Below are 57671 nucleotides of genomic sequence, written 5' to 3'. Positions count from 1 at the left end.
TATATATGAGGCAAAGTCCTTTACTTGCTCTTTTACTCATCGCCTTTCGAGCATTCTACGGAATTAATTTTGGGTTCTTTTTAGGATTTATTATTTATTCAAGCCTAGGTATTATTTTTTGGTTTGTATCTCCTTGGTTTTTAAAGCTTCCTGCTAAATACCGCATTCTGTTTTCTACAGGAAGTACTCTATTAATAAATGCTGGTATTTTAGGTGCAGTGTTATTCCTCACCTCTTCAGGACATACGCTAGATTTGGCAGTTGCACATATTATTGTACCCTCACTTGGAGTTGCCATGATTTCTTATATAATTGAAATGGCTGAAAAAAATATTTTGATGCAACAACAGTTGGTTAAAGCAGAAAAATTAGATGCTATTGAACAAATGGGAGCTGCTATATCACATGAAATTAGGAACCCTTTAACAACTGCTATTGGATTTGTAGAACTTCTTGATAAAGATACTCTTGATCACAAAAAAAGGAATCAGTACCTATCCATTTTAAAAAACGAACTGGATGCAGCCGAAAGAATTATACAAGATTATTTAACATACTCCAAACCGAACACTTCAACCATAGAAGCATTAAATATACAGGAAGAACTCACTCACGTTATAAATTTATTGCAGCCTTTAGCTAACTATCACTCAGTAAAAATATCCATGAATTTAGCCCCGACAAAGTTAATTGAAGGTGATTATTCAAAATTTCACCAATGTTTTATTAATATAATAAAGTATTTTATAGAATGTATGCCAAATGGTGGTGGATTACTAATAGAAACAGTTGATATCGGTACAAATGTTATCATTTCCATACAAAATACAGGAAACAGGAAGAACATAGAACAACTACAAAGTACGAGCCATGCAATGACTTTCGCATTTAAAATAGTTCGGGCGATGAAAGGTACAATTGATGTAAAAAATAAAACTGGAAATGAGACTGTTATTCAATTTTCCTTTAAGTCAATTAAACCTCATTTAAAGTAAAATAATTTATCTCTTACTGAGATTTTTAGTGCAGTTTTTTAAGCTGGCAGTTAAGTCAATTTTGTTGATGAAAAGAGGTAATCCTTTGGAATTAACTATGCACTTTTTTTTCAACCTATCTTTGTTAGTAGTGTTACTGTTTTTAAGTTTGTTATGGGCTGAAAGATTAAATAATATTGGATCGATTCAAGTAGTAGCAACCTTGTATTTTGTCGTTAGTTTCTTCATCAGTTATGCATTTAGTTACCCTATACACGAAGGCTTCTTATTCGATTTAAAGAATATTCCAATCATCATTAGCGGACTCTATATGGGATTAGGCCCATTGTTAGGATTACTCACTATTTGTATAAGGGGATTTTATGGTTTCGACACAGGTTTTTGGGTGACAGCGACACTTTACGGGGTTATTTCTTTTACGTTATGGCGACTATCTCCAACATTTTTAAATCAATCTTCAAATCTTCGAATCCTATTTTCAGTGGCAATAACATTTCTTTTTAGTTTTATACAAACAATATTGGAATTTATTCATTTACCTTATCCTTCCTATGACTTGTATTTTGCGTTTCTTGTTATCCAGCCATTAGGGGTTGGAATGATTGCATTTTTTATCGAGGAAATCAATAAAACTATTCAGTTACGCCATCAACTATTAAATATAAAAAGGCTTGAGGCAGTTGAACAAATGGGTGCAGCTATTTCTCATGAAATCCGCAACCCACTAACTGCTGCCATCGGTTTTGTTCAACTATTGCAAATAGAAAACATCTCAGTAGAAAACCGTGTTCAATATCTTTCTATTATTAAAAAAGAGCTCAAATCCGCTGAAAAGGTGATTCAAGATTACTTAACTTTTTCCAAGCCAGAAACCCAATTAACTGAATCTCTTATTGTTCATGAAGAACTACAGCATGCGATTGAAATACTGCAACCTAATGCAAATCGGAATTCTGTTCAAATAGTTTCAATCTTTTCAAATGACATTATTATTAATGGTGATAGGCAAAAATTCCATCAATTTTTAGTAAATATTATAAAAAACGCGATAGAAGCAATGCCTGAAGGAGGAATATTAACTGTTGAAATGGAGTGCGCTCCAACAAATGTGAGTATTCTTATAAAAGATACTGGAGCAGGTATGACTTCTGAACAATTGAAACATTTAGGAGAGCCATACTACTCTACAAAAGGAAAAAAAGGTACAGGGCTTGGCATGATGGTTGTGTACAGCATTGTACGTGCCATGAACGGAACTATACATGTGGAAAGCGAAGTTGGAGTTGGAACTACATTTAAATTCACTTTTAATTCCTTACTTATACTGCCTGAACAAAAAGAATTGGTCGAATTTGAAAGAGAGTTTGTAATGAATTAATAAATTTTTATCAATTACACTTTTGTATTATTGTCCTAAGTTTGCTTATCGAGCCGGCTCATAGACTCACAAATTTTTGTTACTTAAAAGTTGCTAAGTAAATATAAACACAATCGCACTGAGGATTAATCTCTGTGCTCTTTTATGAGTAAAATGTATTTTTTGCGCCATATTAAAAAAGTACCTAATATGCGTAAGGAGGATTCACATGGGTAGAGATAATAAGCAGGGTAAAAGTAAAAACAAAGATACACTCCCTCAAACACCGAAAAATCAAAAAATCAAACCAAATGAAGTTCAAGAAGAATTTTCAAGAGAGTTTGCTGAACTTGGGGAAAATGGAACGAAGAAAAAACGTAAATAAATATCAAATCCCACTGGACTACATTTCAGTGGGATTTTTTCTCTCTATTAACCTTACATCATATTTAACTCTTCAATAACATACTTCCTAACTTGTTCGGATGTCTGCATATTTAATGCTCCCTCAACAAGCTTTTTCATTTCACTTTGTTTTAATTGATTAATTTGACTTCTAGCTTTTAACATGGATGAAACACTCATGGAAAACTCATCTAACCCAAGACCAATTAATAATGGAATTGCAATTGCATCGCCCGCCATTTCACCGCACATACCTACCCACTTTCCTTTTGCATGTGCTGCATCGATGACCATTTTAACTAATCGTAAAATTGCGGGATTATATGGTTGATATAAATATGAAACTCGTTCGTTCATTCTATCAGCAGCCATTGTATATTGTATTAAATCATTCGTCCCGATACTGAAAAAGTCAACTTCTTGTGCAAATTGATCTGCAAGTACTGCGGTTGAAGGAATTTCTACCATAATACCAATCTCTATATTATCTGCCACAGCTAATCCTTGCTCCTGCATAGATTGTTTTTCTTCTAGCAATAGATGTTTTGCTTCTCGGAATTCTTCTAAAGTTGCAACCATTGGAAACATTATTTTCAAATTTCCAAAACTACTCGCTTGTAACAAGGCACGTATTTGGGTACGAAATAGGTCTTGTTCAGCTAAACACAGCCTTATCGCTCGATTGCCTAGAAATGGGTTCATCTCTTCTGGAAGATTTAAATATGGAAGTTGTTTATCTCCACCAATATCTAAAGTTCGTACGACAACAGGTTTGTTCCCCATACTTTCTAACACTTGTTTATAAGCTCGAAATTGTTCTTCTTCAGAAGGAATGGACTCTCTTTCCATATAAAGGAATTCAGTTCGGTAAAGACCTACCCCTTCCCCTCCATTTTCAATGACACTTTCGACGTCACGTGGTGTTCCAATGTTTGCAGCTATTTCAACCCGTTTACCATCCAATGTGATAGTTTGTTCATTTATCAGAGACGTCAATTTTTTCTTTTGGTCTTCTAGCTGACTGCGTTTTTCCTCAAAAAATAAAATCACATCTTTAGATGGATTAATTAAAACCTCTCCATTGTCTCCATCAACAATAATAATATCCCCGTTCTTAATAATTGATGTTGCTATTGATGTTCCAACAACTGCAGGAATCTCTAGCGTACGGGCCATAATTGCAGAATGGGAAGTACGACCACCCATATCTGTTGTAAAACCTTTAGCAAATTGCTTGTTCAGTTGTGCAGTTTCCGAAGGAGCCAAGTCCTTCGAAATAATTATTACTTCTTCGTCTATCATTGCAATGTTAGGGATATTAACTCCTAGAAGCTTCGCTATTACTCGCTTTGTTACATCACTTATATCAGTTGCTCGTTCCCGCATATATTCATTATCTAGCTGTTGAAACATATCGATTAAAGTATCTGCTGTTTCTTGCAAAGCAGCTTCTGCATTTATTGCTTCTATTTTTATTTTATTTTCTACAGAACTTAGAAGTTCCGGGTCATTTAATACAAGGATATGTGAGTCAAAAATTGAGGCATTTTCTTCTCCCAAATCATTAGCAGCATGGTTTCGTATTTCTTTCAATTCTTGTTCAGATTCCCTTAATGCTAAGTGAAACCTTGTTATTTCATCTACGCTGTTGGTAACTGCCCTTTTAATGACAGTCAATTTTGGTTCAACTAGCAAAAATGCTTTACCTATCGCTATGCCAGTTGAGGCAGCAATTCCTATTATTTGATCCTTCATGATTCTATAATTCCTTCGTTTTTAAGAAATTCATCAATATTATTGAGCGCATTCTCTTCGTCTATTCCTTCAGTTATTATTGAAAGGGAACCACCTTTAGGAATACCAAGGGACATTACTCCTAAAATAGATTTTAAGTTTACTTTTTTCTCTCTATATTCGATAAAGATATCAGAAGAAAACTTCGTTGCCACTTTCACGAGACCAGTTGCAGGTCTTGCATGGATCCCAGATTCAGCTACTACTAAATACGTATTTTTTTTCAAAATAATCGTCTCCTTTATAATCTAACTCGAAGATAGTTTTTTATTTCTTAGCGATTTGTTTATATTGCTCGCACACTGTTTCAAATATATCTGTACCAGCTTTTAATCCTGTAAAGGTTTCTATTGCAAACTCTATTCCTTTTTGTTGAATCGTCTCTTGAATTTCTTTTGCTTCAAGGTCCTCTAGATAATCATAATGCAAGGCAGAAGCAATACCCTTTGCCAGATATACAGGTGTTTCTCTAAACATATCAACATATTGTGTTGCTGGGCGTACAAGACGATCATTACTTTTAAGCTTGCGCATTGGTGAACGTCCTACTCTTGTCGTATCATCCGAAATAAATGGATTTGCAAAGCGACCAATAATTTTTTGAACATATTTTTGATGTGCTTGTTCATCAAATGAATATTTTGTAGTAAGGTACTTGCTTGTTTCTCGTAATACATTTTCGGTCAGTCTTCTAATTTCTACATTCACAAGTGCCTCGTGCATACTTCTTATACCGGCTAAATAGCCAAAATATGCAACAACAGCATGCCCTGTATTTACAGTAAATAACTTCCGTTCTATAAATGGCTGTAAATCCTGTACAAATGTTATTCCTTTTACAGGAGGATTTTCACCTTTAATTTCTGATTCATCTACAACCCACTCATAAAAAGGTTCTACTGTAACCGCTAATTTATCTATGTTTGTTTGGTTTGGAACAATACGATCTACTGCTGCATTTGGGAAACTAAAATGTACATCAAATAGAGATTTTTCCTCTTCATTTAGCTGTTCATATACTTTTTCTTTTAAAAAAGAACTACCACCAATCATGTTTTCACAAGCGATAATGGTTAGAGGCTCTTTGGATAATGTAAGTCGTTTTTTTAGTCCGTTTGCTATTAAACCTGCTATAAGTGGAAGAATATTTGGTCCAACTGCTGCCGTTACAAGGTCAGCAACAGCAATTGTTTCTACAACAAGTTCAGGATCTCTTAGGCTGTTTATTGCATGTACATTTTTTACTTGCAACACTTCGTGATTTTTCTCTGCAAGTTCAACAGAATATTGTTTCTTTTCGTTCAGTAAGTCCACAATCTCTCTATTTACATCTACAAAACAAGTGTTATATCCAGATTCATACAATAAACATCCGATAAAACCTCTTCCAATATTCCCAGCCCCAAAATGAACAGCATTCATCCTAGTTCACTCCTTCAAAAAAAGAAAGCACTTCTTCTTGTGAAGTAGCATGAACAATTTTTTCGACATTTTCTATTTCAGATACAGCGATTGCTATATTTGATAGAATCCCCAAGTGGTCATCGCCTTTACCGGCAATACCAAAAACTAATTTAACAATATTCCCTTCACCGAAGTCCACCCCATCTGGAATTTGAATAATTACAATTCCCGATTCTTTTACTTCTTTTTTAGCATCATCCGTACCATGTGGAATAGCGACAAAGTTTCCCATATACGTTGAAGTTATTTTTTCTCGTTCTAACATTTTTTCTTTATATTCTGGATTAACGTATCCACGTTCTACTAGCATTTGTCCCGCTAACTGGATTGCCTCTTCCTTTGTTGTTAGTTGATGATTTAACATGATGTTTTTCGCTGATAAAATTGGCAATACCATAATCATAACGCCTCCATTATTTTAGTTTTCCATCGATAAAGTGCTCGAATTTTTCGGCTAAATAAGCTTGTATTCGCAATACATCTTCGGTTTCAAATAGTTTAATACTCTGTTCATTTTCAATAATAATTGTACTAATCAGGCTAAGTACTTCCAAACCTGGTTCATGAAAAGGTTGTGGTGATAGCAATAATAATAATGTGTGCACTTCCATCTCATTTCCATCCATCCCTTTTACGATGACAGGTTGTGCAAGTTTATGAATAGTAAAAGATGGAAAGCAAACTTTCTCTATACGCGTGTGATATAAAGCAAGCTTTGTTTCTGGAATCCCAATCCCACCAAGTGTTTCTCGTGCAAATAATGCTTCTACCACTATAGGAGCGTTTAGAATAATCTGTTGCTCTTCCAACAGATTACACGCGCTTAGAATACACTCTCTTGCTGAGATATGATTTTTTGTCGTAGTGATGTGAAAGTTTGTTAAAATATCCACAATTGTTCCCGTATAAAGATGGATCTTCTCCATTTTTTTCTTCAGGACTTCTAAAGTCGAATCACTTTCTCTCATAGCGGGAACTGTCTTTTTTAATAACATTTGCTTTCTTGCGTATAGTTGTACTTGAGTAATTTCATCTTTTGTCATAAATGGGCTAACCATCATATACTCCCTATGAAACCCTTGCAAATAAATAGTTGATATTACCAAATCTCTATCTGATAAGGAAAGTTCATTCACCTCAAAAATAGAAACATTTATAACTTCTGCAATCTCAGGTATCTCTCTTTGTAACCTAGATGCAAGTAATTTAGAGGTTCCGATACCACTAGAGCAAATAATATATGCTTTTAAATCTCCTTTTCCCGACAAGCCAAGTAGCGCAGATCCAAAATGCATGACTAAGTATCCAATTTCTTCATCAGGTATAATTAGAGTTGGAAAAACTATTTCTGTTGCAACTTTTACTTGTTCAAACAATTCTTCATAATCTTTTTGAATATTTTTTAATAGTGGATTAAATATACCCATGTTTTGACGAATCCGATAAATTGCTGGCTTTAAGTGAGTAACAAGCCCTTCTAAAAGGGATTCATTATTCATTAACTGATAACCTGTAGCTTTTTCCATCAGCTGAATCAATTTCTTTGCTTGCATATACGTTTCTAAGTTAGAGGCTTCATGTAAAATACCATCTTGTTGACGGAGCTTTGCACCTTGAAGATGCATCGTAATATAACCTACTTCTGCTTCAGGTATATCAACTTGAAAACTGTCCATTAGCTTATCAATAATTTTCTTGGCTATTGGATATTCCGGTTCGAGAGCTATTTGTTTTAAATACATTTTTTCAATTTGAATATTTTCGCCTTGCAGAATCCGTTCAATTGCTAAAGCAAGGTGTACGATAAGTCCAATATAAGAGTTATCTGTCATAGAAAACGATAGATTCGGATACAAGTCCTTCATTACGTCTTCTATCTTCAATAATTTTTTTCGGTCGACAAGATGCATTAATCGTTCAGAAATGGGATCATCATGTATTCCAGATTGTTGATGAATTTGTTCTTTAATAAGGGAAAATAGGCCCTCTTCCTTTAATGTCTTTGCAATTGCATAACTGATTGCTCTACGTTTTGCTTCTTCTGTTCCCGAAAGCTCTACACCATATCCTCTTTTTTTCAAAATAGAAAGTTGGAAAGGTATTAATTGTTCTTCCAGTTTCATCAAGTCTGCACTTACGGTTGAGATAGAAACCCCAAGATCTTTTGAAAGCGTAAAAAGTTTAACTGGTTCAGACGATTCATATAGCATAGATAGAATCATCGTCTTCCTTTCATCTAATGTATATTCCCTAAAAGTAAACTCTTCAAGCTGTTTTATTAATTCGCGTTTACCCTTTTCCTGTCCAATGATTTGAACTCCAACCCCTGATTTTTTTATTAATTCAAGTTGATAGGAGTGTAAGAGTTCTTCTATTTTGTTCAAATCACGATGAATTGTCCGAGAACTCACATTAATTTTCTTTGACAGCTCTTTAATCGTTACTTCTCCCTGTTCCACGATCAAAGCTTCAATAATCATTTTTTCACGTGCTGAAATATATATGTTAAACACCTCATTCATAACGTTCCAAAATCATTGGCAAAACTCAGCCTATGTTTCGTTAGAAATAGGCCGAGTTTCGTATGGTCACATTATTTTTTTAGTTGGTTAATTAGCTCATCATATTTCGGGCTATTTAAAAAGTTCTCTACTGAGATATGATATGCATTTGGCAACTTTTCTTTTGCACGGCTCGTTAGGTCTTTATGTGTAATAATAACTTCTGCATCCTTTGGAAGGTTACTAATAGAAGTATTCGAAACAGAAACATCTAGACCAGCTTGCTTCATTTTATTTTTTAATATGGATGCTCCCATGGCACTTGACCCCATACCTGCATCACATGCAAATATTATATGTTGCACATTTGAGAGTGAGTCTTCTTGTTGGGATTCTACCGCTTTTCCAACTTGTATAAACTCTGCTGCTCTACTTTCTTTTCCTTTAAGAGCTGAAGTTTTTTCTGTCGCCTTCGCTAGATCCTCTTCGCCAGTATCTTTTGAAGATTTTAAAATGATTGCAGAGATAATGAAAGATACTGCCGCTGCAACTAATACTCCGAGTATTACACCTACATAATTACCCTTTGGAGTTAATGCAAGAATGGCAAAGATACTACCTGGTGACGGTGCTGCAACTAGACCAGCCCCAAATAATTGCAATGTAAATATTCCAGATGCTCCCCCAGCAATTGCAGCTACTAGTAGAAGTGGTCTCATTAAAATATAAGGGAAATAAATCTCATGTATTCCACCTAGGAAGTGAATAATAATTGCTCCTGGTGAAGTTTGTTTTGCTATTCCCTTTCCAAAGAACATGTACGCAAGTAAAATTCCAAGTCCTGGTCCTGGGTTTGATTCTAGTAAAAATAGTATTGATTTTCCTGCACTAGCAGCTTGTTCAATCCCTAATGGACCTAAAATTCCATGGTTAATCGCATTATTCAAGAACAGCACTTTTGCTGGTTCTATGAAAATACTTGCAAATGGTAACAGATTTGCATCAAAAATAAATTGAACCCCTGATGCAAGCCAATCAGTTAATGCATTAACTGCAGGTCCTATTAACTTGTAGGCAACTAATGTTAGTCCTCCACCAAAAATTCCTGCTGAAAAGTTATTCACTAGCATTTCAAAGCCCGGCTTAATCTTACCCTCTATCAATCTATCAAACCATCTAATTACCCAACCACCTAGTGGTCCAACAATCATTGCACCAAGGAACATTGGTATATTTGCTCCAACGATAACCCCCATCGTTACGGTTGCACCAACTACTCCTCCACGTAAACCATGAACAAGACGTCCTCCGGTGAACCCTATTAAGATTGGTAATAAATATGTAATCATTGGTCCAACTAATTCCGCAAAATGTACATTTGGAAACCAACCTGTTGGAATAAATAATGCCGTAATAAGTCCCCATGCGATGAATGCACCGATATTTGGCATAATCATACCACTCATAAAACTACCAACCCGTTGTACTTTTACTTTAAAACCTGAACTTTCCCTCTGCTCATTTGTCACCTTACAATCCCCCTTGTTTTGAATGTAAAATAATCGCTTGTTAATGTAATAGTAAAGCGTTTACATTTTATATTCAATTAAATGAAAACGCTATCATGTCTTCTTCATTGTTGCCATATATACACTTGTTTAGGTGCATATGCTTATAAGTCATTTCATATGATGTATCTATTGAATAATAAACACTATCCTTCGAAAAAAAATCGCACGGGTAGAAATCTACCAGTACGATTTTTATTTATGAATATCTGAAATCCTTAATGACTACTATTCACGATTCCCAAAACTTTTTCTAATTTCATCCGTTTTACTTATTAACTTTTCACGAAGATTTCCAAACCATTCTGGATTCTCCTCGCTACTTCTTTTCTCAATTGCCCGTAATAGTCTGGCGAATTGATATAGTTTGGCGAATTTAATAAACATAGGGAATTGACTTACAAGTTCGTCATTCAAATCATTTGCAGATCGATATCCTACTAAAAAAGCTTGAACTCTCTTTTTGGATATTGGATGTTCGCTTTCCAAATCATCCATTAAAGCCGTCACCACGTCTTGAGCAAACCAATGGTACATAGAATCATCAAAATCGATGACCTCAAAAGTCGAATTCTTTTCATCATAAAATAGATTGTCCAATTGAAAATCATAATGGATTAAGCCATACGTATTTTTGGAAAATGGAAGTGCTTGAAAAAAGTTCGAGATGAAATGGAACTCATTAAAAGCATCTTTTTCTTGTGGATGATGATTAAGCACATTTTCAATAAATAATAATGCATCCTGCCAACTATTCCTCTTATTATTACTAGGTTCATAATTCATTGCCAAGTTATGAAGGATGGCCAATGATCGGCCCCATTGCACTATTTGAGAGTCAAGTAAGTCTTCCTCATCATCTAATTGAATTCCGTTAGCTTTACTAAAAACTACCCCAAAATAAGCACCTTCCAAAGTCTCAACAGTTTCAATAAAAGTATTATTTATAGAAGCGACAGGAGATACACAAGGATAACTATTGCTTTTCAAGTATTCCATAAAGTCAAGCTCTGCTTCAATTTGTTCTAAACTGTTTTCTTTTTGGGAACTAAATCGTAAGAAGTATCTTTCTCCTAGTCGTTCGAAAGCACAAACAAAATTCGAACTTGCTCGCCAAAATGTAAGCGTCCCTTCATCGTGTTCCCAGTTTTGTAGAAGACATTCAGCTACCTTTAAAGAAGAGAAGCCCGCCTTCATCGTACTCAATTCCATCATCTTATCTTTTCCTCCCGTTGCTTAGAGAGGAACAAACTTGTTAAGAAACAAGCCCTCTCATTTGCAAATTATTTTGTAATAGAAGTTCTATCAAAATAAAGTCACCCCTTCCTCATTTCGGCAAAAAAGCCTCACTAAATATTACATTACCATAATATACCTAATAATTTCTATTATATTTTTTATTTGGTCATGCCGTTCAACTCGAAGGAGTAAAATGAAATATATGAGTATGTTTTAATAGGGAGGAGCAACAAAATTTGGCGACGAAACCAGGTCAATTGAAAGCAGGGGATACTGTTGGAATTGTCACTTTAGGGAGCCCATTAGGTGCAAGCGTCATAAACGAAGGAATTACGACTCTTCGAAATATGGGATTTAATGTGATACTAGGAGATTATGTATATTCATCGAATGGATTTCTTGGAGCAACAGCTCAACAGAGGGCTTCCGATTTGATGAAAATGTTCATGAATAAGGACGTTAAATGGATCTTGCCTACTAGGGGAGGTGTTGGGGTAGCAGCCATATTGCCTTTTCTAGATTTTTCAATCATTGGGCGCAATCCGAAAATCGTATCAGGTTATAGTGATATTACCGTGTTACAAAATGTCTTGTACGAATACGCTTCTTTAATCTCTTTCCAGAGTCTCCTACTCCTTGACTTTAATTCAAAAACTCCGGCTTATAATTTTAACCAATTCTTCGCTGCCACATCACCATTAAGTGCTCCCTGGGCAATAAGAAATCCTCCTGAGATCCAATTAATAAGTAAAGTACCGGGAAACGTTACAGGTCCCATTGTTGGGGGTAATTTAACATCTTTTATAGGTACTTTAGGAACGTCTTATGAAATCGATACAGCGGGAAAAATTTTGGTATTAGAAGAGACTCATGAACCTACCAACACCATTTACAGATACTTACAACATCTCTTTTTAGCTAAGAAATTCGATGATTGTGTTGGCATCATCATGGGAGATTGTACAAAATGCGTGGATGCTTATGGAAAAACTTATGAGGATTTAATAAATGAGTTCTTAGTTCCTTTAGGCAAACCTTTAATGACTAATCTTGCAACTGCACATGGGACATATAAAGCTACTATCCCGTTAGGTGCAACACTAAATTTAAATACGTATAACAATACATTAACTGTAATGGAATCTGTAGTTAGTCCATGAAAACTGAGTTGGGGTAATAAGAAAACCGCAAGCTACCTTTAAGTGCATCTTTTCTGCACCATTTTCAGAGTGCTTTGGACGAAACATTAGCTACACTATAACCGTGAAAAGTTATGAATTGTGAAGTGACTGCGTCACTTTACAATTCATTTTTTCCGGTAATCTTGCGGAGGATGTTTGTCCGTCGCCCTCTTGAAAATAGTGAGGACTTGATTAAATTGGTTTAGATAATGAGAGAGAGTATGTTATCCTACTCTTTTAAAAACGGACGAAGATACAATTTCGTCCGCTCAGCACTTCTTTATCAATTGAAAGTACTACACCATGAAAAGTTAATTATTTACATAACAATAAATACACACCTCACTTGTGCCCGGAGCCAGTGAGGTGTTTTTATGTGCGCGATATCACTACATGAAAAGTAAATCAAGTTATACAATGAAGAAAGAACGTTAAGTTGGATATGTCCTAATCAGCAAAAAATATTCCCTATTAGATTTCTATAACCTGAGGGTCTCCGCCTTTTGTATTCATCACTCGAATTTGTGTTGGGGTTATTTTCAAAATGATAAGATCGGGGTCATCTGGTCCTGTAAACCAACCCTTTAATGCTTTATTCCATACTTTTTCTTTTAAACTCTCCTCATCTGATTCTTCCACTATGCCCTCAATTTCCAAAAAAGAGTCACCCAATCCTTTTCCATCGTAACCTAAAAGAATATGGGTGTTTGGATTTTGTTTAACATCTTCTACTTTATGCGTTTTTTTACTTGTTGCTGTATACATGATGAAATCTTCATTAAAGAAAGTCATATAACGAGAGTGCGGTTTATTTTGCTGAATTGTTGCCATTGTACCAATCATGTTATCGTTCAAAATTTTAAGTGCTAACTCTTTTGCTGTTTTCGACATTTTTATTTCTCTCCTTTTATATACCCTCTTTCTTATTATTCCTTTGCTAACATAAATTAAACATTTGTTCTTTGAGAACTTACCATGTTTTTAAAAATTGAATGGCGCACTCTCTTCCTTTTTGAAGTAAATCATTTTTTATCTCTTGATTCAAATCAAATTGCGTAGCATGATAATCGTCCACTGGAATGAAAATTATGCTCTTTTCATGTCTTCTAGAAATATATCTTTCATCATGTGCATTCTTCATTGTCGAAAAAAGTGCTTCAAATAACTGTAATCCGTTATCTATTTGATACCCTGGAAGATCCTCTGAACTCGCACTTAGCTTTAGACCAAGTACTGGTCGTTCTTTGTTTCCATTATCAAATATCCACATTGGAAAGTTGCTCAACACTCCACCGTCAACAACAATCGTATCACCAGATCCAACCTTCAATCTAACAGGTTCAAAGAAAAATGGTATACTGCAGCTCATACGTAAAGCTCGAGCTATCGGAAAACTATCTTCTGAGATTCCATACTTTCCGAGGTCATCAGGAAGAACAATCATCTTGCCATTCGTCAAATCTGAAGCAACTAGTTTCAAAGCTCCTGGCTGTAAATCAGAAAAAGAATACACCCCTTTTAGTGCTAATTTTTCTAAGAACCAGTTCTCTAAAACCCTACCTTGGTATAATCCCAGCCGCCAATACAGATTGATCCACTTCATAAATGGAATGGGAAGAATAGTTTTGCGTGGATCAAGAAAAGTTACTGTGTCTAGTTCATCCAGCATATCTTTTATTTCCTTACTTGAAAATCCAGCAGCTATGAAGGCCGCAAGAATTGCACCTGCACTGGTACCGGCAACACGCTTGAATCGATATCCCTTTTCTTCCAACACTTGATACGCACCTACCAACGCGAAGCCTTTTAATCCACCTCCTGAAAACACCCCATCTATTAACATTTGAACCTCTCCCTTTTTCTGGTCTCTATTACACTGTAAGAAGGAAGAATGGTAATTAGAACATAAATCGACAAACTTATAATTGTCAGTCAAAAAGTTCATTAACTATGGGACAATTAGTCAAATTACTTAAGTTTTAATGTAAAAAATTTTGTTATTTACAAGTTGAAATTACAGGAGTATTATTGGGCTCAGTTTTAATTTTCTACATCGCTTAATCCTTTGGAACGGGGGAACCAATCATATGTGATTTTAATGTATGTATGTATCACATGGGGTGAATCCTACAATTGTGGGTAGGGATAATCTTTTGTCCCAAACCCGGCAGCTAACCTCGTAAGCGTAAAAAGAAAGGAAGAGAAATAATGTTATCAGCTGTCAAAAGGTTTTTAATAGGTCGTCCATTAAAATCCTCAGAACTAGGTGAACAAAAGCTTAATAAAACAAAGGCTTTAGCCATCCTGTCTTCGGATGCACTTTCGTCCGTTGCATATGGTCCAGAACAGATTTTACTTGTTTTAATGACAGTGAGTACAGTTGCATTTTGGTATTCTATCCCAATAGCCGCTGGAGTGCTTATCCTATTATTTGCGCTAATTTTGTCATATAGGCAAATCATATTTGCCTATCCACATGGTGGAGGAGCTTACATTGTTTCGAAGGAAAACCTTGGTGAGAATGCAGGATTGGTTGCAGGTGGATCTTTATTGGTCGATTACATCTTGACTGTGGCGGTTAGTGTCTCAGCGGGCACAGATGCCATTACTTCTGCAATTCCAAGTCTGCATGAGCATAATGTTGTTATTGCAAGTGTGCTCGTTATGCTCATTACCATATTAAATTTAAGAGGTTTAACCGAGTCCGCTTCGATTCTTGCATACCCAGTCTATTTATTTGTATTGGCATTGTTTATATTAATTGGAGTTGGATTTTACCATATAATAACTGGAAATGTCTCTCCTGAGTTGCATGCTCCCTTAGGAACTCCAGTTGCAGGTATTAGCTTATTCTTGTTACTAAGAGCCTTTGCATCAGGTAGCTCCGCTTTAACTGGAGTTGAAGCAATTTCTAATGCAATTCCTAACTTTAATCACCCCGCTCCAAACAATGCCGCAAAAACCTTAGCTTTTATGGGCTCTCTACTCGCTATAATGCTAGTTGGTATTGTATTTTTGGCTTATTATTATGGCATTTCTCCTAAAGTGGAGGAAACTGTGGTTTCACAAATTGCTTCCGTAACATTTGGAAGAAATTATATATATTACTTTATACAAGGAACGACAGCATTAATTCTTGTGCTCGCAGCTAATACGGGGTATTCAGCTTTTCCTCTTTTAGCTTTTAACCTGTCAAAGGATAAATATATTCCAAGCATGTATAAAATGCGAGGAGACCGATTGGGATATTCCAATGGAATTATTACGCTTGGGATCACTTCTATTCTTCTGATTATTATTTTTAAAGGCCAGACCGAACAACTCATTCCACTTTATGCAGTAGGTGTATTTATTCCATTCACCTTATCTCAAACAGGAATGCTTGTGAAATGGTTTCGCGAAAAACCAAAGAACTGGATTGGGAAATTATTGATTAACTTTATTGGGGCAATTATTAGTTTTACAGTTATGATGATTTTCTTTATTACTAAGTTTGGGCAAGTATGGGCAGTGTTAATATTCGTTCCTGTATTAATTTTTATTTTTCACAAAATAAAAAATCACTACAATTCCGTTGGTGAACAATTGAGCATAACTAATAATTGTTCCATAAAACCTATTGAAGGAAATGTAATTATTGTTCCTATCGCAGGGATTACTTACGTAGTCGAGAACTCATTGAATTATGCCAAGTCACTAAACCCAAAACACATTATTGCCGTTAATGTTTCTTTTGATCGTGAGGAAGAAAAAAGGCTAGTAGAGAAATGGAGTAAATGGCAACCTGATATTAGGCTAGTAACTTTATATTCACAATACAGAAGCATCAATTACCCATTGGCTAAATTTATTAGTAAAGTGGAGAACAAAGCGTATGAATCCAACTATACAGTAACTGTTTTAATACCCCAATTTATTCCGAAAAAAGGTTGGCACAATATTCTTCATAACCAGTCAAGTTTACTTATAAGAACAATTCTTCTTTACAGAAAAGACGTAATTGTAACAACAGTACCTTATCATTTTAAAAAGTAAATTTTTGAGCTATAAGAAAAGAATTTATTTGTATAAAAGAACGCAGTTTTGAGATGGTAGAAAAAAAACAAAAGGTTTCTGGAATTTTACTTCCTTGAAACCTTTTGTTTTTTATCTGGCATTTACATAGGATAATGCTCGATGGAATATAATGCATTCCTCATCAGTCGATTCTATATATTTAATCGGGATGGACTATTTTGATTCGTTGGTTTATCTTTATTTTCATTATCATTGTTTTTCTTTGCTTTGTTATTTTGACCTTTTACCTCTAAATCATCAGGACTAAGATCATATCCAAATCCATATTCCTCACGATCCAATGAATTTTTCTTATTTTTATCTTTCGCCATGAGTTTTCACCTCCATGGAAAATAAGTTGTGCATTTAGATAGTTTTTATTCATCGTTGTTTTGAAATACTATTTGGGTTTCTTTTGTTTTCATAGAACTCTCGTACCACATTAACAAAGAATTATAATCTGAATCAAGAATGTCTGCTGTTTGGATCTTTATCATTTGATTGTTTGCCCATGTAAAGTCTGTTATTGGCCAAGTTGCATTATCTATAAAGTTATTTGCAACTTCTTTATCTTCAACAGTTAATAATTTCATTTTTCTCAAATCAACTGCTACAAGATTATTTCTGAGTACTACATTCCCTTCGTTCTGCCCATAAAGAAACGCAGCGTAATTTGAATTAGGAGACTGTTTAGCCTTCATAAAAATACTACCTTGTCCAAGTGCAATACTCGATATATTTTCATTTGAAAGCTTTATGAGTAGTGTAGAGCATAATTTTGTACCACAACTATATTTTAATAGTATGTAGGTACTTCCCTCTGAATGAAAATCCAAAAAATCATATGATGTACGATGAATTTCCGCATTTCTATTACTTTGCTCATCTAGATATTCTTTAAATATAGGAATGGATTTAATGGGTATCGTAAATTGTTTACCTTCTCGTTCAAAGAAAAATAGTTCCCCATCATTCGTACTAACTAAACTATCACTTTTTACTTTTTCAGTGAGGTCAATTTCTTTCTGATAAAAAAAATAGATACCAATTAATATTAATAAACATATTGGAGCTACTCTTATAAGTATGACCTTTTTTTCCTCACGCATATTATTTTAAACTCTTTATCTCATCATTTAGTAATTGAAATACTTGTTTCACTTTTTCTTTTGGGAAAGTCGCATATTGATCACCTACACTTACTTCGTAACTACATGTTCCCTCTATTGATTCTCTTAAATAACTAGTTAAACCAACACCTGTTGACTCATATATTTTTATTAGAATAGACTCCACTTCCTCTTTTGAAGCATGAAAATGAACATGAAACATATTTGAAACTGGTACTAGTGGCATTGTTGAAACTGCAGGACATGAATTGAAAAATTCAGCAAGCTCCTTAGCGTCTTCGTAGTATTGTCTCATCTTTGGAATTCTTTCATCAAAATAATAATCTGAACTTAAAATATAAGGATATAAGCTGATTAAATCCCCACCATGGCGTCTTTTCCACACTTTCGATTCTTCAGTAAAGGCTTTATCGCCAGCGAGAATCGCTCCTGCAATTCCACCAATCCCTTTGTAAAAAGATAAATATACACTATCAAAAAGACTGCATACTTCAGCGGCAGATTTTTGATAGTATGGAAGAATTTCAGGAAGTCGTGCACCATCTAGATGTAGCTTAATTCCTTTTTTACGACAGAGGTTGGAGATTTCCTCAAGCGTTACGTAATCTGGCAATTGTCCTCCAATCTCACGTTGAGGCAATTCGAGCAACAAACATGCCACTTCCTCTTTCATATTCAACACATCATCTAATTCTATTAATCTATTTTTTTCTGCTAACAATACAGGTTCAATGTGATGTAATTGTTTTAATCCATCTTCCTCATGAATCTCTAAATGACATAATGGATGATATGCAACTTTTTTTATACCCTTTTTATCACACCAAATGCGTAAGGCGATTTGCTGAGCCATTGTTCCACTTGGGAAAAAGACAGCTGTTTCTTTTCCTAAATAAGATGCAATCTTCGCTTGGAAATCGTCGATAATCTTGCCATTACCATATACATCACTTTCAATCTGTCCATCAACCTCTTGTAAAGCATCCTTCAGTATCTGAATATTTCTTTTGCCATGACCCGGAATTTGATATTTTGTTTGTTTAAATGCTTGTAATAAAGTACTTGCTTCGCTCATTCCCTATGTCCCCTGCCATTTTTCGAATAATTACAATAAATTTATTGTATCGTACAAGAGCAATTTAGAATAGTTTGAAGCTAAAATCCTTCCCTCTTTTCACTTCAGAGCAGCTTTGAATATACGTCGTTTAGAGGCACGGTCACCATCTATCGTTGTTGCAGCTACTAGGAAACCTTTCCCTAAAAGTTCCGACAAAAACCTTTTCATAAGTTTGTTTTTGAATAGGAAGGGAACTATATAATTAATGACTTTTTAAAGGAGGATCCCTATGACAACAGATAAATATGAAAAAATACACCAAGAGGTTTCTGGCCAAACGCAAAATCAACAACCAGGTATTGAAGCAGAGATGAATCCCTCACCTATTTTTGACGACAAAAACTATAAAGGATCAGGAAAATTAAAAGGAAAAGTAGCACTTATTACAGGTGGAGATAGTGGAATCGGTCGAGCTGTTTCAATTGCTTTTGCTAAAGAAGGTGCACATGTCGCCTTTGTTTATTTGGATGAAAACGAAGCGGAAGACGCCGATAAAACCTGCAAGTTAATAGAAGAATACGGAGTAAAATCTTTGAAAATTAAAACAGATTTAAGCGACGATGAAAACTGCCATAATGCAGTGGATGAAGTGATTGAATCATTTGGCCAAATAAATATTTTAGTGAATAATGCAGGTAAGCAGTTTCCGACAATGGATTTTTTGAAAATTACGCCTGATCAGTTACAGGAAACATTTTCGACAAATATTTATTCTATGTTTTATTTAACTCAAGCCGCTTTGCCTCATATGAAAAAGGGGGATACCATTGTAAACACTTCTTCTGTTACTGCATATAACGGTTCACCTGAACTTATTGACTATTCAGCAACAAAAGGTGCCATTACTACTTTTACTCGATCCCTGGCTCTAAATCTAGCGGAAAAAGGAATTCGTGTAAATGCTGTTGCACCTGGCCCTATATGGACTCCCCTTATCCCTGCAACATTTGATAAACAAAAAGTAAAAAAACACGGTGATGATACTCCTGTAGGCAGACGTGGGCAACCCGCGGAAAACGCTCCTGCTTATGTATTTTTAGCTTCTTCGGATTCCAGTTATATGACCGGACAAACAATTCATGTGGATGGTGGGGATTTTGTTGGGTCTTGAATAGTGTCCCTGTGATACAAACAATTCGGAATTGTTTACTTCATAGGGATAATTTCTGAGTTAGAATCATCCTCCACTTCTTGTTTATGCTCTAGGCAATATTGGCAGTAGCTTGAATTCGTTTGCTCATAGAATGAGGGCAAAAGGTATTTAAGAACCCCTCTATCTAAAAAGGGAGGAGCGGGTTTTGATTCGTCACAATAATATGGATAGGAGCTGTATGGGTATTGTTCTAAGTGGTTTACCATAGGTTTTTTAGTGTCTATAGGATTTCTGTGGATGTAGCTGCTAACATTCAATAAACCGCGGGGAGAGTTTACTTTTTGGGCAAAAAATCGTTTCTGATAAATTCGACCAATATGGTTATATCGCTTTGAGTAGGAGGTGCTGTATCTTTTATTGATTAGACCCATAATTTTGCTCAGTGATGTTCCTTCTGTTTTTATCAGAATATGATAGTGATTTGTCATAAAACAAAAAGCTAAAATACGGAAAGGGAATCTACTATGAACATGTAGAAATGCACGCATAAGTTCAAGCATATCTGTTTTTGCATTAAAAATATTTTGTCTGTTGTTCCCTCTCATGAGTACATGGTAGTAAGCATTTGGTTGAAAGTTTCTTTTTTTTGTCACGGTTATTTTTTTCTCCTCTCTTCTTTTATTTTCCTTTCAATCAATCTAAGTTATTTATATCAAAATGTAAAATGTTGAAAAAAGTGAACAATGGCGTTTTGGATAGGAAAAACTAACGAAAATAAAAGTGTCCCTGTGACGCAAACAATTTAGAATTGTTTGCGTCACAGGGACAGCATATTACAGGGACAGCATATTCTCACATAGTACTTTTATTAACCTTTTTCCCATCAAATGAATAGAGAGTTAATTTGCCATCTATAAAAGTCTCTAAATGCACAGGACGTCCCCATAGTTGATAAATATAAGGTAGAACATTTTCTAAATAGCGCGTATCGAGTTCGGTCCCCTCATAACCGTGTTTTAAATGAAGTTCTCCGTTTCGAGAATAGTCGCCGTCTTCCACAACTATATATGGAAAACTCCCATTAACCCTCATAGAAACGAGTTGATCGCGTACATTCTCATAATCTTTATCGGTTATTTGATAGTTTCCATTCTTTTTTTCAAACAAATATAGATCCTCAACTTTTACCAAATCTTTCGTTAAATAGTTTCGTATAAAAGATATATCTGATTCAATTTCTCTCACTTCAAACATTTTCTCTCTACCCGAGTTAGGCTTTACTCCTAATCTTTTCAGCTCTTCCGTCGGTTGATCATATCTCTTCTCGATGTCCTCAAAAATCTTTAATCCTAAATAATAGGGATTGATACTTGTCTGAGAAGGCTGAACAACATTTGCATTTAATTTTGCGAACTCTACCGTTTCATCAGAGGTTAAATTCATTTCTCTCAAAATACGTTGATGCCAATATGATGCCCAACCTTCATTCATAATCTTTGTCTCTAATTGCGGCCAAAAATACAACATTTCTTCTCGCATCATTGTTAAAATATCACGTTGCCAGTCCTCCAGCTCTCGACTGTATTCTTGAATGAATAATAGTAAGTCTTTTTCGGGATTTGGGGGAAACTTCTTTTTCTTGGGTACAACCAATTTCTTTTCCTTTGTTACTTGATCTATACTCCATAAATCATCGTATGGTGTTTTACGTAGTGCTTCCACCACTTCTTCGTCTAAATCATAGTCAAGTTTAGGTTTAATAATGGAAGGATCAATATGCTCTTGAATAGCGAGTACTGCATCTAAAAAGCTTTCGACCTCTTCTTTTCCATGAATCATTTCATAATCCGCAATTCTTTCTGCAGTTGCCGTCATACTTTCAACCATATCTCTTCTTGTATTTGAAAAACGTACATTATTTTTAAAAAAGTCACAGTGAGCAAGGACATGTGCAATAATAAGCTTATTTTGAATAAGACTATTTGTATCCAGCAAAAATGCATAACATGGATTCGAATTAATAACGAGCTCATATATTTGACTTAGGCCAAAGTCATACTGTACCTTCATTTTGTGAAATTGCTTCCCGAAACTCCAGTGCGTGAAACGTGTCGGCATACCATATGCGCCAAAAGTATAAATAATATCAGCAGGGCAGATTTCATAACGCATTGGATAATAATCAAGTCCGAACGCAGATGCAATTTCGGTAATTTCAGCGATTGCATGATGAAGCTTCGTCTCCATTAAATGATTCCCCTCCATTTAATTTGGCACTCTAAAAAGGCTTTTCAATGCTTCATATACATCTCGATTTTCTTTTAATACATAATAACGAAACTTAGGATTATTTAAATTTTTATACGTGTTCATTAAAGTAGAATATCTACTATGAGCATTAACTTCCCCATATCCAAACATGCAGGAAACTTCCATTAATTCATTAACAAGTTTTATACATTTCTCATTATCGCTGGTCATATTTTCTCCGTCAGAAAAGTGAACAGGATAAATATTGAAACGTGCAGGATTGTACTTTCCATCGATAAGTTCTAATGCTTTTTGATAAGCTGACGAACAAATAGTTCCACCGCTTTCACCTTTTGAAAAAAAAGCCTCTTCTGTTACAACTTTTGCTTCTGTATGATGGGCAATGAATTCAATTTCAACCTTTTCATATTTGGATCGTAAAAATCTAGTCATCCAGAAAAAGAAACTTCTTGCGCAATATTTTTCAAATGCTCCCATAGAACCACTAGTGTCCATCATGGCGAGTACAACTGCTTTAGATTCAGGTTTCGTCACTTCGTCCCACGTTTTGAAACGCAAGTCATCGTTTTGGAGTGGTGTAATTTCCGCTTTTCCTTTCATTGCATTTCGTTTAATTGCTGTAATAATTGTTTTCTTCTTATCAATGTTTCCCATTAGTCCTTTTTTACGAATATCATTAAATTCAACTTTATCGGTTATAATGTCGGCTTGTTCCTTTTGCTGTAAATTTGGCAATTCCATTTCTTTGAAAAGAATATTTTCTAATTCAGCTATAGTTACTTCTGCTTCATAGTAATCCTTCCCTGCTTGATCTCCAGCCTGTTTCCCCTTCCCGGGACTACTTTGACCTTCACCTGAACCCCGGGCAATCACGTCTCCTACTTGACTATCGCCATCCCCTTGACCAACATGTTTTGTTTTATCGTAGTTATAACGAATCTTATATTCATCTAATGAACGGATGGGTATTTTAATTACTTGCCGTCCATTCGACATTATTATGCTTTCTTCACTGATCAAATCTGGCAAATTGTCTTTTATCGCTTCTTTTACTTTATCCATATGACGCTGCTGATCTTGATAACCTTTTCTGTGCAAAGACCAATTTTCCTGTGAGATGACATAATGATTTTCATGGTTTTCGTTCATTTTCATCAACACCTACCTATTTTTTATAATATGCCGAGAAGACAAAGTTATTGCCAATCTATACAGAAAAACAGACCAATGAAAAATAATAAGTCTTTGTAAGTTTGAAGACAAAAGATTTCAAGAATGTCGAAAACCTTCTAATATTTTGATTTTTTCCTGCTTATTCTTTTCTTTTATTAATAGATATAGTAAAAAGATGCTAGCCCCACACGTAGTGTGAAGGGAGTCTCGTCCTGAGGCGACGACTTTCATGACCAACATCGTGTTGGCCCAGGAGGCTCAAAGATGACGTCCGCGGAAAAAGAGTGTTTTTTTCAACCTCGATTTTTCTTACTATCGATTTAATAAAAAAAGAACTGTAGGCACCCTCGATTTTTTCGAGTCTGTCTACAGTCTGCTTGTTTTGAATATCTATCTATTTAAAAGGCTACCGACGTAACGCAATAATTCATTAGCTGAAGTGGAATTATATCCGTGTTCATCTATTAATCTAGCAACTACCTCATTCACTTTTTTAAGATGTGCTTCATCCGGTGTTTTGGAAGAAGTCGTAATTTTAACAACGTCTTTTAAATCAGCGAAAAGTTTCTTTTGTATCGCTTCTCGTAATCGTTCATGAGAATTATATTCAAATCTCTTTCCTTTTCTAGCGTAAGCTGAAAGACGAATAAGAATTTCCTCTCTAAATGCTTTCTTAGCATTTTCTGAAATTCCTATTTGTTCTTCAATCGATCTCATTAATTTTTCATCTGGGTTCATTTCTTCCCCTGTAAGTGGGTCTTTCATTTTATTTTTGTTACAGTATGCTTCGACATTATCCAAGTAGTTATTCATTAACGATATTGCTGACTCTTCGTAAGAATAAACAAAAGCTTTTTGAACTTCTTTTTTCGCAATTTCATCGTATTCTTTTCTAGCAATCGCTATATAATTCATATATTTTTCGCGGTCCTCTTGAGAAATAGATGCGTGCTGATCAAGTCCTTCCTTGAGTGCACGTAAAACATCCAATGCATTAATGGATGGTACTTCTTTACGAATAATAGCGGATGAAATTCTATTAATTACATAACGGGGATCAATCCCATTCATTCCTTCGTTTAAGGCTTCTTTCTTTAATTCTGCAACATCAATTTCATTAAATCCTTCAACACTCTCACCGTCATACAGTCTCATTTTCTTCACAATATCAATGCCTTGTTTTTTAGGTACTTCTAATCTTGTCAGGATGGAGAAGATTGCAGCGGCTCTTAGTGCATGCGGTGCAATATGAACATGCGTCATATCACTTTCTTTAATCATTTTTTCATATATACGCTCTTCTTGACTCACTTTCAGGTTGTAAGGAATTGGCATGACAATAATTCGCGAGTGTAATGCCTCGTTCTTTTTATTGGAAATAAAGGAACGATACTCTGTCTCGTTAGTATGTGCAACAATAAGTTCATCGGCACTAATTAGAGCAAATCTTCCTGCTTTAAAATTCCCTTCTTGAGTAAGAGACAATAAATGCCATAGAAACTTTTCATCTAATTTGAGCATTTCCTGAAATTCCATTATCCCACGATTAGCTTTATTTAGTTCTCCATCGAAACGATACGCTCGCGGATCTGATTCTGATCCGAATTCAGCAATAGTTGAAAAATCAATACTACCTGTTAAATCCGCAATATCTTGTGACTTTGGATCAGATGGTGTGAAAGTTCCTATTCCTACTCGTTTGTCTTCGGAAAAAAAGATACGTTCAACCATTACATGTTCTATTCGTCCATCGTATTCCTTTTCAAGTCGCATCGAATTAAGTGGTGATAAACTGCCTTCAATTCGAATTCCATATTCCTCTGTAAAATCATTGCGTAAATGATGTGGAATTAAGTGCAAAGGGTCCTCATGCATTGGACAACCTTGTATAGCATAAACCGCTCCTTCATCTGTACGCGAATATTGCTCAAGACCGCGTTTTAACAACGTAACAATGGATGATTTCCCTCCGCTTACAGGTCCCATTAATAAAAGAATTCGCTTACGAACGTCCAGTCTTTTGGCAGCAGGATGAAAATATTCTTGCACTAGTCTTTCAATTGCCATTTCCAGTCCAAATATTTCTTTTCCGAAGAAATGGTACATTTTCAGCCCATCTCTCTCCGTTAGCCCAGAACTATTAATCATATTATAAACACGCGAATGTGCCGTTTGGGCAACTTCTGGTCTATCCTTAACAATGGCTAAATACTCCTCGAACGTGCCTTCCCATTTCAGATTATTCTCTTCTTCACGGTAGCTTTTGACCTTGTTCAAAATATCCATCTTTTCCCTCCATTCAGGGGCGTTGTTTATACATAGTATGAAAGGAGAGAATTTATGATACCTATTACTGCTCGGAATCGCATGCAAACTCCGAGTTTTATTTATTTTAATTTTCTAATAAGTTAAATATTTATTTATGTTTACATTTGGGGTAAGTATATCCTGAGTACGATGAAATATTAACCCTTGTTTAGTGTTCAATATTGCTTGGAGTGCAGGTGCTCGACTCCTGCGCGAATAGCAGATGTTTTCTGCACCGAAAGCGAAGCGGCAGGTGCATGAGCCTTGAGATCCCGCAGGGAGCGAAGGGAGCGCCGGAACGGAAATCAACCTGTTCATTGCATAATAAATTTATATACTTTCTTATTCTGTAAAAAAGGGGTTCTGAACAAGTTCAGAGCCCCTCTTTTTTATTTATACTTCGCTTCCATCTTTTAATAAACCAATATATTGCAAGCCCAATAACAATTAAAAATAGGAGTACTGGTAAATTTCCGACAAGAAACACAATAATTCCAGAGCCGGCAGCTAAAAGCGCATTAGTGCTCGTCACAAATTGTTTCTTTGTTTTGTCCCATGTATTTAAATCTTTATTGTCTATCTCAGGAATAATCACACGATTTTCATACATAGTCATTTCTACTGTAGAAAAGGATGTCTGGTTTTCAAGGTATTTTATCTTACCAACAATTACTTCTATCTCTTCTTGAACTGATGCCAGATCAGAAGAAATTTTTAACAGATCCTCGGTTTTTTCGGCTTTTTTCATAAACTCAAGCAAACGTTCTTCAACTACTCGTTTCGATTTGATACGAGATGTTAAATCAACATATTGCTCCGTGACGTCTTGCCCGGTTACATTTCGTTCAAGCACTTTGGATGCTACCTCTTCTGCATCAGATAAAAATGTTTCGAAATGCTTTTCTGGAATTCGTACAATCATATTGCCACTACTCGTCTGATCATCTAACCGGTGAACATTCGACTCCACAATATATCCGCCATATTTCTTCACTTTCTGCTCAATGTTGTTTTGTGCATTTGCTAGATTTTTCACGTTCGTACTTATTATCGCTTTGTGAATAATCATTCTCTCAGAAGGAGCTTCTACGCTTTCCTGTTCTGCTATATCTGCCGTACTTTTCAATTCTTCTACTGAGTCGCTTGCAGAGTCGCTTGCCTCCTCTGTTTTGTATTCCTTTCCACTTTCTTTATTTTCACTACAAGCTGTTACTAATCCTAATAAACTGAAAAGAAGTAAATAGAAAATTGTTTTTTTCATTTCCAATTGCCTCCTGTCTTTGAATAAATAGACGATTGAACAAAATAATAGTTACAAAAATCAGAAAGTTCATTTGTTATTACTCTACTATGCTAATGAGGCGTCTAATTAGCGTATGAGAAATTTTTACTTTTTTCACAAAAACACTTAATTTTTTTTATTATTCCGTTAGAATAGAAGTAGAAATTTAAGGAGGGGTTTTACATGGGGAAAGCAAGTGAGAAAGTTATTCGATACCGTGGTACAGAATTAAATACGAAGGGTTGGCTTCAAGAAGCAGCCCTTAGAATGCTCATGAACAACTTAGATGCGGAAGTAGCGGAACACCCAGATGAACTAGTCGTGTATGGAGGAATTGGAAAAGCAGCTCGAAATTGGGAAGCTTTTGACGCTATTGTTGGCTCATTAAAAGAATTAGAAAACGATGAGACGTTACTTGTGCAATCTGGTAAGCCGGTTGCCGTTTTTAAGTCGCATATAGATGCACCTCGTGTTCTTATTGCGAACTCGAACCTAGTTCCTGCATTTGCAACTTGGGATCACTTTCACGAGCTCGATAAAAAAGGATTAATGATGTATGGACAAATGACTGCTGGTAGTTGGATTTATATTGGCTCACAAGGAATTGTTCAAGGAACATATGAAACTTTTGCAGAACTAGCGAAGCAACATTTTAATGGTTCTTTAAAACACACGATTACACTTACAGCTGGTCTTGGCGGTATGGGCGGTGCTCAACCACTTGCAGTTACGATGAATGGCGGCGTTTGTATCGGCATTGATGTGGACGAGACTCGTATAGACCGACGCATTGAAACTCGTTATACAGATGTGAAAACGCATTCTTTAGACGAGGCGATTCAATTAGCAGAAGAAGCAAAGAAAGACGGCAAACCGCTATCTATCGGGCTAGTTGGGAATGCATCGGATATTTTACCAGAAATGATTACACGTGGTTTTATTCCAGATGTTCTAACAGATCAAACTTCTGCACACGACCCGTTAAACGGTTATACCCCATCACAAATGTCTTTAGAAGAAGCTGCCAATTTGCGTAGTAGTGATCCACTCGAATATGTAAAACGCTCTAAAGCGTCAATGACCACTCATGTACGTGCAATGGTTGACATGATGGATAAAGGTGCAGTGACATTTGACTACGGTAATAATATTCGTCAAGTAGCTAAAGATGAAGGGTTTGACCGTGCATTCGACTTCCCTGGATTTGTTCCAGCTTATATTCGCCCTCAGTTCTGTGAAGGTAAAGGTCCATTCCGTTGGGTAGCACTATCGGGTGATCCGGAAGATATTTACAAAACAGACGAAGTTATTTTACGTGAGTTCAGCTACAACACACATTTATGCAACTGGATTAAAATGGCACGTGAAAAAATTCAATTCCAAGGTCTTCCTTCTCGTATATGTTGGTTGGGTTATGGCGAACGTGCACGTTTCGGAAAAATTATTAATGATATGGTCGCTTCTGGTGAATTAAGTGCACCAATCGTAATTGGCCGTGATCATCTTGATTCTGGATCAGTTGCTTCTCCAAACCGTGAAACAGAAGCTATGAAAGATGGGTCCGATGCAGTAGCGGATTGGCCGATTTTAAATGCGATGATTAACGCTGTTGGTGGCGCAACATGGGTTTCTGTTCACCATGGTGGTGGGGTTGGAATGGGATACTCCCTTCATGCAGGAATGGTAATCGTAGCAGACGGTACGAAAGAAGCAGAAGCAAGATTGGAACGTGTGCTTACTTCCGATCCTGGAATGGGAGTTGTACGCCATTTCGATGCTGGTTACGAACTTGCAGAAAAAACAGCGCGTGACAAGGGTATCCACATTCCGATGATGAAACAGGAGGACTGAGTAGCAATGACAAAACCTATTTGGATTAAGCATGCTTCCCAACTGGTGACACTTGCAAATGATTCTCTTGGTCCACGGGTAAAGGAAGCCATGAGTGAATTATCAATTATTGAGGGTGGTAGTATCTGGCTTGAAAATGGGATTATCCAAGCAGTTGGGACTACAGATGAACTCCAAGCTATTTATTTTGATCGTATAGATGAAGCTGAAATTGTCGATGCTTCAGGTCATCTCGTAACACCAGGTTTAGTGGATCCACATACACATGTTGCATTTGGTGGAAGTCGCGAGCGCGAGTTTGAAATGCGTCTAGAAGGTGCGACATATATGGATATCATGAATGCCGGTGGTGGAATTCACGCAACAACTAGGATGACGCGTGAGGCTACTGAAAATGAACTCGTTGAACAAACTGCAAAACGATTGGATTCGTTTTTGGCACATGGCGTAACAACCGTAGAAGGCAAAAGTGGATACGGATTAGATCTCGAAACTGAACTCAAACAGCTTCGTGTGATGAAACGTTTACAAACCGAACATCCAATAGATATCGTTCCTACGTTTATGGGTGCACACGCTGTTCCAACAGAATTTAAAAGTCGTGAGGATGAATACGTTGATTTGATTATTAACGAAATGCTCCCTATCGTTGCTAAGGAAAAACTTGCACAATTTAATGATGTTTTCTGCGAAGTAGGCGTTTTCACTCCTGAACAATCCGAACGTATTTTAGAGGCAGGAAAACTACATGGACTTACTCCGAAAATACATGCCGATGAAATTGAACCATACCAAGGAGCAGAGCTTGCTGCGAAAGTTGGAGCAATTTCGGCAGAGCATTTGTTGAAAGCATCGGATGATGGAATAAGAGCGATGGCTGAACAAGGTGTTATAGCTTGTTTATTGCCTGCAACAGCACTGTATTTAAGAGAGGCTGCTGCCAAAGGTCGTGCGATGATCGATGCAGGTGTTCCTGTTGCTATTTCTACGGATTGCAATCCTGGCTCTTCTCCAACGACATCGATGCCGCTTGTCATGAATTTAGCTTGTATTTCCATGCGATTAACTCCCGCCGAAAGCCTATGTGCCGCAACATATAATGCAGCATGTGCGATTCAAATGGAGGATAAGGTTGGGTCGTTAGAAGTTGGAAAACAAGCGGATGTTGTTTTGTGGAACGTAAAAAATTATCAAGAACTTCAATATTTATTTGGTGTAAATCATGTAAACACTGTTTGGAAAAAAGGCATTAAAGTGATTGGATAAGATGAAATATTCACAACTTCAATTGCAGATGAATTTCAGTAATTTAATTAATTCAAAAAAGAAAGAATGTGAATAGAAATGATTAGTTTAAAAGGACATGGGCTTACGCTTGAAGATATGCGCGCCATTTTATATCAAAATGAAGAAGTGATGCTGGAAGACAAAGCAATGGCAGCGGTTGTAAAAAGTCGTAAAGCAGTTGAAAAGATTGTAAAAGAACAACGTACAGTTTACGGTATTAATACAGGATTCGGAAAGTTTAGTGATGTTAGTATTGACGAATCTGATGTTCATGCACTTCAACTTCACCTTATTCGTTCTCATGCATGTGGTATCGGCCAACCTTTTGAAGAAACCGTGTCACGTGCCATGGTTGTTCTTCGATTGAATGCATTGTTAAAAGGATTTTCTGGTATTCGTCTTGAGGTACTTGAAAGACTTGCATATATGGTTAATAACCAAATTCATCCAGTGATTCCACAACAAGGATCATTAGGAGCATCAGGCGACTTAGCTCCTCTCTCCCATTTAGCACTGGTTCTTATCGGAGAAGGTCTTGTTTGGGAAGGAGAAAAACATATTTCTTCTCAAGAAGTATGGGAGAAACATAAGTTAGAGCCGATTGTTTTAGAAGCAAAGGAAGGTCTCGCTCTTATTAACGGTACACAAGCAATGACCGCACAGGGTGTAGTGAATTGGTTAGAATCAGAAACACTTGCATATCAAAGTGAGTGGATTGCCTCTATGACAATAGAAGCTTTACATGGAATTACGGACGCATTTCATCCCGCTATTCATGAAGCTCGAGGCTATCCAGAGCAAGTGGCAGTGGCAAAACGCATACTTGGTTGGCTTGAAGGAAGTAAACTTATTACGAAACAAGGCGAGAAACGGGTACAAGATGCTTATTCATTACGTTGTATTCCGCAAATTCACGGGGCTAGTTGGCAGGTGTTAGCGTACGTTAAAGAAAAACTAGAAATTGAAATGAACGCTGCAACCGATAACCCTCTCATTGTTGAAGATGGTGAGCTTGTAATATCGGGTGGAAACTTCCATGGCCAACCAATTGCATTCGCAATGGACTTCTTAAAAATTGGAATTGCCGAACTAGCAAACGTTTCTGAGCGAAGAATCGAACGATTAGTCAATCCACAATTAAACGAAGGTCTACCACCATTTTTGAGCCCTCAACCAGGGCTACAATCGGGGGCAATGATTTTACAATATGCAGCAGCAAGCTTAGTATCTGAAAATAAAACACTTGCACATCCAGCCTCTGTTGATTCAATACCTTCTTCTGCTAATCAAGAAGACCATGTAAGTATGGGAACAATTGGTGCAAGACATGCCAATCAAATTCTCCAAAATGCACGTCGCGTACTTGCAATCGAAGCACTTTGTGCTATGCAAGGTGTAGAATATCGCGGAATCGATTTAATGTCACCTTCCTTATCTGAGAAGTGGCATAATATGAGGAATTTCATACCTTCTATTACTGAAGACCGTGTCTTTAGTATAGACGTGGAGAAATTAAATACTTATCTAAAAGAAGAAACTGCTAATAAAAAAGCAATACACGCATAATATAGAGTTGTCCACCTTGTCCCCTTCGGCAAGAGGACAACTCTTTTTTACTAATTTCAACTCTTATCCATTCATACTCTTATTATCACAGAAAAAACCGCCAATTCGGCGGTTTTTTATTTACCACATTTGCAAGTTCCTGAACCGTTTTTTTTACAATGTTTACATTTCTTATTTGCCAATCACATCGCTCCCTCATTCGTTTTTAAAGAATATGAGACTACGTGATTGTCCTATACCCCACAGACATACAAGTTTTTTTGAATTCTAACACCTGTCTTTTTTCTTTTTGCAAATCAACTGGCAAGTGCTGAACTCATTCCATATAAATATGACAAGAATATTATTGGGAGATGTTATTGTGACACTTTGGATAGATATTTCAGCACATACTTTTAAACTAAGACTGTATAATGCCAGTGTACTTTTAAAGACTTATCCTATATCAATTGGAAAAATTTTGACTCCTACTCCGACAGGGAATTATATCATCATTAACAAAGAATTAAACCCAGGCGGACCTTTTGGTGCATTGTGGATGGGTCTTTCCAAACCACATTATGGGATACATGGTACCAACAATCCAGCTTCTATAGGAAAAAAGGTTTCACACGGTTGTATTAGAATGTATAACCATGATGTTCTTGAGCTTTCTTCTTTCGTTCCTATTAGTACTAATGTATATATTCATAAATGAAAATAATCACACTTTCGACAGATTTCACTCACTTTCTTCTTGTGGATAAAGTTATACACATAATAGAAGCCGTTAAATAAAGTATTTCCTTCAATAAACCGATTTTATTCACAGGTTATCCACCGCTTTTGTTGATAACTATATAAGTTCACTAAATAATTTGTGAGATTAGTTTTTTAATGAGATGAAAATTTCTATAACTTACTTACACCTGGGAAGAAAATCTTCTTTTGATTGCTGAAAATTCTTTTATAAATCAGAATCCACTTTTTTTGTGTATGTTTTCAAAAAATGTTTCGACATTTTTTGCAAAACCTCTCTCTTGTGGATAACTTTATACACATTATCCCAAGTGGCCTATAGCCATTTATCTATTTTATAAACAAGTTAATCACATGTTATCCACCAAATACTGTGGATAAACGAACGGTTGTTCCAAACGTAACTATTTGATAGATTTAGAGTAGGTTAATAAACTATCAATTTGTTAAATTTACTTCAAATAATAAAGTTACTTTTGAGAAAGCGGGAGGTGAATTACAGATGAGTAAAATGTCAGATGAATTGTTAATTGAATCCTATGTCACAGCGAAAGAATTAAACCTTTCTCCAGAATTTATTACATTACTAGAAGATGAAATTCACCGACGCTCTCTTGCTCTGGAACAATATATTCTACAATAATTACCATTAGACATCTTTTAGCCATAAGTATATGAAAAACGAGAATATACGAACACTAAGCGAAACTATTTTAGCGTTGTTTCGTATATACTTTATGTAGGAGAATAATCTCTTATTTAATCTCATCTCATATTACATAATGGAGGGTATATAAAGTGAAAAAATTAGTAGCAGCTTTACTTACAGCAACTCTTATATTTTCATCAGTTGGAAGTTTTGTTTTTAACGATCATTCAACGACTGCAGAGGCTAAATCTTATAAGTCCGGAAAGAGAAGCTTTAATACGAATAAAAATAACACTATCAACAATTCGAATATCCAAAAGAAAAAACAGGATACTGAAACATCCACAAATAAAACAACAAGTAGTAAAGGAGGCTTCACTTCCGGTGGTCTAATGAGAGGATTGTTTGTAGGTGGAATTGCCGGTTTATTATTTGGAAGCATGTTTGGAAGTATGGGCGCATTAGGTTCACTTCTTGGTTTTGCTATCAATGCAGCAGCGATTATTTTTATTTTTATTATCATTCGAAAGATATTTAATATCTTTGATCATAAAAAGAAAAAAGAGGAAGCAAACTCATGGAGAAGCTAATCATTCCTGAACAAAACATCATTAACGCAGTATGTGTCTATATATCACGTTTAAAGCAAACAGAGCCAGAAAACGTTGAGGTAGAACTACTTTATGATGATGACAATGGGTTTACCGCAGAAGCCTATATTAATGGACAAAAAGAGGAACTAAACACATTAAGCTTGATTAAAGCCCTTCGACTTAGTATGGAGGAATTCTTGAATATAGATCCGATTTCCACAGGTGTCGAGCTTTTATTAGACGACGAAGAAGGTATTATCGCAGCAGTTTATTAACCGAGGGAAAATCCTCGGTTTTTTTATTGAAAATTAGAAAGCGTAATGCCGCCGAACGAATTCATCACAATTAAAATAACCGGTGGCAATCGCCACCGGTCAGATATATTATTGTTGGTTATTTTGATGTCCACTCATTTGTGATTGGGCTTGAGCTACTAAACGCTTAGTAATTTCTCCGCCAACGGAACCGTTAGCACGCGCTGTAGCGTCTCCACCAAGTTGAACACCGAATTCTTGAGCAATTTCATATTTCATTTGGTCAAGTGCTTGTCTAACTCCAGGTACAACAAGTTGATTGTTATTCGGCATGTCTCTCACCTCCTTGTGAAATTAGAATGCACCATTTTTAATGGTTTATACAAAAAATCCATAGGTTAAGTTTGACAATGATTAAATAGTGAGGTATACACTTTGAATTTTGTTTCAAAGATGTGCTGAGCAAGAATTTTCTCACTCAGCACTTATCTACAATGATTTATTTTTCAAATATTTGATGAACCACTTCATTCGGTTTGCTTTTATTTAAATTTTTGTAAATACAACTAGAAGGAAGATCCCTTAAACTCTCGGCAAATGCGTTTGCCATTTCTGCCTCCCCTGCTACATGCAACTCTCTCCAACCACGCTTTCTCTTTAATTGTTCAATGGTGGTACTCATCCCTTTAAAGAAACTACTTTTATTCACCTTGTACCGTGGATCCAAAACATCGCTCTTAACCGCTACTGTACGCCTACCTTTTGCATCTACCTTTTTCTTTTCACCCCAAACTTCGGATATCGGATCATATTTAAAAGTTATATCATCTCTTACAAACCCGAATGCCGTATCCAATATGCGTACTTCTCCAAAGCTTGGCATGATAATGCCTGCTTCTGGATATGCTTTATACATGTACTCCAATTGTTCAGTTACCGGATGATTTTCCCAATAGAAGTTTGTCTTTACTGGAACCTGCACATAATGAACAGACCACAACTCATCATTGGCACTTGCAAAAATGACGACACCTTTACGAAGTTCTGTTTGATTTTTTTCATCCAGTTCATTCATAACTTTTTTCTTCACACTATTGAATGCTTCGATTTCATTTTCATCAGAAGCTTCTAAATACTCTCCTATGCGCTTTAATCCACTTTTTAAATGGATTTTCCAACCACCATTTAACTGCTCTGGATCACCTGGATTCGTGTTTAAATACACACTTAATACAGATCTGTCGCTAGAGGTATACTCTTTTAAAGCTTTAAGTTCATCGTTTATTTTCATCCTATAACCTCCTTTTTTTCGTACATTTTTAGCATTCCCCCGAATGAAATGGATAGACTTTTTTTAAAAATAAAAAAAACAACCAATCCAAACTTGGCTAACTTTTCTATTATGTAATTTTAATCACTGCTTAGTAGCAAGGTTATCTATAGATATCTTTTGTGGATTAATCTTTTTTCCACTTAAAATAATAAAAGTTATTTTTTTCCAAATGAACTTAAATTTTTTATTAATAGAATCAATTTCATAATTCAAAGTTAGAACATAAAAAACAAACAATATTAAAGTGAAATGTGAGAATATGTATAATACACTCTTCATAAATCCACATGGTTCCCGCTATCGGCGGACGCTTTCCGCGGGGGCGCTGCATTCGCGTCGTTTGCGATGTCTCATCTGTCTCACAGAGGAACAAAGGCTAAGAGCGCCACATCGTGTGGCAACGCCTTCGTGACCAACATCCTGTTGGCCTCCGACTGGAGTCGCCGCCTGTCGCTCCAATCAATAAAATAATCATTGTTCGTGTTTTAATAATTACATGCTATTTATGAAATTAACTCAATAAGTTGGAATTTCATAAATATTAAACCCATTTTTCGCAAATAGTATTAGAAATACGAGAAAAAACCCTTATGAAAGATAAAAAAACTGTAAACATCGGTACTCTAACATCCTTTAAACAGGATTGCCTTTCTTATCTAAAAAAAAACTTATCTGAGTATAAAACCCAAATAAGTTTTTTTTAATGTTTTTGCAAACTAGTTTCTTCCATCCAATACGCTTCTCTTATATTAATTTGTTTACGAAGCGTCCTTGTAACGTCCGTTGTGATCTCACCATTTTCGAAAAGGATTTGAACTTCATCCCGTTCTGCTTGAAAAGCTTTATCTTGTATATCTCTTTTCATTTGAGCATGTTGCTTTGTCTCAGAGCGCTTCGTTGCTAACTTAAAGATTGTAAGCATTTCATTATATTCCCCAATAAGCAATAACGAAACTTCCTCATTTTCTGAGGTCAAATTGTTTTTTAAATAATGAATAGCAGCTTTGGCCATACCAACTTTATAATGAATTATTTTTTCATTTATTTCTAAGTGATGTTTATACTTATTTTTGTTCTTTGGTACGTAAAATTGTGCTAAATTATGCAAACTTCTTCTTGCTATTGTCCAAAAGAATAAACCTCTATACTGCATTCGATTTGTTACAGCAACACTCATACGATGAATATGCTCATCCATCAAATAACTAATATCCTTGTCTATTTGACCAGATTCTTTTAGTTTTTCGATATAGTTAGCTTCCTCCGAAAGTGCCTTCATTCGTATGTTTGTTTCTATTAATTTCAAACGTTCTGAGTCTGCATTATTTATATATCTAAGCCGATTGCGTATTTGGTTGTATGAAGCAATAACCGATACTGCCGCTTCTCGATTTTCATCATTCATTAATTCTCTAATAGCTTTAATGGCAGCATCAACCGTACGAAGTTTTGAAATCCTTACCATTTCTTCTTTCAAAGCTTCTGTATTCCCTTTTTCAGCTATAGCAAGTAGAGGCAAGAATACGCTTGCGACTACTAATGTGACCAATATAACTCCAGCTGCAATGAAAATAATAAGTGCTCGATCAGGGAATGGTTTACCATCAGCTAAGAAATACGGGATAGTAAAGGCACCGGCTAATGTCACTGCTCCCCGAACTCCTGAAATAGTCAGGATAGAAATGAATCTCAGTGTAGGTTTTGGAAGTTGCTGTTTATTCAACCATCCTCCCCACCATGATACATATACCCATATGAATCTAAGTAATAAAAGAGCAGCAGTAATAATCAAGATTAACTTGATCACTTCAAAATTATTAAACAAAGGACTTTCAAATATTTCATTCATGACATTTGGAATTTGTAATCCTAATAACACAAACACTAAACCGTTCAAAATATAAATAAGAATAGTCCAGGTACTTCTGGAGACAACTTGAAGCTGCATGGAAGGAGATTGTTCACGATCTCGGTATATCGCATGAACGATTCCTGCAGCTACTACAGATAATATCCCAGAAAGATGAAAATGTTCGGTAATGTAAAAGATAACAAATGGGGTAAGAAGCTGAATGAGCATATGAAGTGTTACATCTTCCATTCCAAGACGTCGAATAAAAATCTTCAGTCGAATAAATAGATAAGCTAGAAATGCTCCCCCTACAAATCCCCCGATTGCGATAACCAAAAAGCTCCAACTTGCCTCAGCAAATGAAAAAACACCAGTCACAGTAGCTGCCACAGCAAATTTAAACGCAACTAAACCCGATGCATCATTCATAAGTCCTTCGCCTTCGAGTACATGCATAATTGTTTTCGGCATTTTTACTCGGCTAGAAATGGCTCCAACTGCGACAATATCCGTAGGCGATAAGATTGCCGCCAGTGCAAAAGCTGCCGATAAAGGAATCGACGGTATAAGCCAATGAATTAAGTATCCAATAACAAATACTGTTAAAAACACTAAACCGAGAGCAAGCATTAGTATCGGTTTTTTTAATTTCCATAAATCATGCCTCGAAACATTTTTTCCATCATAAAATAATAAAGGAGCAATAAATAAAATGAAAAATAACTCCGGCTCTATAGGTACGTGAATTCCTAATGGAAGTCCCGCAAGCAAAACGGCTAGTGCAATTTGTATAATCGGCACAGGTATGTATGGCATAAAATGATTAATGAAATTAGAGAGCCCAATGATTGCTAGTAAAAGTAGTATGGTTAAAAAAAACTCCATTTTGTATCTCCTTTCATCTCTATTTCTTTAAGTCTAAAGGGATTACAGTCTAAATACAAATGAGGCGATTTGAAATTAATACTATTTATTAATCAAACAATAACGCATGTTTTACATATACTATTTGGAGTTTGAAATAAAAGGAGGTGCTCATATTGACAAATCATCCATTTTCCTTACCGTATAATCCCGATAATTCAAACCTTCCTTTTGGACAGCCACACTATCCACAAAGTCAGGTTGAATCCCGAAATACAGAACAAGGCAGTGCACCAACTAATCCTCCACCATCTAAATTACCTACCAATGGTAAATTAGTGAATTTTACCATTGAACCAGATGCCCTCAAAAATTGTTTATATCATGATACCTATATTCAGCTGGTAAACCGTAATTCATTTTGGTTTCACCCCACTTACATTGACCACTATGTTACCTCAGGATTTAGATGGAATGGTAATGAATGGATCCCTTGGGGAATAGACTTGAATCGAATTGTTTCCTTTCAATGTGTATGATTTAAGAAGCACAAGCACACTTTAATTACACCTTCCCAAGTGCTTTGGTCTAATCATCTACATTATTACCGTTAGATTTAGAGGAGTTGGAAGTGACCGAATCACTTCCAACTCCTCTATTTTCGGTCATCTTGTGGCAGATGTTTGTTCGTCGCTCTCTTGCAATGTGAATGGACATGGTGCATTGGATTTGGATAATACGAGATAAAATACTTTTCTATACCGTTAAAGGCGTCCGAAGATACAATTTCATACGCTTCTTAGTTTCTATTTCCACCGTTTATTGGAGAGGAAGGCGGCGAGCAAATCAAGACTCAAGGAAGCAGCTTGATGCTTGCCCGACTTACAAGTGTCCACCTTCAGCGGAAATCAACCTGTTCATTATCGTGAAACTTATATACTTATTCTTTCAAAAAAGATAAAATCCTATTCCCATTATTAAGTATGCAGCAAAAAGCGTCAGTCCTTCAAACCAGTTAGATTCACCATCATTTGATAAATTAATTACAAGAAGAGCAGCAGTTATCATTGCAACCAATTCAGGTAAAGTGAATACGAGCGCCATCGATTGTGGCATAAACAATGAAATAATAACTAGAACTGGAGCAACAAACATCGCAACTTGCAACGTAGAGCCTACCGCAATCTCCACGGATATATCCATTTTGTCTTTGACCGCCATTGTAATTGCGGAAACATGCTCCGCTGCATTCCCAACAATCGCCACGATAATAACTCCAATGAATAACTCCGTCCAACCAAACTTTGCACCAAGCATTTCAAACGTATGAACCAGTTGCTCTGAGACAAAAGCAACTATTACTGTAGCTAGCAGAAGAATTAAAATAGATTTACCTTTCGTCCATTCTGGTACTTCCGTTTCTATTTTCGGTTGATCAGAAGAAGAAAATATTCCATGATGCGTAACTAATTTAAAAAAGAGTCCCGCAAGGTAAAGAGCAATTAAAACGATTGCAATGCCAACACTTAAACTTAATGTATCTTGAGGAGTCATTGTAATTGAAAATACTTCCGGAATAACGAACGCCACGATAATAGCGAAAATAAGTAAACCAGAATTGTATCTTGCAGCATGGACACTAAACTTTTGACGTTTAAACTTAATTCCTCCCGTAAAAAAAGAAAGCCCTAACACAAGCAATAAGTTTCCTAAAACGGAACCAGTAAGTGAAGCAAGAACAATCCCAATCATTCCTGCCTTCAATGTGAAAATAGAAATAATAAGTTCAACTGCATTTCCAAACGTTGCATTTAACAATCCGCCAACTCTCGGACCACTAACAATTGCAAGGCTCTCCGTAGCTCGTCCTATGTATCCTGAAAGTCCAATAATACTTGCACAACAGAGCAAGAACATAATCATGTCTGACCAATTAAAAAATGCTCCAGCAATAACTAATGGAACACCAACAAAAACGAGAATGGCAAACAATTTATTCATAAAACCACCTCTTTAAAAAATATACTCTTCCTTATCTTCCCCTTTTCTATAGTAAAAAATCAGAAAAAATCAAATTAACACGTATTTCCTTCTACTTACATAAATTGAAGGGAAAAGAAAAGGAGTGAAGTTGTAAAATGATTCAGATGCAACCTATTTTTATTGATGACCATACATTTGTTGCCGTTTCAGTTGAGTTACCTAAAACAAACTTGCTTACTGTATCAAATAATATAGGCTACATTATGTGCGGAGCACTAGACGTAGCACTTCTAAACGAAAAATTAAAAGACCGTAAAGTAATTGCAGGTAGAGCTGTTGGTGTTAAGACCATTCAGCAACTTTTAGATGCACCATTAGAGTCAGTCACCTATGAAGCGGAGGAACGAGGAATTACAAAAGGAATGATAGGAAGAGAAGCACTTTTAAAAATGATTTAAGAAATTTTGTGCTTTTGTTGTTCTGCATATGCAGAAACACTATTACATTGAAAATTAACAGGAGAGACAAGTGAATCTTCACTTGCCTCTCCTCTTTTCCGCTAATGTACATAATTTTGGATAGTTAGCTACATTTTTGTGCCCTACTCTTTTAACATTCTCCGAAGATACAAACTGGAGGTTTTTCTAATTCCACTGGACAAAAAATTCATATTAAGAGACTCCCTTTACTTACTGAAGAGGTCACTGAGAAGTTAAACTTCCAAACAACTCTTTTATAGTGTTCAGTGCCCTCCCCACAACATAAACATATAGTTTATATTTTATTTTTATAAACCTACCTTCTTGCTTGACTCTCTTTCAAAGAAAGAGTAAATTTAAAACACCGTAATTGAACTGTTCCATCTGGAACTATTTTGAATAGAATGAGGTGAGAAAAGTAAATATTAATAAGAAATACAGTGCTAAATCATCGGATTTTTTACATTCGTTTCGACGTTTAAACAAGGAGTTGATGCAGTTTGTACATAAAACTGCGTTAGAGCATGGCTTAACTGTTCCACAATATTCTCTGCTGATGACAATCGCACCAAATAAGGAAATAACACAAAAAAAATTAGGTGAGATTGTACAAATACCAAAAAGTACTTTGAGTCAATCAGTTGATGGTCTGGTTCAAGCTGGATGGATTGAGCGTGATCCTGTTCCTGATAACAGACGAGAAATGCAACTTATACTTAGTGAAAAAGGGAAAATTTTATATGAAACGATTGCTCAAAAAAAAGGGACCATTCACCAAGTAATTGATTCCGTTTTAAATACACTTACGGAAATACAATTTGAAGAATTCCAATCAACTCTTCTCCATATTGCCGATTCTTTAGAAAAAGAGACTAGTACAAAGGGGAACACACAGAATGATTAAGCTACTAAAACATCTTACCTTCTATAAGTGGATTATTATTGCTGTTTTTGGTTTAGTTTTTATCCAATCCATGTCAGATCTTTATTTACCAACTTTAATGGCAGATATTATTGATAAAGGTGTTGTAGTTGGTGATACACCTTATATTTGGAAAATAGGCGGCTTAATGCTTTTAGTTGCCGCATTCGGAGCAATCGCATCGGTTGTTGCAAGTTTTTATTCGTCAAAAGCAGCAATGGGCCTTGGAAGGGATATTCGACGTAAAGTATTTAAACACGTAGAGCAATTTTCTTTGCAAGACTTTGACGAGTTTGGAACAGCATCTCTTATTACAAGAACGACGAACGATATTACCCAAGTTCAGCAAGTAGTTATTATGATGTTACGAATGGTAATAAGTGCACCAATCATGTTTGTTGGAGGACTAATTATGGCTGTTTCCAAAGATGCCAAGTTGTCTCTTACACTTGTACTAACGATGCCTATACTAATAGGTGCAGTATTATTAATACTTTATAAAGGTGTACCACTCTTCAAGACCGTTCAAAAACGACTAGATCGTTTAAATCTTGTATTACGAGAAAACTTAACTGGTATTCGAGTAATTCGAGCATTCAATCGAGAAAAACAAGAAAAATCACGTCTTCAAGTTGCTAACAAGGAATTGACGGATGTATCCATTAAAGTAAACAAAGTGATGGCATTTTTAATGCCGGTAATGATGCTTGTTATGAATTTAACAGTTGTTGCTGTAATTTGGTTTGGTGGAATTCGTATTGATAGTGCTGCCATGCAAATTGGCGATTTAATGGCATTTATACAATACGTTATGCAAATAATGTTCGCACTTGTAATGGCATCTATGATGTTCGTTATGGTCCCTCGAGCTGCAGTATCTGCAAATCGTATTAATGAAGTACTAAACAAAATACCGACTTCGTTAAACGAAGGGTCTAAAAAAGCAAATAAAGAACGAGGAACGCTTGAATTTGATCATGTATCATTTAGCTATCCAGGAGCAGAAGAACCTGCTTTGTCGAATATAAACTTTCAAGCCAAGTCTGGAGAAATTACGGCAATCATTGGAGGTACTGGTGCTGGTAAATCTACACTCGTCAACTTGATTCCACGTTTTTACGACGTGACCAGCGGGACAATTCGTGTAAATGGTGTCGACGTTCGTGAATCTTCTCAAGACGAAATACGATCGAAAATTGGTTTTGTTCCGCAAAAAGCTCTTCTGTTTTCTGGAACAATTAAAGACAATATTCGTTTTGGAAAGCAAGATGCTACACAAGAAGAGATCGAACATGCAGCTCGAATTGCTCAGGCGGAAGACTTTATCGGTAGAATGGACGAAGGATTTGATTCCGTCATTGCACAAGGTGGTTCGAATGTATCTGGGGGACAAAAACAACGCTTATCGATTGCAAGAGCTCTTGTTCGAAAACCCGATATTTACATTTTCGATGATAGTTTTTCAGCGCTCGATTTTAAAACAGATGCCAAATTAAGAGCAGCATTGAAAGACGAAACAAAAAATTCCACCGTTGTAATTGTTGCACAACGTGTAAGTACTGTTGTTGATGCCGATCAAATCATCGTTCTTGATAAAGGTGAAATTGCAGGAATAGGAACACATAAAGAACTTCTTGAAAATAATCAGGTATATCGAGAAATCGTTGAATCACAGCTCTCAGAGGAGGAAATCGCATGAGTAAGCAAACAGATACGCGCCCTCAAGGCGGCCGTCCAATGGGGCCTGGTGGACCTGGTGGTGGAAATATGATGATGGGTGGTCAGAAGGCTAAGAATTTTAAAGGAACATTAAAACGTCTTCTTACTTATTTAAAGCCCCGTCGTAAACAATTAATTGCTGTCTTTATCGCCGCTATTTTAAGTACGATTTTTTCTATTGTTGGACCTAAAATAATGGGGAATGCAATTACCGAATTATTTAAAGGCGCGTATGCCAAAATGACTGGAGTACCTGGAGCATCAATCGATTTTGATGCGATTGGGAAACTTCTACTTTTATTAATATCTTTATATGTTATAAGTAGTTTATTTAGCTATATTCAGCAATATATTATGTCGAGTGTTGCACAAAAAACGGTTTATGATTTACGAGAAGAAGTAAACAATAAACTAGAAAAACTGCCACTTAAATATTATGATGGTCGGCCAAATGGGGAAACTTTAAGTCGTGTAACGAATGATATTGATACGATTGGAAGTACTCTACAACAAAGTTTGACGCAGTTTATCACTTCCGTTGTTACCATTGTCGGTATTATTGTAATGATGCTCACGATTAGCCCAATACTTACTTTAATCTCTATCGTGAGTTTGCCATTATCCATGTTTGTGATCCAACCAATATTGAAGAGATCACAAAAACATTTTGCTGACCAACAAAGAACACTTGGGCAGTTAAATGGACACATCGAAGAAATGTATACAGGACATCAAGTGGTGAAAGTATTTGGACATGAGAAAAAAGCAGTTGCTGAATTTGATGACGTGAATGAGAAGTTGTACGATGCTGGACGAAGAGCACAATTTATATCAGGTATTATAATGCCAATGATGTCTTTCATTGGAAACTTGAGTTATGTCGTAATAAGCGTGGTCGGAGGAATATTAGTTACTCAACGTGCCATTTCAATCGGTGACATTCAAGCATTTATAACATATACTCGCCAATTTACTCAACCAGTTATGCAAACAGCAAATATTGCTAACATTATACAATCAACAGTCGCTGCAGCAGAACGTGTCTTTGAATTACTTGATGAGCAAGAAGAAGTAGAAGAAATTACGACGGAACACTTAGCAAGAGCAAAAGGTGCCGTGACTTTTGAGCAGGTTGACTTTGGTTATGAAAATGAACTATTAATCGAAAATATGAATATTAATGTGTTACCAGGTCAAACGGTGGCTATTGTAGGACCAACTGGTGCTGGGAAAACTACGTTGATCAATTTATTAATGAGATTTTACGAACTGAATGGTGGTAAGATTACTATAGATGGTCACGACACTCGAAAAATGTCGCGCACGGATCTACGGACAACATTTGGTATGGTTCTTCAAGATACATGGCTCTTTAATGGAACAATTAAAGACAATATCGCATTCGGAAAAGATGGAGCAACAGATAAAGAAATTTTTGATGCAGCCAAAACAGCACGCGCAGATCACTTTATCCGTACTTTACCAGAAGGATATGATACCGTCTTAAATGAAGAAGCATCCAATATTTCACAAGGACAAAAACAACTTATCACAATTGCTAGAGCTATTCTTGCAAACCCACCTATTATGATTTTAGATGAAGCTACATCTAGTGTAGATACACGAACGGAATTACTCATTCAACAAGCGATGAATCGTTTAATGGAAGGACGAACAAGTTTCGTCATCGCACATCGCCTTTCTACTATTAGAGATGCAGACTTAATACTAGTGATGAACCAAGGAAAAGTAATTGAACAAGGAACACATATGGAACTCCTTGAAGAAAACGGATTCTACGCAGACCTTTATAACAGTCAATTTTCAACAAAAACAGCGATTTAAATTCTAAGCTCTGTTAATGATATTAAGGAAAAAAGACCATCACAATGTGATGGTCTTTTTCAACTAATGCCAACGAAATATAAGCATTGCTGTGATCCACTTTGTCTTTTGACAAAGAACCACCAAGCAATCCATGAGCCAATTTCCCAAATGCGTTTTTGTTCGCATACAACTCGGTCGTGACCTAAACAACTTGATTGTGACGCAAAAACTGGTTAGTTATACTAACCAGTTTTTTTGATCCTCTAAATGTTGGCTTGGAATAAAGATTGATTAAAACACAGCTACAAATGCTGATTCTAATAGAAAATTATAGCCCCTATTTTGAATAAAGATTGATTATTTCGGAAACCGAATATTCAACTAAAACACCCGTTAGTTTAAGTGAAATTACGCACATAGTGTTGTCATATTATAATGGGAAGTAGTGATTTATTATCTCCATAAGTCGTTCTGAATTCTCCGATGAGACACTTTCAGATAATCTTGCTCCAGCAATGATAGGAGCCCATTGAAAAACTTCAGACCTTAAAAGTCCACTCTTTTCACAATAAAGTCGCAAATACATATCAGCTAATTCAGACGAAAATTGGGAATATAAAAGATAGGTCCGATATATATCAGCACGAATATCTCCTGCACTCGAATCAACCCAATCTATAACTACCACTTGGTTATCTGTCATAATCAAATTAAATAAATGAAAATCACCATGGCAGAGCCTATTCTCGTATGTAAATGATTCCAATCTATTTAACAAATAAGATTTTTGTCTTTTATCTAATTTAGTCACAGACTCAATCTGACGGTATAATTTATCATACATTGGTTCGATTGCATCTGGAATAATGCTATGAATTTCAAGTTGCATATCGACTGAAATATTCATGTAATATTCTGCTTGTTCGTTATCTTTCAACATTAAATCTGCTAATGTTTCTCCCTTAACATATTCCATTATGATTGCTTGTTTTCCATTTATCTTGGTAACTTCTAATACCTTAGGTACAGGAAGTCCACATGAATAGGCATATTTTTGTTTATTTGCTTCATTTTCGGATTCCGTATCTGGCAAAAAATCGTTAAAAACTTTCACTATTTTGTTATCGGAAAGATAAATTTTTGCAGTATTTCCTCTTGCTATTGGATTACCTAAAATCATTGGGTTCTCTCCCTACATTTTTAATTAACCTGCTTCATTAGTACAGTTATAGTCCATCATTAACTTATAATATTTCATAATTTGCCCTCTAAGCCAAAAGTAGCTAATGGGTTTTATTCGTTAAATATAGAGAAAAATCCTTCCCAATAGATGTGTATCCTCTGCAACTAAACTGCTTCGTTAGTTCAATAAAAAAGTGCCAACCCAGACTTGAAGTAAAACACCTCTTTTGTTGAATAATTTACATATGTTAACTTATTCAACACCATTCCCTAAAACCCTTCTTCTTCAACTAAACTGCTCCGTTAGTTAATATGAAAATGAACCCAATGTCTTTCAGTCGAAAGTATAATCTTGGTTTGGAAATATACAACTGTTTGGACATAAAAAAGACCATCGAAATGATGGTCTTGTAGACTGTAGACAAATGCATAAAATAACGGATGAACCTTTCTCTGAACACTTACTTTACTTCTTTCATAAATAGTCTAACGTTTTCAGCGATTTCTTTGAATTTGGTATGGTGTAAATAATGTGATCCATCCATGGTTACTAATTTTCCATGTACCGAGTCTTTGATCTGCCCTTCATGCAGAGGTATCCATCCTGCTACATCTTCATTATTCGCTTGTACAAAGAGAAGAAGTGGAAGATATTTAGGGAAGGTTAAACCTTGAGCCCCTTTAAAATTAGACGAAATATGTTCCATCTCATTCAAGGTTGTGTCATTATACATGTTTTTATTCGAAATCATTTTCATTTGCTCTACGGTTTTTTCATCAAATGCCAGTCCAGCATAGGGGTCAGCACTGATTTTCATAGTCAATCTTAAGAGACCTGATTTTTTGAGATATGCAAACGTTTTTAATGGGAAATTGACATCCATACCCGGTTGTGTTGCAACACTACTATCGATTCCGACAAATGCAGTCACCTCGTTTGGATATTTGTTCACATAATCAATTCCATAAATGCCTGTAATGGAGTGGCCCATGAGCATGTATCTGTTAATATTAAGCTGCTGTAGAGCTTCATGAACTTCACTTACCATATTCTCCGTGGTTCGCTCTTTTACAGTTTCATCACTTAATCCATAACCGAAAGGCTCTACCGCAACAACTTTGTAAAATGGAGATAATTCATCGATAAGAAGCTTAAAATCAAGCCCTGGAGTAGCTGTTCCATAACCAGGCAGGAGCACGATCGTTTCCTCGCCCTCGCCTTGAATTAACACATTCATGTTTTTCCCGTCTACAGATACGTGCTGCCCGTAGGGCTCTATTCGTTTTTGCTCCGAATGACTACTCATCACATTTGCGATATAAACAATACCTAAAAAAAGTACAATGGCTAGAACGATTGCTCCTATGATTTTAAGTAAGATGTTTCGCACTTTCTTTATTTTCATTCCACTCCGCGTTTTCTTTTCCTCTTGTTGTGTCACTGTCATCTTCTCCTGTCCTGATCTGTTTGTTTGCCTTCCTTCATGTGCCTGTAATGAAATCTTAACCAATGAAGATGTACTCCCCATGACGACAATATGAACTGAATATGAACTGTCAAAAAAAATGCTACAGCTCTATATGCAAGTAACCTTGCATATGAGTCGTAGCATAGAGAATGAATCTAACTAATCTGTTGGTATAGTGATTGGCAAGGTGACAATGAAGGTCGTTCCTTGACCAGGTTCACTTTTCACTCGGATGTCACCTTGATGAAGCGACACGATCTGTTTAACGATAGCGAGTCCCATACCACTTCCGTCATACTTACGACTGTGGGAACGATCGGCCTTAAAAAAACGCTCGAATATACGCTTCTGGTCGTCAAGGTGAATACCAATACCAGTGTCGGATATTAGGATTGTCACGTTTTTGATATCTTGTTTGATGCTTACGTTAATCACGCTGGCATCCTCGGAAAATTTGATGCTATTTCTGAGGATATTCGTCCATACCTGATTTAACAGGTCATGATCAGCCGTTACTTTAACTGTCTGTAAATCAAGCTCGAAATGTATATCGCGAGCAGACCATTGTGGCTGGAGCGCCACGATTATCCTTCGGATTTGTTCATCGAGGCTGAGCGTGACGAGCCGCAGTTGCTTTGACTGCGATTCAAGCAAACTCAGCTTTAGCAGGCTATCGCTCATTTTGGACATCCTTTTCGCTTCAGCGATGATAATATCAAGATACCGGCTTCGTTCGTATTCTGAAAGGTCAACTTGCTTAAGCACTAGAGCATAACCGGATATCGAAGTGAGCGGAGACTGAACCTCGTGCGACACGTTCGTTACGAATTCCCTGCGCATCTGCTCAAGTTGCTGCAGATCGTGCATCATTTCTTCGAAGCTGCGAGCCAAAGTACCCAGCTCACTCGTTTGCTTAATATTCAACTTGACGTTGAAATCTCCAGATGCTATCCGCTTGGTCGCTTTTGTCAGCTTTTTGATCGGTCTTACCAGGAATACAGAGGCAACTAGAATCAATAAGCTTCCCGCAATCAACGAACATGTTGCAAAGACCAATGCCCACTTTGTGACAAAAGAGGCTGAAGGAGGTGCAAGCGCTTCTAAAAATATCGCTTTCGTTCCCATTTCCGTTTTCAACGGCAACCCTAAGAGGACCGTGGCAATACCATTAGGAGTGTCCTGAACCACACCTCCATCTAATACTTTCTTTAGTTGCTCCATCGTCACAGTCGCAGGTTTGTGTCCGTGAAGTTTACCGTAAGACTTGAACTGACCCGTTGCTTCGTAAATTCGAATATAATAAGAATCGAGCTGCTTCATTTCACTTACGAACAAGTCCGCTTCACGTAACGGAAGGGTCTTGTAAATCCGGACAATGTCTTGGCCAAAGTTACGTAAGTTGATTTGAGCGTTTTCGTTCAATTTATCTTCGAATATCCAAGTTGACACCATAAAAGAAATGATCGTGCCCCCGATGATGGAGACTAAAAATGTCAGGACAACACGTATATATAAGGATCTGATCATTCATAAACCTCAAGCCGATACCCAAGCCCGCGCACCGTTTCGATCCGAAAATCGGGTGTTGTCGCGAACCGTTCACGCAGGCGTTTAATATGTACGTCTACCGTTCGATCATCTCCGGCGTAATCGATACCCCAAATCTGATTGATCAACTGCACGCGCGTATAGACTTGTCCGGGTGTTCCAGCGAGCTTATACAGCAATTCGAACTCCTTTAGCGGCAACGTAAGCGACTCCGTCCCTTTCATCACCTTATAGGTCTGTCGATCAAGGATGACGTTCCCGAAATGGATCGTCTGAGTGGAGCCAATCTTGTATCGTTTGAGTAGTGCCCTAACACGAACCGTCAACTCTAACGGATCGAATGGTTTGGTTAAATAATCGTCCGTCCCAAGTTCGAAACCTTTCACTTTCTCCCATGTTTCTCCTCTCGCAGTCAACATAAGTAAAGGTAGATCAGGATTGGCTCTTCGGAGCTCCTTGCATAACGTCCAACCATCCATAATCGGCATCATAATGTCAAGTACGACAAGATCGACATTCGTTGAGGTGTAGACGGCCAGTGCTTCCTTGCCGTCCGCTGCTTCAGCTGTTGCGAATCCGTCGTTGCGTAGAAATAAACAGACGAGTTCGCGAATGTTCGCATCGTCGTCAGCAACTAGTATAGTAGGCATCGGTTCCCTCTTTTCCCTGTTTTCCACTGCATTATTTCAAGTAATCATTATACTATAAATTAACACGTATGTTGGTATGTTGATTAACCAAAGTAATACAGTTTCTTGATTTATCGACCTGTAGAATTCAAGTGTTTCTTTCAAACTAATTTGCCACTCAATTGACAAGGCTTCACAAAGAAACAGACGTGTAAAACCTGCAAATGACAAGTGTTTGTTTTGTCTTTTGCCCTTGTACACGAAGAAATTTCAGCAAAGCATAGGCAATTATAGCTGTGAATAACTGATTGAACAACGCATTGGATGTTGTGCCAAACAATACGGGAACGTTCAAATTCAGCTTAATCCAGCGGCAAAATGATTCAATTGCCCAGCGCGATTTGTACATGGCGGCGATTCCTTCGGACAGATAGCTTGGTAGAACACATATTCCACAAACTACTCCAGTAATTACACCATCTGAAATAACACGTCCCATACCCACTAATTATTTTTCATCAAATGCGTAAATGGCGTATCAACTTTGATTGCACATTCGTTCCAAATCATTACTTGTTAATTTAAGTGAATTCCATCATAAAGATTCATATAGGTTTAGTAATTAATCAAAGTTATTAGGGTGTTCTGTCGTATAATTTATATATATTAACATATAATTACCTCCTGATTTTTGTATATTATAGTTCTACATCGACACATAATATATAACTTTTTCTCATTGCTTATTGAACTAACCTGCTTAGATAGTTTAAGTACATTTTTTAACAATCTTTATAGTGAGAGTATACAAATGCAAATGCTCTGTGCATTTGTTTTTAGCTATAATTAGGCCAAGTGTCTAAAGTGTGATAGTGAACTCATTTATGCTGGAAAACGAAAACGGGCTGTATGAAACGATAAAAGTAAGTTAATAACCCAACTTTCACACCCAATAAAACAGCGTGATCAGTTGGTTTTACTAGCTGTGCGTTCTCTTTGAATTCTGAATTAGGAAAGTGTTAGGTGCTAACATAATTTGTAGATCTATCAAAGCTAGGTACCCTTTATTAGTTGACACTCAAAAGAATAAAAGTTATTATAGACACTTAAAGTCTGTAATTGAGGTGGTTTAGTAACGTGAAATATTCTAAAGCGACGAATTATGCACTTCATACGATGATGTATCTAACAGCGGTTGCTCCTGACAAGCGATTGGGCGTCCAACAATTGGCTGAGCATCAAAGGGTTTCTCCTACTTACTTGTCCAAAATCTTAACAAAACTAGTCAAGGCAGGCATGATTGAATCGGTATCAGGAGCCAATGGTGGCTATAAACTAAAACCGAATTGGGAAGCGATTTCGTTTTTAGAAATTATTCATGCCATTGAAGGATCAACGTCCTTATTTGATTGCTGCCAAAACGACAATCCCGACTGCTTAATTCAAAAGATTATGGTTTCTGCAGAAGAAAAGATGGAGCAAGAATTATTCAATCAAACAATAGGCGATCTTGCAAAGAAAATGACGGTGACTCTTTAAACCGTCGTTTTTTTAAACTGCATAATAGACATTAAAGACATCGTATGTCTTTAATTAAAAAAATAAATTTACATGAAAAGAAGGAATGAGGAAAATGACGATTTTTGATTGTATGGTTATTGGGGCTGGACCAGCTGGTTTAAGTGCTGGCTTAACGTTAGGCCGAGCAAGAAGAAAGATAGCCGTGTTGGATGATGGGACGAACAGGAATAGAGTTACGCAAGAGTCGCATGGTTTTATTACACGGGATGGCATTAAACCGCAGGAATTTAAGAACCTAGGTTTAGATGAATTGAAAAAATATCCGTCCGTATCTATTTTTAACACGACGGTTACTGAAATTACTAAAGAACCTACTACTGAGCGATTAAAGGTCAAGACAAAGGACGGGCATGAATACAATACAGAAAAAGTGATTTTGGCAACAGGGGTGCAAGAAATGTTTCCGGCCATTCCGGCTATTAAAACATACTACGGGAAAAGTTTGTTTAGTTGCCCGTATTGTGATGGGTGGGAACTTCGGGATAAACCCTTAGTTATCATCGCTGAAAAAGAAGATCACTCGCTTCATTTGGCAAAACTTGTGTATAACTGGTCAGAAGATTTAGTAGTTGCAACGAATGGCAATGAAATGTCTATAGTAGGATTCGAACAGTTACAACAACGGGGCATTAAGGTGATGACAGAACCGATTCTAAAATTTCACGGTGAGGATGGCTATTTACAACAGGTTGAGTTTGAGTCTGGAGAGATCATCACAAGAATAGGCGGATTTGTCATGCCATCTTTTTATCGTCCAAACAAATTTGTTGAAAAAGTAGGCTGCGAGCTAAATGAGTTGGGAGCGGCTGTAACGGATGGTGCTGGACGTACATCTATAAAAAACATATATATTGCTGGTGAAATGGAGAAAGCAGGACCCTCTTCTTTACTGATTGCTGCTGCAGATGGTAGTAAAGCTGCATTTTCTGTAAATATGGATTTAACAACGGAACGTTTTTGAAGATGAGGAAGGTATGAAAATTCGGTGAAATGCCTCAAAGTCCTTTTACAACCAGTGACACTTCACTACAAAATTAAACAATGAAGGAGGATTATAATGACAGAAGATCTTACATTCAATTCCAAAAATACGATTGCATACGAGGAAAACTCTCGAGTCTCGATTCCCACATATGACACGCTATTTGCGATGGTTCAATCCTATTTTCGATCTCAATTGGGCGAAAAAGAGTCATCATTGCTCGTCATCGGAGCGGGTGGTGGAAATGAACTAGCTGCATGGGGACCGTCTAACTCCAAATGGACATTTACCGGCGTGGACCCTTCTAAAGAGATGCTTCAGATGGCTATGCATAAATCCATTCAATTAGGCTTAGAAAGTCGTGTCAGACTTATTCAGGGAACGATTGCTGACCTGTCACCTGCAGATTCTAAATTCGACGCTGCAAGTTGTATCTTAGTTCTTCACTTCATAAAAGATGTACAACAGAAGTTGAAACTGCTTAGAACCATTAAGGATAAGTTGAAGCCGGGAGCTCCATTCGTACTCGTTACCGCATACGGAGATCCTGATGATGCCGAACTTCAAGACAGAATAAATGTATGGAAAAGCTTTTTCTTTGATGTCGGGTACGATTCGTCTAAATTGGACGAGATGGGCAAAGGTATTATGAATATTTCTTTCATTCCGGAACATCACATTGAGCAACTCCTAGAAGAATCTGGTTTTATAAATATAACTCGATTTTATTCAACTGGTCTTTTCGCTGGCTGGATTTGCCATGCGAAATGATTTGATTGATCATAATCGATAAGTTTAAGTGAAAGATATACATCCAAAAAGAGCTTGTTTTGCGTTAATCCTTCTTGGATTAACGCTCCCTTTAACAGATTTTAGCTTCAATAATTTTAATTTCACCATCACTATTAACACTATCTATTCCACGCTGACAGTCTCCCTCAATTTGCCATTCAATATAGTACCTATTGTTCTTTAATTCAACTGAAAGGATTTCTGTTTTTTCATTTTGGACATAATGAGCATCCAATACCATTTTCTTTGCTTCATCTTCTAAAATAATCGATTGAATACTTACCATAGTATTATCTTTACAACCTAAGAGTAAAAATGACATAAGTAATATAAAAATCGACCCAATTTGGAACATTGAGACATCCCCTTTAACAGGATTTGACGTTTGATATTGAGGATTGTTTCAAGTTGATGGAATCCTTACCATGCACTTCACCAAACCTCCTGTTTAGTTTAAGTGTAACAATTTCTGAAATCTACTTGATGTTTTGGATAAAAAATAGACCCTCGAAATGATGATCTTGTTTAACTATAGCACCACGTTAGTTAAAGAAGAATTAACTCAATAGCTTGTTAAAAAAACCTTCCCTTTGGTTATTCTAGAAGATTCAATAACACCAATAGCCTTTTTCACATCCGACAAGTCATACTTAGAATCTACCATCATCAAGCTCAATTTTTGCTCGTCTATTAGTCTTATCAAATGATTAAAGGTTTCTTGCCATTTATTTACGGAGACATTTTTATTCCAATTCCTTAAATGAAATATATTAGCATTCAATTTTGCTTTATTTACAATATCTGCCCAGTTTACTTGTATCCCTGATAAAAGACCGATGGCTAAAAAGTTCCCATTAGGGTGGACACAAAAAGCCAAGTCATTTCCAAATGAACCTCCAACGGAATCAATAGCAGCATCTGCACCCATTCCATTTGTTAATTCAATAACTGTTTCATAAAGCGATTCTTTAGAAGTATCTATCACATAAGAAGCACCCAGATGGAGTAAATCTTCTGTAGATTTATTATTTCTAGTCACTGCAATCAATTGAAAACCTAAAACCTTCGATAATTGAGCAAAAATATGCCCAATAGAAGAACTGCATGCATTAACCAATAAAACATCATTCGGTTTTAATTTTAAAACTTCTGTACAAGTCACCAAAGCTGTAATGGGATTGATATACATCTGCGCTGCCGTAAAATCATCAATAGAATCAGGTATAGAAACTGTAAATTCTGCTGATGTCTTAACAAATTCTTGCCAAGTGCCTTCTCCGCGTAAAGGTAAAACACGTTTTCCAATAAGATTAGGGGAAACTAAAGAACCAACATCTTCTACAATTCCAACTCCTTCATAACCAGGAATATTTGGTAATGAAATCCGATGAGAATATGCCCCTCTAATCGGTATTAAGTCAGAAGGATTGATAGGACGTGCTAACATTCGAACAAGGACTTCATTATCTTTTGGTGGTTCAATGCTTTTGTCTTCAACTTTTAAAACCTCTTTAGGACTACCGAATTCATAGAATTTAATACATTTTGCATCCAACACTATTAGTCTCCTTAATATAAATCAGATTTATTTAATTATGTCATCTTCAACTAAACTGCTGCGTTAGTTTACTCCCTCTTGAAGTAAAGCACCCATGAGTTGAAGATGAAAAGTTAAGCTTATTCCATAATCGCGCCCGTTTGCTGTAACAATAGCACCAAAGAAAAAGGTGATTCAGTTCAGACCTATACATTTAATCGACGTTATTATTTGGTATCACCAATCAAATCATAAATATAGTTATAGTCAAAAGTAGAATCCTCAATTTCATAATATCCATCCTTGAACCCAGTTATGGAAGAACTAATACGAAGGACATTAGGGGTGTCTATAAATATATCCGAGATAAATATCATTTCCGATTCATTAAACTTTAGCATCCCATTAAAATAGGTTGCATTTTCATAATTAATCATTTCTTGTGCTGCCTTATCCTTTAAAGGTATTAACTTTAGACCGCTAAGGTATTCCAAAACTAAGCCACAAGTTTTTGTATCATGGCATTTTGCATTGACTCCTTCGCCATTAGGGAGATTTTTTGTAATATGAAAGTCAACATCGGATTCAGATGAGTACTCCTTAATAGGATTGAAAGGAATCAAATAATATATGAAACTCTTATAGAGATAGATTGATAATAAAACTATAACTATCGCAAACGCTAAATACTTAATTTTTTTCATCTTAAGACCAATTCCTTTCGAATTATCTTTATATATACTGCTATCATGGTCAATCTCGACCGATTTCTTTTAGATACTCCCCCACATAACAATTACTTCAACACCTTTAAAAAAATCCCTTATCATTTAAACTAACCTGCTCAGTTAGTTTAATAAGAAAAAGCTACCTTACAGGAAGCCACTTGTTTAACTAAAGCACCCGTTAGTGAAAAATCATGGTCTATATAAAAGATTGTCTAAGTATGGATACCATTCCTCATTACCAAATTTAGCTTTTACTGCATCTTCAAGAATAACTGGCGAAACAGACCTAAGAGTAGGTAAGCATTTCACATCATTTTCTGTCGCATGTCTTATTATTTTTCCGCCTGCATCCAAAACAACGAACCCATCTAACGTGTCAGCAATATATGTCGGAAGAATTAGAGCTTCAGGAATTTTTTTATTCCCGACTACTTTCCATTCAGAGTATTCAAGCTTCGTATCGACTGTATTGACTATAAACATTATTGGACTATTTGTAACATCATTTATTGATTCACCTTGTTTATATACGCAATCAAAAATAATATAAACATCAGAAGTAGAACCTTTATATACGACTTGCCCGATAGTCATCAGTTCATTATTAACAGGTATTGTAAATAAATCTCCAAGGGACTTTTATTTTCTTTCTACGAGCCATGAACATTTCCTCCTTGCAAATTCTTAATTCCTTCTTAAACTAACCTGCCCCGTTAGTTTAAGTGTAACATTTCACACTGATTCGCCGAAATCTACTTGATGTTTTGGCCGTAAAAATAGACCATCGAAAAAAATGATGGTCTTGTTTAACTAAAGCACCTCTTTCCTTTATCTCAGTTTTAGAATAAACAACTCAATTCATGCTTTTTTTTCCTTAATTAATAACCGGAAAATACTTACTAACAAAATGAGTAATGGAATCCCCTGTACAAAGAAAAAACCGTTCCAAAAAAGAGATAAATCACCTGAATCAGTCGCCATACCACCAATAAAAAACGATAAAGGTAAAGCACACATATTTATTCCTAGACTAGTAAATACAAATGATATTTTCTTATCTTTATTTTTTTTCGCTATTTTGAAAAGACCTATTACCAAAAATACAATAATCGCAATGATACCGTAATAAAATATGTACTCAGACATATAGAATCTCCTTTCCTTTTTAAAATTTATATGTAAATTATACACTTACAATCTACTACTGTATTCTCCTTTTGTAACATAGAAATTTAAGTGTTCCTTATTCAACTAAACTGCTGCTTTAGTTGAATAAGAAAAAGAGCTGTCTAAACAGCTCAATAATCTTCAAGTAAAGCACTCCGTTAGTTTAAGTGAAAATCTTCACAATTTTTTTTATCTTAACAAAATCTAATCCGTTGATCTGTAGGGTCATATCAAAAAGACGCCTTCTTACGAAAGAAAAGCGCCCTATAACGTAATTAACATTAAACTTCTAGATTTCTTTATTTGAGGGTGAGAATAAACTCCTCCACATCTTCTCCACGTGCATTAGAATACCCACTGTCCTCACCAGTAATCACGAATCCACATTTCTCTAAAACCTTAAGAGATCCGGCATTATCTTTCGCAGCACGAGCATAAAGAGGACGAATTGTAATGTGTTTTAGAAATTCCCTTAAAGCTTTGGTTGCGATTCCTTTTCCCCAATATTCCTTTCCAATCCAATAGCTAACTTCTGGTTCTCCAAACTGCTCAAAACGTGAAATATGCCCAACCACATTATTTTCGATAATGATCGTCTGCTTCATAATATCATTATCCGTAAGAATTTTGTTCCAGTGTGTAGTGAAGCTATCCCAATCACTGGGGTCTATGCTCGTAAAGGCAGCCATATAGTTCGCTTCACGGTTCTGTTGGTGCTTAAAAAAAATAGGAAGGTCATCCTCAATCACATTTCGAAGAATTATGTTACTCATCATACTTCCCCTTTGTCGTTTACTTGATTTTAACAAACACACGTTCCTGTTGCAAATAATTTTTGGAATATTAAATCCGTTTTATGAACTAAAATATTCCATGATTAAACACTTTGATTTTGCACTAATAATACTTTTCCTTATTCCGTTAATGACCCGATTGTTGAATAAAAGCTAATGACTATTGTTCAACTAAACTGCCCCTTTAGTTCAATAAGAAAAAAGGCCTTACTCCTGCTTGAAGTAAGCACCCGATTATTGAAGAAACTTAATTCATCAATTATTTTTTTGCAAGCGTGTAATGATAATGTAGTTGCCCTTCAATCTCAACATTCCCTCTAAGATGAAAGCCACATTTTGCTATTACTTTATTTGAAGCTACATTGCGTGGAAGAACCACAGCATTCAATTGTTCAACATTAGTGTTTTCAAA

The 57671-nt window shown here is 36.2% G+C and carries 52 protein-coding genes, 2 pseudogenes and 1 riboswitch (1 of these 55 running past the window's edge); of the genes and pseudogenes, 21 read left to right on the top strand and 33 right to left on the bottom strand.

The annotated features are described in order from the left end of the window. The 3 genes from ACFVR1_RS05430 to ACFVR1_RS05420 form a co-directional block, all read left to right on the top strand. A protein-coding gene (locus ACFVR1_RS05430) for a histidine kinase dimerization/phospho-acceptor domain-containing protein (RefSeq protein WP_387581385.1) crosses the window boundary here: on the top strand, positions 1-995 show its 3' portion. The gene continues 223 nt to the left of window position 1, outside the view; only the last 995 of its 1218 coding nucleotides appear in the window; its start codon lies beyond the left edge, outside the window; it ends in the stop codon at positions 993-995. A gap of 85 nt (positions 996-1080) precedes the next feature. After that, positions 1081-2373 carry an ATP-binding protein gene (locus tag ACFVR1_RS05425; protein WP_387581382.1) on the top strand — a complete coding sequence of 431 codons (1293 nt, stop codon included), beginning with the start codon at positions 1081-1083 and terminating at the stop codon, positions 2371-2373. Positions 2374-2581: 208 nt separating this feature from the next. Beyond that, entirely contained in the window at positions 2582-2737 is a 156-nt protein-coding gene (locus tag ACFVR1_RS05420) for a YfhD family protein (RefSeq protein WP_387581380.1), read from the top strand. A 53-nt stretch (positions 2738-2790) separates the two neighbouring features. On the opposite strand, the gene ptsP is transcribed toward ACFVR1_RS05420, so the two are convergent. The 7 genes from ptsP to ACFVR1_RS05385 form a co-directional block, all read right to left on the bottom strand. Then, the gene (gene ptsP, locus ACFVR1_RS05415) at positions 2791-4512 is read right to left on the bottom strand and encodes a phosphoenolpyruvate--protein phosphotransferase (RefSeq protein WP_387581377.1); all 1722 of its coding nucleotides are present in this window, start codon (positions 4510-4512) and stop codon (positions 2791-2793) included. Further along, on the bottom strand, positions 4509-4778 hold the full coding sequence (locus tag ACFVR1_RS05410; protein ID WP_387581375.1) for a phosphocarrier protein HPr: 270 nt from the start codon (positions 4776-4778) through the stop codon (positions 4509-4511). Before ACFVR1_RS05410 ends, ptsP begins: the two co-directional genes overlap by 4 nt. A gap of 40 nt (positions 4779-4818) precedes the next feature. Beyond that, entirely contained in the window at positions 4819-5973 is a 1155-nt protein-coding gene (locus tag ACFVR1_RS05405) for a mannitol-1-phosphate 5-dehydrogenase (RefSeq protein ID WP_387581372.1), read from the bottom strand. Position 5974: 1 nt separating this feature from the next. Then, positions 5975-6412 carry a PTS mannitol transporter subunit IIA gene (locus ACFVR1_RS05400; protein ID WP_387581369.1) on the bottom strand — a complete coding sequence of 146 codons (438 nt, stop codon included), beginning with the start codon at positions 6410-6412 and terminating at the stop codon, positions 5975-5977. Positions 6413-6428: 16 nt separating this feature from the next. Next, positions 6429-8528, bottom strand: coding sequence for a BglG family transcription antiterminator (locus tag ACFVR1_RS05395; RefSeq protein WP_387581366.1), 2100 nt, complete (start codon positions 8526-8528; stop codon positions 6429-6431). 80 nt (positions 8529-8608) lie between these two features. Then, on the bottom strand, positions 8609-10045 hold the full coding sequence (locus ACFVR1_RS05390; protein ID WP_387581363.1) for a PTS mannitol transporter subunit IIBC: 1437 nt from the start codon (positions 10043-10045) through the stop codon (positions 8609-8611). 267 nt (positions 10046-10312) lie between these two features. Then, positions 10313-11299, bottom strand: a complete 987-nt coding sequence (locus tag ACFVR1_RS05385; RefSeq protein ID WP_387581360.1) for a phosphotransferase enzyme family protein — start codon at positions 11297-11299, stop codon at positions 10313-10315. Positions 11300-11559: 260 nt separating this feature from the next. On the opposite strand from ACFVR1_RS05385, the gene ACFVR1_RS05380 reads away from it, so the two are divergent. Next, positions 11560-12483, top strand: a complete 924-nt coding sequence (locus tag ACFVR1_RS05380) for a S66 peptidase family protein (RefSeq protein WP_387581358.1) — start codon at positions 11560-11562, stop codon at positions 12481-12483. A gap of 492 nt (positions 12484-12975) precedes the next feature. On the opposite strand, the gene ACFVR1_RS05375 is transcribed toward ACFVR1_RS05380, so the two are convergent. Beyond that, the gene (locus tag ACFVR1_RS05375) at positions 12976-13395 is read right to left on the bottom strand and encodes a pyridoxamine 5'-phosphate oxidase family protein (protein WP_387581356.1); all 420 of its coding nucleotides are present in this window, start codon (positions 13393-13395) and stop codon (positions 12976-12978) included. Positions 13396-13474: 79 nt separating this feature from the next. Continuing rightward, complete coding sequence (locus tag ACFVR1_RS05370) at positions 13475-14347, bottom strand: patatin-like phospholipase family protein (protein ID WP_387581354.1); 873 nt, start codon at positions 14345-14347, stop codon at positions 13475-13477. 201 nt (positions 14348-14548) lie between these two features. Further along, positions 14549-14706, top strand: a riboswitch (cyclic di-AMP (ydaO/yuaA leader). Positions 14707-14712: 6 nt separating this feature from the next. On the opposite strand from ACFVR1_RS05370, the gene ACFVR1_RS05365 reads away from it, so the two are divergent. After that, positions 14713-16539 (top strand): APC family permease, encoded by a 1827-nt coding sequence (locus ACFVR1_RS05365; protein WP_387581352.1) that lies wholly within the window; start codon positions 14713-14715, stop codon positions 16537-16539. A gap of 173 nt (positions 16540-16712) precedes the next feature. Here the strand turns inward: ACFVR1_RS05365 and ACFVR1_RS05360 are convergent, their stop codons facing one another. Genes ACFVR1_RS05360 through ACFVR1_RS05350 form a run of 3 tightly spaced genes read right to left on the bottom strand, consistent with a single transcriptional unit; the run spans position 16713 to position 18765 of the window. Then, positions 16713-16892 carry a hypothetical protein gene (locus ACFVR1_RS05360; RefSeq protein ID WP_387581349.1) on the bottom strand — a complete coding sequence of 60 codons (180 nt, stop codon included), beginning with the start codon at positions 16890-16892 and terminating at the stop codon, positions 16713-16715. A gap of 45 nt (positions 16893-16937) precedes the next feature. After that, positions 16938-17669, bottom strand: coding sequence for a hypothetical protein (locus ACFVR1_RS05355; protein WP_387581346.1), 732 nt, complete (start codon positions 17667-17669; stop codon positions 16938-16940). A gap of 1 nt (position 17670) precedes the next feature. Beyond that, positions 17671-18765 (bottom strand): threonine aldolase family protein, encoded by a 1095-nt coding sequence (locus ACFVR1_RS05350; RefSeq protein ID WP_387581343.1) that lies wholly within the window; start codon positions 18763-18765, stop codon positions 17671-17673. A 271-nt stretch (positions 18766-19036) separates the two neighbouring features. Here ACFVR1_RS05350 and ACFVR1_RS05345 point away from each other — a divergent pair, with 271 nt between their 5' ends. Further along, positions 19037-19918, top strand: coding sequence for an SDR family oxidoreductase (locus ACFVR1_RS05345; RefSeq protein WP_387581341.1), 882 nt, complete (start codon positions 19037-19039; stop codon positions 19916-19918). A gap of 35 nt (positions 19919-19953) precedes the next feature. On the opposite strand, the gene ACFVR1_RS05340 is transcribed toward ACFVR1_RS05345, so the two are convergent. The 5 genes from ACFVR1_RS05340 to ACFVR1_RS05320 all read right to left on the bottom strand — a co-directional run bounded on the left by ACFVR1_RS05340 (position 19954) and on the right by ACFVR1_RS05320 (position 26912). Next, on the bottom strand, positions 19954-20553 hold the full coding sequence (locus tag ACFVR1_RS05340) for a transposase (protein WP_387581338.1): 600 nt from the start codon (positions 20551-20553) through the stop codon (positions 19954-19956). Between the two features lie 199 nt (positions 20554-20752). Then, positions 20753-22147 carry a SpoVR family protein gene (locus ACFVR1_RS05335; protein ID WP_387581335.1) on the bottom strand — a complete coding sequence of 465 codons (1395 nt, stop codon included), beginning with the start codon at positions 22145-22147 and terminating at the stop codon, positions 20753-20755. Between the two features lie 18 nt (positions 22148-22165). Next, positions 22166-23320: a sporulation protein YhbH gene (yhbH, locus tag ACFVR1_RS05330; protein ID WP_387581333.1), complete on the bottom strand. Its 1155-nt coding sequence runs from the start codon at positions 23318-23320 to the stop codon at positions 22166-22168. A gap of 414 nt (positions 23321-23734) precedes the next feature. Beyond that, positions 23735-25630 carry a PrkA family serine protein kinase gene (locus tag ACFVR1_RS05325; protein WP_387581331.1) on the bottom strand — a complete coding sequence of 632 codons (1896 nt, stop codon included), beginning with the start codon at positions 25628-25630 and terminating at the stop codon, positions 23735-23737. Between the two features lie 394 nt (positions 25631-26024). Further along, on the bottom strand, positions 26025-26912 hold the full coding sequence (locus tag ACFVR1_RS05320; protein WP_387581328.1) for a DUF4349 domain-containing protein: 888 nt from the start codon (positions 26910-26912) through the stop codon (positions 26025-26027). A 204-nt stretch (positions 26913-27116) separates the two neighbouring features. Here ACFVR1_RS05320 and hutU point away from each other — a divergent pair, with 204 nt between their 5' ends. The 7 genes from hutU to ACFVR1_RS05285 all read left to right on the top strand — a co-directional run bounded on the left by hutU (position 27117) and on the right by ACFVR1_RS05285 (position 33892). Continuing rightward, entirely contained in the window at positions 27117-28784 is a 1668-nt protein-coding gene (gene hutU / locus ACFVR1_RS05315) for a urocanate hydratase (RefSeq protein WP_387581325.1), read from the top strand. A gap of 6 nt (positions 28785-28790) precedes the next feature. Further along, entirely contained in the window at positions 28791-30050 is a 1260-nt protein-coding gene (gene hutI, locus ACFVR1_RS05310; RefSeq protein WP_387581323.1) for an imidazolonepropionase, read from the top strand. 78 nt (positions 30051-30128) lie between these two features. After that, positions 30129-31637, top strand: a complete 1509-nt coding sequence (hutH, locus tag ACFVR1_RS05305) for a histidine ammonia-lyase (RefSeq protein WP_387581321.1) — start codon at positions 30129-30131, stop codon at positions 31635-31637. A gap of 361 nt (positions 31638-31998) precedes the next feature. Next, on the top strand, positions 31999-32334 hold the full coding sequence (locus ACFVR1_RS05300) for a L,D-transpeptidase (RefSeq protein WP_387581318.1): 336 nt from the start codon (positions 31999-32001) through the stop codon (positions 32332-32334). Positions 32335-32877: 543 nt separating this feature from the next. Continuing rightward, positions 32878-33018 carry a sporulation histidine kinase inhibitor Sda gene (sda, locus tag ACFVR1_RS05295; RefSeq protein WP_387581315.1) on the top strand — a complete coding sequence of 47 codons (141 nt, stop codon included), beginning with the start codon at positions 32878-32880 and terminating at the stop codon, positions 33016-33018. 155 nt (positions 33019-33173) lie between these two features. After that, positions 33174-33614, top strand: a complete 441-nt coding sequence (locus ACFVR1_RS05290) for a hypothetical protein (RefSeq protein WP_387581312.1) — start codon at positions 33174-33176, stop codon at positions 33612-33614. Then, entirely contained in the window at positions 33602-33892 is a 291-nt protein-coding gene (locus tag ACFVR1_RS05285) for a DUF2653 family protein (protein WP_387581310.1), read from the top strand. Before ACFVR1_RS05290 ends, ACFVR1_RS05285 begins: the two co-directional genes overlap by 13 nt. Before the next feature lie 108 nt (positions 33893-34000). On the opposite strand, the gene ACFVR1_RS05280 is transcribed toward ACFVR1_RS05285, so the two are convergent. The 3 genes from ACFVR1_RS05280 to ACFVR1_RS05270 all read right to left on the bottom strand — a co-directional run bounded on the left by ACFVR1_RS05280 (position 34001) and on the right by ACFVR1_RS05270 (position 37941). Beyond that, positions 34001-34204 carry an alpha/beta-type small acid-soluble spore protein gene (locus ACFVR1_RS05280; RefSeq protein WP_387581307.1) on the bottom strand — a complete coding sequence of 68 codons (204 nt, stop codon included), beginning with the start codon at positions 34202-34204 and terminating at the stop codon, positions 34001-34003. Between the two features lie 166 nt (positions 34205-34370). Beyond that, the gene (locus ACFVR1_RS05275; protein WP_387581305.1) at positions 34371-35162 is read right to left on the bottom strand and encodes a VLRF1 family aeRF1-type release factor; all 792 of its coding nucleotides are present in this window, start codon (positions 35160-35162) and stop codon (positions 34371-34373) included. Positions 35163-35904: 742 nt separating this feature from the next. Beyond that, the gene (locus tag ACFVR1_RS05270; RefSeq protein WP_387581303.1) at positions 35905-37941 is read right to left on the bottom strand and encodes a Na+/H+ antiporter; all 2037 of its coding nucleotides are present in this window, start codon (positions 37939-37941) and stop codon (positions 35905-35907) included. A gap of 155 nt (positions 37942-38096) precedes the next feature. Between ACFVR1_RS05270 and ACFVR1_RS05265 the strand changes: the two genes are divergently transcribed. After that, the gene (locus ACFVR1_RS05265) at positions 38097-38459 is read left to right on the top strand and encodes a collagen-like protein (RefSeq protein ID WP_387581301.1); all 363 of its coding nucleotides are present in this window, start codon (positions 38097-38099) and stop codon (positions 38457-38459) included. Between the two features lie 409 nt (positions 38460-38868). Here the strand turns inward: ACFVR1_RS05265 and cax are convergent, their stop codons facing one another. Next, positions 38869-39921 (bottom strand): calcium/proton exchanger, encoded by a 1053-nt coding sequence (gene cax, locus ACFVR1_RS05260; protein ID WP_387581299.1) that lies wholly within the window; start codon positions 39919-39921, stop codon positions 38869-38871. A 137-nt stretch (positions 39922-40058) separates the two neighbouring features. Between cax and ACFVR1_RS05255 the strand changes: the two genes are divergently transcribed. The 4 genes from ACFVR1_RS05255 (at position 40059) to ACFVR1_RS05240 (ending at position 44868) form a co-directional block, all read left to right on the top strand. Beyond that, positions 40059-40361, top strand: a complete 303-nt coding sequence (locus ACFVR1_RS05255; RefSeq protein ID WP_387581296.1) for a YunC family protein — start codon at positions 40059-40061, stop codon at positions 40359-40361. A 514-nt stretch (positions 40362-40875) separates the two neighbouring features. Beyond that, entirely contained in the window at positions 40876-41286 is a 411-nt protein-coding gene (locus ACFVR1_RS05250; RefSeq protein ID WP_387581294.1) for a MarR family winged helix-turn-helix transcriptional regulator, read from the top strand. Further along, positions 41279-43003 carry an ABC transporter ATP-binding protein gene (locus ACFVR1_RS05245; RefSeq protein ID WP_387581291.1) on the top strand — a complete coding sequence of 575 codons (1725 nt, stop codon included), beginning with the start codon at positions 41279-41281 and terminating at the stop codon, positions 43001-43003. The genes ACFVR1_RS05250 and ACFVR1_RS05245 overlap by 8 nt, the downstream gene beginning before the upstream one ends. Next, positions 43000-44868 carry an ABC transporter ATP-binding protein gene (locus tag ACFVR1_RS05240; RefSeq protein ID WP_387581288.1) on the top strand — a complete coding sequence of 623 codons (1869 nt, stop codon included), beginning with the start codon at positions 43000-43002 and terminating at the stop codon, positions 44866-44868. Before ACFVR1_RS05245 ends, ACFVR1_RS05240 begins: the two co-directional genes overlap by 4 nt. 412 nt (positions 44869-45280) lie before the next feature. Here ACFVR1_RS05240 and ACFVR1_RS05235 read toward each other — a convergent pair whose 3' ends face one another. The 6 genes and pseudogenes from ACFVR1_RS05235 to ACFVR1_RS05210 form a co-directional block, all read right to left on the bottom strand. Continuing rightward, entirely contained in the window at positions 45281-46030 is a 750-nt protein-coding gene (locus tag ACFVR1_RS05235; RefSeq protein ID WP_387581285.1) for an aminoglycoside phosphotransferase family protein, read from the bottom strand. Positions 46031-46493: 463 nt separating this feature from the next. Further along, positions 46494-47474, bottom strand: coding sequence for an alpha/beta hydrolase (locus tag ACFVR1_RS05230; protein ID WP_387582414.1), 981 nt, complete (start codon positions 47472-47474; stop codon positions 46494-46496). Between the two features lie 186 nt (positions 47475-47660). Beyond that, the gene (locus ACFVR1_RS05225) at positions 47661-49028 is read right to left on the bottom strand and encodes a sensor histidine kinase (protein WP_387581283.1); all 1368 of its coding nucleotides are present in this window, start codon (positions 49026-49028) and stop codon (positions 47661-47663) included. After that, complete coding sequence (locus ACFVR1_RS05220) at positions 49025-49699, bottom strand: response regulator transcription factor (RefSeq protein ID WP_387581281.1); 675 nt, start codon at positions 49697-49699, stop codon at positions 49025-49027. Before ACFVR1_RS05220 ends, ACFVR1_RS05225 begins: the two co-directional genes overlap by 4 nt. Positions 49700-49871: 172 nt before the next feature. Next, positions 49872-50087 (bottom strand): hypothetical protein, encoded by a 216-nt coding sequence (locus ACFVR1_RS05215; RefSeq protein ID WP_387582412.1) that lies wholly within the window; start codon positions 50085-50087, stop codon positions 49872-49874. 6 nt (positions 50088-50093) lie between these two features. After that, positions 50094-50351: pseudogene (locus ACFVR1_RS05210) on the bottom strand (GNAT family N-acetyltransferase); the annotation flags it as partial. A 464-nt stretch (positions 50352-50815) separates the two neighbouring features. On the opposite strand from ACFVR1_RS05210, the gene ACFVR1_RS05205 reads away from it, so the two are divergent. From ACFVR1_RS05205 to ACFVR1_RS05195, 3 genes are all read left to right on the top strand, one after another. Further along, complete coding sequence (locus ACFVR1_RS05205) at positions 50816-51217, top strand: Rrf2 family transcriptional regulator (protein ID WP_387581278.1); 402 nt, start codon at positions 50816-50818, stop codon at positions 51215-51217. A gap of 94 nt (positions 51218-51311) precedes the next feature. After that, positions 51312-52220, top strand: a complete 909-nt coding sequence (locus tag ACFVR1_RS05200) for an NAD(P)/FAD-dependent oxidoreductase (RefSeq protein WP_387581275.1) — start codon at positions 51312-51314, stop codon at positions 52218-52220. A gap of 96 nt (positions 52221-52316) precedes the next feature. After that, positions 52317-53012, top strand: a complete 696-nt coding sequence (locus ACFVR1_RS05195) for a class I SAM-dependent methyltransferase (RefSeq protein WP_387581272.1) — start codon at positions 52317-52319, stop codon at positions 53010-53012. 91 nt (positions 53013-53103) lie between these two features. Here ACFVR1_RS05195 and ACFVR1_RS05190 read toward each other — a convergent pair whose 3' ends face one another. The 6 genes and pseudogenes from ACFVR1_RS05190 to ACFVR1_RS05165 all read right to left on the bottom strand — a co-directional run bounded on the left by ACFVR1_RS05190 (position 53104) and on the right by ACFVR1_RS05165 (position 57238). Further along, the gene (locus ACFVR1_RS05190; protein ID WP_387581270.1) at positions 53104-53388 is read right to left on the bottom strand and encodes a hypothetical protein; all 285 of its coding nucleotides are present in this window, start codon (positions 53386-53388) and stop codon (positions 53104-53106) included. A 207-nt stretch (positions 53389-53595) separates the two neighbouring features. Next, a complete protein-coding gene (locus ACFVR1_RS05185; protein WP_387582409.1) occupies positions 53596-54588 on the bottom strand; it encodes a zinc-dependent alcohol dehydrogenase family protein in 993 nt (330 codons plus the stop codon). A gap of 209 nt (positions 54589-54797) precedes the next feature. Then, positions 54798-55274, bottom strand: coding sequence for a hypothetical protein (locus ACFVR1_RS05180; protein ID WP_387581267.1), 477 nt, complete (start codon positions 55272-55274; stop codon positions 54798-54800). A gap of 213 nt (positions 55275-55487) precedes the next feature. After that, positions 55488-55916 (bottom strand): annotated as a pseudogene (locus tag ACFVR1_RS05175) (hypothetical protein); the annotation flags it as partial. 240 nt (positions 55917-56156) lie between these two features. Further along, positions 56157-56444 (bottom strand): hypothetical protein, encoded by a 288-nt coding sequence (locus tag ACFVR1_RS05170; protein WP_387581265.1) that lies wholly within the window; start codon positions 56442-56444, stop codon positions 56157-56159. 320 nt (positions 56445-56764) lie between these two features. After that, positions 56765-57238: a GNAT family N-acetyltransferase gene (locus ACFVR1_RS05165; RefSeq protein ID WP_387581262.1), complete on the bottom strand. Its 474-nt coding sequence runs from the start codon at positions 57236-57238 to the stop codon at positions 56765-56767. Between the last annotated feature and the right edge of the window lie 433 nt (positions 57239-57671).

Origin of the sequence: Psychrobacillus sp. NPDC058041 (assembly GCF_042885655.1) — a bacterium.
Lineage (GTDB): Bacteria > Bacillota > Bacilli > Bacillales_A > Planococcaceae > Psychrobacillus.
Note: the sequence above shows the minus strand (reverse complement) of the source record. Positions and strands in the feature narration are given on the sequence as shown.

Bases quoted from the DNA above. Each gene is read 5' to 3' on its own strand.
- ACFVR1_RS05400 (WP_387581369.1), bottom strand. From the start codon at position 6,412: ATGGTATTGCCAATTTTATCAGCGAAAAACATCATGTTAAATCATCAA.
- ACFVR1_RS05190 (WP_387581270.1), bottom strand. From the start codon at position 53,388: ATGTTCCAAATTGGGTCGATTTTTATATTACTTATGTCATTTTTACTC.
- ACFVR1_RS05385 (WP_387581360.1), bottom strand. From the start codon at position 11,299: ATGATGGAATTGAGTACGATGAAGGCGGGCTTCTCTTCTTTAAAGGTA.
- ACFVR1_RS05345 (WP_387581341.1), top strand. From the start codon at position 19,037: ATGACAACAGATAAATATGAAAAAATACACCAAGAGGTTTCTGGCCAA.
- ACFVR1_RS05165 (WP_387581262.1), bottom strand. From the start codon at position 57,238: ATGAGTAACATAATTCTTCGAAATGTGATTGAGGATGACCTTCCTATT.
- ACFVR1_RS05225 (WP_387581283.1), bottom strand. From the start codon at position 49,028: ATGATCAGATCCTTATATATACGTGTTGTCCTGACATTTTTAGTCTCC.
- ACFVR1_RS05170 (WP_387581265.1), bottom strand. From the start codon at position 56,444: ATGTCTGAGTACATATTTTATTACGGTATCATTGCGATTATTGTATTT.
- ACFVR1_RS05215 (WP_387582412.1), bottom strand. From the start codon at position 50,087: ATGTACAAATCGCGCTGGGCAATTGAATCATTTTGCCGCTGGATTAAG.
- hutI (WP_387581323.1), top strand. From the start codon at position 28,791: ATGACAAAACCTATTTGGATTAAGCATGCTTCCCAACTGGTGACACTT.
- ACFVR1_RS05350 (WP_387581343.1), bottom strand. From the start codon at position 18,765: ATGAGCGAAGCAAGTACTTTATTACAAGCATTTAAACAAACAAAATAT.
- ACFVR1_RS05405 (WP_387581372.1), bottom strand. From the start codon at position 5,973: ATGAATGCTGTTCATTTTGGGGCTGGGAATATTGGAAGAGGTTTTATC.
- hutU (WP_387581325.1), top strand. From the start codon at position 27,117: ATGGGGAAAGCAAGTGAGAAAGTTATTCGATACCGTGGTACAGAATTA.
- ACFVR1_RS05370 (WP_387581354.1), bottom strand. From the start codon at position 14,347: ATGTTAATAGATGGGGTGTTTTCAGGAGGTGGATTAAAAGGCTTCGCG.
- ACFVR1_RS05275 (WP_387581305.1), bottom strand. From the start codon at position 35,162: ATGAAAATAAACGATGAACTTAAAGCTTTAAAAGAGTATACCTCTAGC.
- cax (WP_387581299.1), bottom strand. From the start codon at position 39,921: ATGAATAAATTGTTTGCCATTCTCGTTTTTGTTGGTGTTCCATTAGTT.
- sda (WP_387581315.1), top strand. From the start codon at position 32,878: ATGAGTAAAATGTCAGATGAATTGTTAATTGAATCCTATGTCACAGCG.
- ACFVR1_RS05420 (WP_387581380.1), top strand. From the start codon at position 2,582: ATGGGTAGAGATAATAAGCAGGGTAAAAGTAAAAACAAAGATACACTC.
- ACFVR1_RS05255 (WP_387581296.1), top strand. From the start codon at position 40,059: ATGATTCAGATGCAACCTATTTTTATTGATGACCATACATTTGTTGCC.
- ACFVR1_RS05250 (WP_387581294.1), top strand. From the start codon at position 40,876: ATGCAGTTTGTACATAAAACTGCGTTAGAGCATGGCTTAACTGTTCCA.
- ACFVR1_RS05240 (WP_387581288.1), top strand. From the start codon at position 43,000: ATGAGTAAGCAAACAGATACGCGCCCTCAAGGCGGCCGTCCAATGGGG.
- ACFVR1_RS05285 (WP_387581310.1), top strand. From the start codon at position 33,602: ATGGAGAAGCTAATCATTCCTGAACAAAACATCATTAACGCAGTATGT.
- ACFVR1_RS05235 (WP_387581285.1), bottom strand. From the start codon at position 46,030: ATGATTTTAGGTAATCCAATAGCAAGAGGAAATACTGCAAAAATTTAT.
- ACFVR1_RS05195 (WP_387581272.1), top strand. From the start codon at position 52,317: ATGACAGAAGATCTTACATTCAATTCCAAAAATACGATTGCATACGAG.
- ACFVR1_RS05355 (WP_387581346.1), bottom strand. From the start codon at position 17,669: ATGCGTGAGGAAAAAAAGGTCATACTTATAAGAGTAGCTCCAATATGT.
- ptsP (WP_387581377.1), bottom strand. From the start codon at position 4,512: ATGAAGGATCAAATAATAGGAATTGCTGCCTCAACTGGCATAGCGATA.
- ACFVR1_RS05280 (WP_387581307.1), bottom strand. From the start codon at position 34,204: ATGCCGAATAACAATCAACTTGTTGTACCTGGAGTTAGACAAGCACTT.
- ACFVR1_RS05365 (WP_387581352.1), top strand. From the start codon at position 14,713: ATGTTATCAGCTGTCAAAAGGTTTTTAATAGGTCGTCCATTAAAATCC.
- yhbH (WP_387581333.1), bottom strand. From the start codon at position 23,320: ATGAACGAAAACCATGAAAATCATTATGTCATCTCACAGGAAAATTGG.
- ACFVR1_RS05335 (WP_387581335.1), bottom strand. From the start codon at position 22,147: ATGGAGACGAAGCTTCATCATGCAATCGCTGAAATTACCGAAATTGCA.
- ACFVR1_RS05220 (WP_387581281.1), bottom strand. From the start codon at position 49,699: ATGCCTACTATACTAGTTGCTGACGACGATGCGAACATTCGCGAACTC.
- ACFVR1_RS05180 (WP_387581267.1), bottom strand. From the start codon at position 55,274: ATGAAAAAAATTAAGTATTTAGCGTTTGCGATAGTTATAGTTTTATTA.
- ACFVR1_RS05270 (WP_387581303.1), bottom strand. From the start codon at position 37,941: ATGGAGTTTTTTTTAACCATACTACTTTTACTAGCAATCATTGGGCTC.
- ACFVR1_RS05325 (WP_387581331.1), bottom strand. From the start codon at position 25,630: ATGGATATTTTGAACAAGGTCAAAAGCTACCGTGAAGAAGAGAATAAT.
- ACFVR1_RS05245 (WP_387581291.1), top strand. From the start codon at position 41,279: ATGATTAAGCTACTAAAACATCTTACCTTCTATAAGTGGATTATTATT.
- ACFVR1_RS05200 (WP_387581275.1), top strand. From the start codon at position 51,312: ATGACGATTTTTGATTGTATGGTTATTGGGGCTGGACCAGCTGGTTTA.
- hutH (WP_387581321.1), top strand. From the start codon at position 30,129: ATGATTAGTTTAAAAGGACATGGGCTTACGCTTGAAGATATGCGCGCC.
- ACFVR1_RS05320 (WP_387581328.1), bottom strand. From the start codon at position 26,912: ATGAAAAAAACAATTTTCTATTTACTTCTTTTCAGTTTATTAGGATTA.
- ACFVR1_RS05375 (WP_387581356.1), bottom strand. From the start codon at position 13,395: ATGTCGAAAACAGCAAAAGAGTTAGCACTTAAAATTTTGAACGATAAC.
- ACFVR1_RS05360 (WP_387581349.1), bottom strand. From the start codon at position 16,892: ATGGCGAAAGATAAAAATAAGAAAAATTCATTGGATCGTGAGGAATAT.